General features: G+C 59.9%; 58 protein-coding genes (2 of these 58 running past the window's edge). 55 read left to right on the top strand and 3 right to left on the bottom strand.

Annotated elements, in window-relative coordinates:
* The 17 genes from ispC to ispD all read left to right on the top strand — a co-directional run.
* On the top strand, window positions 1-20 hold the final stretch of the coding sequence (gene ispC, locus ACGSLL_RS13320) for a 1-deoxy-D-xylulose-5-phosphate reductoisomerase (RefSeq protein WP_394506455.1). 1,171 nt of this gene lie to the left of the window's left edge; the window shows 20 of its 1,191 coding nt (coding positions 1,172-1,191); its start codon lies beyond the left edge, outside the window; the stop codon is at window positions 18-20.
* Window positions 21-74: 54 nt separating this feature from the next.
* Window positions 75-1,427 (top strand): sigma E protease regulator RseP, encoded by a 1,353-nt coding sequence (gene rseP / locus ACGSLL_RS13315; protein ID WP_394506453.1) that lies wholly within the window; start codon window positions 75-77, stop codon window positions 1,425-1,427.
* 74 nt (window positions 1,428-1,501) lie between these two features.
* The gene (bamA, locus tag ACGSLL_RS13310) at window positions 1,502-3,877 is read left to right on the top strand and encodes an outer membrane protein assembly factor BamA (RefSeq protein WP_394506451.1); all 2,376 of its coding nucleotides are present in this window, start codon (window positions 1,502-1,504) and stop codon (window positions 3,875-3,877) included.
* 45 nt (window positions 3,878-3,922) lie between these two features.
* Window positions 3,923-4,426 carry an OmpH/Skp family outer membrane protein gene (locus ACGSLL_RS13305; protein WP_003222140.1) on the top strand — a complete coding sequence of 168 codons (504 nt, stop codon included), beginning with the start codon at window positions 3,923-3,925 and terminating at the stop codon, window positions 4,424-4,426.
* A 3-nt stretch (window positions 4,427-4,429) separates the two neighbouring features.
* Window positions 4,430-5,485, top strand: coding sequence for a UDP-3-O-(3-hydroxymyristoyl)glucosamine N-acyltransferase (gene lpxD / locus ACGSLL_RS13300; RefSeq protein ID WP_394506448.1), 1,056 nt, complete (start codon window positions 4,430-4,432; stop codon window positions 5,483-5,485).
* A gap of 106 nt (window positions 5,486-5,591) precedes the next feature.
* Window positions 5,592-6,032: a 3-hydroxyacyl-ACP dehydratase FabZ gene (fabZ, locus tag ACGSLL_RS13295; RefSeq protein WP_016771469.1), complete on the top strand. Its 441-nt coding sequence runs from the start codon at window positions 5,592-5,594 to the stop codon at window positions 6,030-6,032.
* Entirely contained in the window at window positions 6,029-6,805 is a 777-nt protein-coding gene (gene lpxA / locus ACGSLL_RS13290) for an acyl-ACP--UDP-N-acetylglucosamine O-acyltransferase (RefSeq protein ID WP_093104250.1), read from the top strand. The genes fabZ and lpxA overlap by 4 nt, the downstream gene beginning before the upstream one ends.
* Window positions 6,806-6,807: 2 nt before the next feature.
* Window positions 6,808-7,938 (top strand): lipid-A-disaccharide synthase, encoded by a 1,131-nt coding sequence (gene lpxB, locus ACGSLL_RS13285; protein WP_394506445.1) that lies wholly within the window; start codon window positions 6,808-6,810, stop codon window positions 7,936-7,938.
* A gap of 11 nt (window positions 7,939-7,949) precedes the next feature.
* Window positions 7,950-8,576, top strand: a complete 627-nt coding sequence (gene rnhB / locus ACGSLL_RS13280; protein ID WP_394506504.1) for a ribonuclease HII — start codon at window positions 7,950-7,952, stop codon at window positions 8,574-8,576.
* 76 nt (window positions 8,577-8,652) lie between these two features.
* Window positions 8,653-12,174, top strand: a complete 3,522-nt coding sequence (gene dnaE, locus ACGSLL_RS13275) for a DNA polymerase III subunit alpha (RefSeq protein ID WP_208938534.1) — start codon at window positions 8,653-8,655, stop codon at window positions 12,172-12,174.
* A gap of 140 nt (window positions 12,175-12,314) precedes the next feature.
* Window positions 12,315-13,262, top strand: coding sequence for an acetyl-CoA carboxylase carboxyltransferase subunit alpha (locus ACGSLL_RS13270; protein ID WP_038357918.1), 948 nt, complete (start codon window positions 12,315-12,317; stop codon window positions 13,260-13,262).
* Window positions 13,263-13,393: 131 nt separating this feature from the next.
* Window positions 13,394-14,722 (top strand): tRNA lysidine(34) synthetase TilS, encoded by a 1,329-nt coding sequence (gene tilS / locus ACGSLL_RS13265; protein ID WP_394506442.1) that lies wholly within the window; start codon window positions 13,394-13,396, stop codon window positions 14,720-14,722.
* Between the two features lie 274 nt (window positions 14,723-14,996).
* A complete protein-coding gene (locus ACGSLL_RS13260; RefSeq protein ID WP_394506440.1) occupies window positions 14,997-16,628 on the top strand; it encodes a CTP synthase in 1,632 nt (543 codons plus the stop codon).
* 5 nt (window positions 16,629-16,633) lie between these two features.
* Window positions 16,634-17,479 carry a 3-deoxy-8-phosphooctulonate synthase gene (gene kdsA, locus ACGSLL_RS13255; protein WP_394506438.1) on the top strand — a complete coding sequence of 282 codons (846 nt, stop codon included), beginning with the start codon at window positions 16,634-16,636 and terminating at the stop codon, window positions 17,477-17,479.
* 156 nt (window positions 17,480-17,635) lie between these two features.
* Entirely contained in the window at window positions 17,636-18,925 is a 1,290-nt protein-coding gene (gene eno, locus ACGSLL_RS13250; RefSeq protein ID WP_394506436.1) for a phosphopyruvate hydratase, read from the top strand.
* A gap of 171 nt (window positions 18,926-19,096) precedes the next feature.
* On the top strand, window positions 19,097-19,375 hold the full coding sequence (gene ftsB, locus ACGSLL_RS13245) for a cell division protein FtsB (protein ID WP_007964293.1): 279 nt from the start codon (window positions 19,097-19,099) through the stop codon (window positions 19,373-19,375).
* Complete coding sequence (gene ispD / locus ACGSLL_RS13240; protein ID WP_394506434.1) at window positions 19,372-20,079, top strand: 2-C-methyl-D-erythritol 4-phosphate cytidylyltransferase; 708 nt, start codon at window positions 19,372-19,374, stop codon at window positions 20,077-20,079. The genes ftsB and ispD overlap by 4 nt, the downstream gene beginning before the upstream one ends.
* Before the next feature lie 132 nt (window positions 20,080-20,211).
* Here ispD and ACGSLL_RS13235 read toward each other — a convergent pair whose 3' ends face one another.
* Window positions 20,212-21,108: a LysR substrate-binding domain-containing protein gene (locus ACGSLL_RS13235; RefSeq protein WP_394506432.1), complete on the bottom strand. Its 897-nt coding sequence runs from the start codon at window positions 21,106-21,108 to the stop codon at window positions 20,212-20,214.
* Window positions 21,109-21,225: 117 nt separating this feature from the next.
* On the opposite strand from ACGSLL_RS13235, the gene ACGSLL_RS13230 reads away from it, so the two are divergent.
* From ACGSLL_RS13230 to rpoS, 8 genes are all read left to right on the top strand, one after another.
* Entirely contained in the window at window positions 21,226-22,338 is a 1,113-nt protein-coding gene (locus tag ACGSLL_RS13230) for an S-(hydroxymethyl)glutathione dehydrogenase/class III alcohol dehydrogenase (RefSeq protein ID WP_394506430.1), read from the top strand.
* A gap of 89 nt (window positions 22,339-22,427) precedes the next feature.
* Window positions 22,428-23,273: an S-formylglutathione hydrolase gene (fghA, locus tag ACGSLL_RS13225; RefSeq protein ID WP_394506428.1), complete on the top strand. Its 846-nt coding sequence runs from the start codon at window positions 22,428-22,430 to the stop codon at window positions 23,271-23,273.
* 54 nt (window positions 23,274-23,327) lie between these two features.
* Window positions 23,328-23,801 (top strand): 2-C-methyl-D-erythritol 2,4-cyclodiphosphate synthase, encoded by a 474-nt coding sequence (gene ispF, locus ACGSLL_RS13220; RefSeq protein ID WP_020795989.1) that lies wholly within the window; start codon window positions 23,328-23,330, stop codon window positions 23,799-23,801.
* Window positions 23,798-24,856, top strand: a complete 1,059-nt coding sequence (truD, locus tag ACGSLL_RS13215; protein ID WP_394506425.1) for a tRNA pseudouridine(13) synthase TruD — start codon at window positions 23,798-23,800, stop codon at window positions 24,854-24,856. Before ispF ends, truD begins: the two co-directional genes overlap by 4 nt.
* Window positions 24,844-25,593, top strand: coding sequence for a 5'/3'-nucleotidase SurE (gene surE, locus ACGSLL_RS13210; protein WP_394506423.1), 750 nt, complete (start codon window positions 24,844-24,846; stop codon window positions 25,591-25,593). The genes truD and surE overlap by 13 nt, the downstream gene beginning before the upstream one ends.
* Window positions 25,594-25,634: 41 nt before the next feature.
* A complete protein-coding gene (locus tag ACGSLL_RS13205; protein ID WP_394506502.1) occupies window positions 25,635-26,270 on the top strand; it encodes a protein-L-isoaspartate(D-aspartate) O-methyltransferase in 636 nt (211 codons plus the stop codon).
* A gap of 212 nt (window positions 26,271-26,482) precedes the next feature.
* Window positions 26,483-27,352, top strand: coding sequence for a peptidoglycan DD-metalloendopeptidase family protein (locus ACGSLL_RS13200; RefSeq protein WP_394506421.1), 870 nt, complete (start codon window positions 26,483-26,485; stop codon window positions 27,350-27,352).
* Window positions 27,353-27,458: 106 nt separating this feature from the next.
* Entirely contained in the window at window positions 27,459-28,466 is a 1,008-nt protein-coding gene (gene rpoS / locus ACGSLL_RS13195) for an RNA polymerase sigma factor RpoS (RefSeq protein WP_090282024.1), read from the top strand.
* A 491-nt stretch (window positions 28,467-28,957) separates the two neighbouring features.
* Here the strand turns inward: rpoS and fdxA are convergent, their stop codons facing one another.
* Window positions 28,958-29,281, bottom strand: a complete 324-nt coding sequence (gene fdxA / locus ACGSLL_RS13190) for a ferredoxin FdxA (protein WP_394506418.1) — start codon at window positions 29,279-29,281, stop codon at window positions 28,958-28,960.
* Between the two features lie 163 nt (window positions 29,282-29,444).
* Complete coding sequence (gene mutS / locus ACGSLL_RS13185; protein ID WP_394506416.1) at window positions 29,445-32,027, bottom strand: DNA mismatch repair protein MutS; 2,583 nt, start codon at window positions 32,025-32,027, stop codon at window positions 29,445-29,447.
* A gap of 209 nt (window positions 32,028-32,236) precedes the next feature.
* On the opposite strand from mutS, the gene ACGSLL_RS13180 reads away from it, so the two are divergent.
* The 30 genes from ACGSLL_RS13180 to ACGSLL_RS13035 all read left to right on the top strand — a co-directional run.
* Window positions 32,237-32,971: a LexA family transcriptional regulator gene (locus tag ACGSLL_RS13180; RefSeq protein WP_394506500.1), complete on the top strand. Its 735-nt coding sequence runs from the start codon at window positions 32,237-32,239 to the stop codon at window positions 32,969-32,971.
* Window positions 32,972-33,488: 517 nt separating this feature from the next.
* Window positions 33,489-33,905: a tail fiber assembly protein gene (locus ACGSLL_RS13175; protein ID WP_394506414.1), complete on the top strand. Its 417-nt coding sequence runs from the start codon at window positions 33,489-33,491 to the stop codon at window positions 33,903-33,905.
* 259 nt (window positions 33,906-34,164) lie between these two features.
* On the top strand, window positions 34,165-34,443 hold the full coding sequence (locus ACGSLL_RS13170) for a tail fiber assembly protein (protein ID WP_394506412.1): 279 nt from the start codon (window positions 34,165-34,167) through the stop codon (window positions 34,441-34,443).
* 139 nt (window positions 34,444-34,582) lie between these two features.
* Window positions 34,583-34,921, top strand: a complete 339-nt coding sequence (locus ACGSLL_RS13165; protein WP_394506410.1) for a phage holin family protein — start codon at window positions 34,583-34,585, stop codon at window positions 34,919-34,921.
* 70 nt (window positions 34,922-34,991) lie between these two features.
* Window positions 34,992-35,513, top strand: coding sequence for a hypothetical protein (locus ACGSLL_RS13160; protein ID WP_394506408.1), 522 nt, complete (start codon window positions 34,992-34,994; stop codon window positions 35,511-35,513).
* A 3-nt stretch (window positions 35,514-35,516) separates the two neighbouring features.
* Complete coding sequence (locus ACGSLL_RS13155; protein WP_394506406.1) at window positions 35,517-36,125, top strand: phage baseplate assembly protein V; 609 nt, start codon at window positions 35,517-35,519, stop codon at window positions 36,123-36,125.
* A 15-nt stretch (window positions 36,126-36,140) separates the two neighbouring features.
* Window positions 36,141-36,473, top strand: a complete 333-nt coding sequence (locus ACGSLL_RS13150) for a phage baseplate protein (protein WP_394506404.1) — start codon at window positions 36,141-36,143, stop codon at window positions 36,471-36,473.
* Window positions 36,470-37,465, top strand: a complete 996-nt coding sequence (locus tag ACGSLL_RS13145) for a baseplate J/gp47 family protein (protein ID WP_394506402.1) — start codon at window positions 36,470-36,472, stop codon at window positions 37,463-37,465. The genes ACGSLL_RS13150 and ACGSLL_RS13145 overlap by 4 nt, the downstream gene beginning before the upstream one ends.
* Window positions 37,462-38,097, top strand: a complete 636-nt coding sequence (locus tag ACGSLL_RS13140) for a phage tail protein I (RefSeq protein WP_394506400.1) — start codon at window positions 37,462-37,464, stop codon at window positions 38,095-38,097. Before ACGSLL_RS13145 ends, ACGSLL_RS13140 begins: the two co-directional genes overlap by 4 nt.
* A complete protein-coding gene (locus tag ACGSLL_RS13135) occupies window positions 38,098-40,551 on the top strand; it encodes a phage tail-collar fiber domain-containing protein (protein ID WP_394506398.1) in 2,454 nt (817 codons plus the stop codon). It abuts the gene before it with no gap.
* Between the two features lie 13 nt (window positions 40,552-40,564).
* Entirely contained in the window at window positions 40,565-40,993 is a 429-nt protein-coding gene (locus ACGSLL_RS13130; protein WP_394506396.1) for a phage tail assembly chaperone, read from the top strand.
* A 101-nt stretch (window positions 40,994-41,094) separates the two neighbouring features.
* Entirely contained in the window at window positions 41,095-41,280 is a 186-nt protein-coding gene (locus tag ACGSLL_RS13125) for a hypothetical protein (RefSeq protein WP_110600113.1), read from the top strand.
* A 2-nt stretch (window positions 41,281-41,282) separates the two neighbouring features.
* Complete coding sequence (locus tag ACGSLL_RS13120) at window positions 41,283-42,449, top strand: phage tail sheath protein (protein WP_394506393.1); 1,167 nt, start codon at window positions 41,283-41,285, stop codon at window positions 42,447-42,449.
* Window positions 42,449-42,955 (top strand): phage major tail tube protein, encoded by a 507-nt coding sequence (locus ACGSLL_RS13115; protein WP_186550242.1) that lies wholly within the window; start codon window positions 42,449-42,451, stop codon window positions 42,953-42,955. The genes ACGSLL_RS13120 and ACGSLL_RS13115 overlap by 1 nt, the downstream gene beginning before the upstream one ends.
* A gap of 171 nt (window positions 42,956-43,126) precedes the next feature.
* Complete coding sequence (locus tag ACGSLL_RS13110; RefSeq protein WP_394506390.1) at window positions 43,127-43,708, top strand: phage tail assembly protein; 582 nt, start codon at window positions 43,127-43,129, stop codon at window positions 43,706-43,708.
* A gap of 182 nt (window positions 43,709-43,890) precedes the next feature.
* The gene (locus ACGSLL_RS13105) at window positions 43,891-46,263 is read left to right on the top strand and encodes a phage tail tape measure protein (protein WP_394506388.1); all 2,373 of its coding nucleotides are present in this window, start codon (window positions 43,891-43,893) and stop codon (window positions 46,261-46,263) included.
* Complete coding sequence (locus tag ACGSLL_RS13100; protein ID WP_394506386.1) at window positions 46,260-46,643, top strand: phage tail protein; 384 nt, start codon at window positions 46,260-46,262, stop codon at window positions 46,641-46,643. The genes ACGSLL_RS13105 and ACGSLL_RS13100 overlap by 4 nt, the downstream gene beginning before the upstream one ends.
* Window positions 46,636-46,848 (top strand): tail protein X, encoded by a 213-nt coding sequence (locus tag ACGSLL_RS13095; RefSeq protein WP_394506384.1) that lies wholly within the window; start codon window positions 46,636-46,638, stop codon window positions 46,846-46,848. Before ACGSLL_RS13100 ends, ACGSLL_RS13095 begins: the two co-directional genes overlap by 8 nt.
* A 9-nt stretch (window positions 46,849-46,857) precedes the next feature.
* Window positions 46,858-47,886, top strand: coding sequence for a phage late control D family protein (locus ACGSLL_RS13090; protein WP_394506382.1), 1,029 nt, complete (start codon window positions 46,858-46,860; stop codon window positions 47,884-47,886).
* Between the two features lie 135 nt (window positions 47,887-48,021).
* Complete coding sequence (locus tag ACGSLL_RS13085) at window positions 48,022-48,606, top strand: phage tail terminator protein (protein WP_394506380.1); 585 nt, start codon at window positions 48,022-48,024, stop codon at window positions 48,604-48,606.
* Complete coding sequence (locus ACGSLL_RS13080; protein WP_208938508.1) at window positions 48,603-48,782, top strand: DUF2635 domain-containing protein; 180 nt, start codon at window positions 48,603-48,605, stop codon at window positions 48,780-48,782. Before ACGSLL_RS13085 ends, ACGSLL_RS13080 begins: the two co-directional genes overlap by 4 nt.
* Window positions 48,782-50,278: a phage tail sheath subtilisin-like domain-containing protein gene (locus ACGSLL_RS13075; protein ID WP_394506377.1), complete on the top strand. Its 1,497-nt coding sequence runs from the start codon at window positions 48,782-48,784 to the stop codon at window positions 50,276-50,278. Before ACGSLL_RS13080 ends, ACGSLL_RS13075 begins: the two co-directional genes overlap by 1 nt.
* Before the next feature lie 67 nt (window positions 50,279-50,345).
* Window positions 50,346-50,693 carry a phage tail tube protein gene (locus ACGSLL_RS13070; RefSeq protein WP_394506375.1) on the top strand — a complete coding sequence of 116 codons (348 nt, stop codon included), beginning with the start codon at window positions 50,346-50,348 and terminating at the stop codon, window positions 50,691-50,693.
* Window positions 50,690-50,986, top strand: coding sequence for a phage tail assembly protein (locus ACGSLL_RS13065; RefSeq protein ID WP_007908778.1), 297 nt, complete (start codon window positions 50,690-50,692; stop codon window positions 50,984-50,986). The genes ACGSLL_RS13070 and ACGSLL_RS13065 overlap by 4 nt, the downstream gene beginning before the upstream one ends.
* A gap of 130 nt (window positions 50,987-51,116) precedes the next feature.
* Window positions 51,117-52,883, top strand: coding sequence for a phage tail tape measure protein (locus tag ACGSLL_RS13060; protein ID WP_394506373.1), 1,767 nt, complete (start codon window positions 51,117-51,119; stop codon window positions 52,881-52,883).
* Window positions 52,880-54,115: a DNA circularization protein gene (locus ACGSLL_RS13055; protein WP_394506371.1), complete on the top strand. Its 1,236-nt coding sequence runs from the start codon at window positions 52,880-52,882 to the stop codon at window positions 54,113-54,115. Before ACGSLL_RS13060 ends, ACGSLL_RS13055 begins: the two co-directional genes overlap by 4 nt.
* A gap of 3 nt (window positions 54,116-54,118) precedes the next feature.
* Window positions 54,119-55,168: a phage baseplate assembly protein gene (locus ACGSLL_RS13050; protein WP_394506369.1), complete on the top strand. Its 1,050-nt coding sequence runs from the start codon at window positions 54,119-54,121 to the stop codon at window positions 55,166-55,168.
* A 155-nt stretch (window positions 55,169-55,323) separates the two neighbouring features.
* Window positions 55,324-55,833, top strand: a complete 510-nt coding sequence (locus ACGSLL_RS13045; protein ID WP_394506367.1) for a phage baseplate assembly protein V — start codon at window positions 55,324-55,326, stop codon at window positions 55,831-55,833.
* Window positions 55,833-56,231, top strand: coding sequence for a phage GP46 family protein (locus tag ACGSLL_RS13040; RefSeq protein WP_093104150.1), 399 nt, complete (start codon window positions 55,833-55,835; stop codon window positions 56,229-56,231). Before ACGSLL_RS13045 ends, ACGSLL_RS13040 begins: the two co-directional genes overlap by 1 nt.
* On the top strand, window positions 56,221-57,021 hold the 5' portion of the coding sequence (locus ACGSLL_RS13035) for a baseplate J/gp47 family protein (protein WP_394506364.1). The gene runs 243 nt beyond the window's last position; the window shows 801 of its 1,044 coding nt (coding positions 1-801); its start codon is at window positions 56,221-56,223; its stop codon lies off the right edge, out of view. Before ACGSLL_RS13040 ends, ACGSLL_RS13035 begins: the two co-directional genes overlap by 11 nt.

The following is a 57,021-nucleotide window of genomic DNA, read 5'->3' as shown; positions in this document are numbered from 1 at the left end:
TCAAGCGTCACGATCGATAGAATTTGCAATACATTGGCTACACGCGGCACTGAACAGGATTGCGGAGAAAGTAGATGAGCGCGCTCTATATGATTGCCGGCACCCTGATTGCTCTGGGTGTGCTGGTCACCTTTCACGAATTCGGCCACTTCTGGGTCGCGCGGCGCTGTGGCGTCAAGGTTTTGCGCTTTTCCGTAGGTTTCGGCATGCCGCTGCTGCGCTGGCATGACAAGCAGGGCACAGAATTCGTGATTGCCGCGATCCCGCTGGGCGGCTACGTCAAAATGCTCGACGAGCGCGAGGGCGAAGTCCCGGTCGATCAACTCGATCAGTCGTTCAACCGTAAAACCGTGCGTCAGCGTATCGCCATTGTTGCCGCCGGCCCCGTGGCCAACTTTCTTTTGGCGCTGGTGTTCTTCTGGGTGCTGGCCATGCTCGGCAGCGAACAGGTGCGCCCGGTCATCGGTGCGGTGGAGTCCGGCAGCATTGCCGCCAGGGCCGGTTTGAATGCAGGCGAGGAAATCGTCGCCATCGATGGCGAGCCGACTTCCGGGTGGGCAGCCGTCAATCTGCAATTGGTACGGCGTCTCGGCGAAAGCGGTTCTTTGCAATTGCTGGTGCGCGAACAAGGGGCTACCGCGGATTCGCCGCGTGAACTGAAACTGGACAACTGGCTCAAGGGCGCCGATGAGCCGGATCCGATTCGTTCTCTGGGTATTCGTCCGTGGCGCCCGGCGTTGCCACCGGTACTCGCCGAGCTCGATCCGAAAGGCCCGGCGCAGGCTGCTGGCCTGAAAACCGGCGATCGCCTGCTGGCGCTGGATGGCCAGCCGTTGAGCGACTGGCAGCAAGTGGTCGATACCGTTCGTACGCGTCCTGATACCAAAATCCTGCTGCGCATCGAGCGCGACAGTGCTCAAATCGACGTCCCGGTGACCTTGGCGGCGCGCGGTGAAAGCAAGGCGCCAAGCGGTTATCTGGGCGCGGGGGTCAAGGCAATCGACTGGCCACCGGAGATGATTCGCGAGGTCAGTTACGGCCCGTTGGCGGCAATTGGCGAGGGCGCCCGTCGCACTTGGACCATGAGCATTCTGACCCTCGATTCACTGAAGAAAATGCTGTTCGGCGAGCTCTCGGTAAAAAACTTGAGTGGACCGATAACCATTGCTAAAGTGGCGGGCGCTTCTGCCCAGTCGGGCGTCGCTGATTTCCTGAATTTCCTTGCTTATCTGAGTATTAGCCTGGGGGTTCTGAATTTGCTGCCCATTCCTGTACTGGATGGGGGGCATTTGTTGTTTTATCTGATCGAGTGGGTGCGTGGTCGCCCCTTGTCGGATCGGGTGCAAGGTTGGGGGATACAGATCGGTATCAGTTTGGTGGTCGGGGTGATGTTGCTTGCTCTGGTCAACGATCTGGGTCGACTGTAACGCTTCGCTGAATTGCGAATCTGCCGCATTTTGCGGCAGTTTGTTTATTGCCAGTTGGAATAAGAAAGGACTTCATGAAACGTCTGCTGCTAACTGCGGTTCTCACCGTATTGATGATCGCCGAAGTTCACGCCGAGTCCTTCACTATCTCTGATATTCGCGTCAATGGCCTCCAGCGGGTCTCCGCGGGTAGTGTCTTTGGTGCCTTGCCGTTGAACGTCGGCGAGCAGGCGGATGATCGTCGCCTGGTGGAATCCACTCGTGCGTTGTTCAAAACCGGTTTCTTTCAAGATATCCAGCTGGGCCGCGAAGGCAACGTTCTGGTGATCACGGTCGTCGAACGTCCGTCGGTTGCCAGTATCGAGATCGAAGGCAACAAGGCGATCTCGACTGAAGACCTGATGAAGGGCCTCAAGCAATCCGGTCTGGCCGAAGGCGAGATCTTCCAGCGCGCCACTCTCGAAGGTGTGCGTAACGAACTGCAGCGTCAGTACGTCGCGCAAGGTCGTTACTCGGCTACCGTCGATACCGAAGTGGTTTCGCAACCGCGTAACCGTGTTGGTCTGAAAGTGAAGATCAACGAAGGTACCGTTGCCGCGATTCAGCACATCAACGTGGTCGGCAACACGGTGTTCCCCGAGGAAGACCTGACCGACCTGTTCGAACTGAAAACCACCAACTGGCTGTCGTTCTTCAAGAACGACGACAAGTATGCCCGTGAAAAACTGTCCGGTGACCTTGAGCGTCTGCGTTCCTACTACCTGGACCGCGGCTATATCAACATGGACATCGCTTCGACCCAGGTGTCCATCACCCCGGACAAGAAGCACGTTTACATCACCGTCAACGTCACCGAAGGCGAGAAGTACACCGTTCGTGACGTCAAGCTCAGCGGTGATCTGAAAGTCCCTGAAGACCAGATCAAGTCCCTGCTGCTGGTGCAGAAGGGCCAGGTGTTCTCGCGCAAGCTGATGACCACCACCTCTGAACTGATCACCCGCCGTCTGGGTAACGAGGGTTACACCTTCGCCAACGTCAACGGCGTACCTCAGCCGCATGATGACGACCACACCGTCGATATCCTGTTCGCTGTCGATCCGGGCAAGCGTGCCTACGTCAACCGCATCAACTTCCGTGGCAACACCAAGTCCGAAGACGAAGTGCTGCGCCGTGAAATGCGTCAGATGGAAGGTGGCTGGGCTTCGACCTACCTGATCGACCAGTCCAAGACCCGTCTCGAGCGTCTGGGCTTCTTCAAGGAAGTCAACGTCGAGACGCCGGCTGTTCCGGGTGTCGATGACCAGGTGGACGTGAACTACGCCGTCGAAGAGCAGGCGTCCGGTTCGATTACCGCCAGCGTCGGTTTCGCCCAGAGTGCCGGTCTGATCCTCGGTGGTTCGATCACTCAGAACAACTTCCTCGGGACCGGTAACCGCGTCAGCATCGGCCTGACTCGCAGCGAATACCAGAGCCGCTACAACTTCGGCTACGTTGACCCCTACTGGACCGCCGATGGCGTGAGCCTGGGCTACAACGCGTTCTATCGCACCACCGATTACGACGAACTCGATGCCGATATTTCGAGCTACGCCGTGGACAGCCTGGGTGCCGGTGTGAACGTGGGCTATCCGATCAGCGAGACTTCGCGTCTGACCTTCGGTCTGTCCGCGCAGCAGGACAAGATCAATACCGGTCGTTACACCGTTGACGAGATTTTCGACTTCGTTGACAAAGAAGGCGATAACTACCTGAACTTCAAGGCATCTGCCGGTTGGTCCGAGTCGACCCTGAATAAAGGCGTGCTGCCGACCCGTGGTCGTTCTCAGAGCCTGACCCTGGAAACCACCATTCCAGGCAGTGATCTGTCGTTCTTCAAGCTTGACTACCGTGGTCAGTTGTTCCAGCCGATCACTGAAAACTACACCATGCGTCTGCACACCGAACTCGGTTATGGCGACGGTTACGGTTCGACTGACGGCTTGCCGTTCTATGAAAACTACTATGCGGGTGGTTTCAACTCCGTGCGTGGCTTCAAGGACAGCACCCTCGGCCCGCGCAGCACTCCGAGTCTGGGTAATAACCCGGGGACATCCCGAGATCCTGATCAGGATCCGCTGCCATTCGGTGGTAATGTCCTGATCCAGGGTGGCGTGGAAGTCCTGTTCCCGCTGCCGTTCGTGAAAGATCAGCGCTCCCTGCGTACTTCGGTATTCTGGGATGTCGGTAACGTATTTGACTCGCAGTGCAAGGACACTACGAACGCCAACGGTACTTCGTCCAACACCAAGTGCAACGACATCAGTCTGAGCAACATGGCCAGTTCCGTGGGTGTGGGTGTGACCTGGGTCACCGCACTGGGTCCTCTGAGCTTCGCGTTGGCCATGCCGATCAAGAAACCGGATGACGCTGAAACTCAAGTGTTCCAATTCTCCCTCGGCCAGACGTTCTAAGCGTCTGACCCAAGATAACGACAATGGATTTTGTAGGAGTGCATCGTGCGTAAGTTGACTCAATTGGTTCTCCTGGCCTCCGTACTGGTGGCAGGCCCGGCATTTGCCGACATGAAAATTGCCGTTCTGAACTATCAAATGGCCCTGCTGGAATCCGACGCGGCGAAGAAATACGCCGTAGATGCCGAGAAGAAGTTCGGTCCACAACTGACCAAGCTGAAAACGCTGGAAAGCAGCGCCAAGGGTATCCAGGATCGTCTGATGGCCGGTGGCGACAAGATGCAGCAAGGTGAGCGCGAGCGTCTGGAGCTGGAGTTCAAGCAAAAGGCCCGTGACTTCCAGTTCCAGTCCAAAGAGCTGAATGAAGCCAAAGCCGTTGCCGACCGCGAGATGCTCAAGCAACTGAAGCCGAAACTGGACAGCGCTGTGGAAGAAGTCATCAAGAAAGGTGGTTTTGACCTGGTGTTCGAGCGTGGCGCAGTGATCGATGTCAAACCTCAGTACGACATCACGCGCCAGGTTATCGAGCGCATGAATCAGCTGAAGTAACCCATGACCGTGACTATCAAGCTCGGCCAGTTGGCCGAGTTCCTCGGCGCCTCCCTGCGTGGCGACGCCGAGAAGCAAATTACTGGGCTAGCCACTTTGCAAGAGGCTGGCCCAGCTCAGTTGAGCTTTCTGGCAAACCCTCAATATCGCAAATACCTGGCGGGCTCGCAGGCGGCAGCGTTGCTGCTCAAGGAAGCCGACGCCGAAGGTTTTGTCGGTAATGCACTCGTGGTGCCGGATCCTTATCTGGCCTATGCGCGCCTCTCGCATTTGTTCGATCCCAAGCCGAAAGCGCCCGCGGGCATCCATCCTTCAGCGGTGATTGCTGCGGACGCGGTGGTTGATCCAACCGCCAGCATCGGGCCCTTTGTGGTGATCGAGGCTGGTGCGCGAATTGGCGCGCAGGTGACCCTGGGCGCGCATTGCGTGATCGGTGCGCGCAGCGAAATCGGCGAGGGCGGCTGGCTCGCTCCGCGCGTGACGCTGTATCACGACGTACGCATCGGCAAACGTGTGGTGATTCAGTCCGGTGCCGTGCTCGGTGGCGAGGGCTTCGGCTTCGCCAATGAGAAGGGCATCTGGCAAAAGATCGCGCAGATCGGCGGCGTGACCATCGGCGACGACGTCGAGATTGGCGTGAACACCGCCATCGACCGCGGCGCCCTGGCCGATACCGTGATCGGCAATGGCGTGAAACTCGACAACCAGATACAGATCGCACACAACGTTCAGGTCGGTGATCACACCGCCATGGCCGCCTGTGTGGGGATCTCCGGCAGCACCAAAATCGGCAAGCACTGCATGCTCGCTGGCGGTGTCGGTCTGGTCGGTCACATAGATATTTGCGACAACGTTTTCCTGACCGGCATGACCATGGTGACCCACTCGATTACCGAGCCGGGCGCCTATTCTTCCGGCACAGCCATGCAACCGGCGGCCGAATGGCGCAAAAGCGCGGCCCGTATCCGTCAGCTCGATGACATCGCGCGACGGCTCAAACAGCTGGAAAAGCGCGTCGGGGAAGTGACCCCTGATGGCAATGCTTCATCTGATGGCTGATACCATTTCCATATCAAGTGTGCACAGCCTCTGGACTGCGTCCTTGATTTGCTAGAGGAGTGCGCGTCAGTCGCGCTCCCAATCTTTACATAGGCTTCCCCCTGAAATGATGGACATCAACGAGATTCGCGAATACCTGCCTCACCGTTACCCGTTCCTGCTGGTGGACCGGGTGGTGGAACTGGACACTGAAGGCAAGCGAATTCGCGCCTACAAGAATGTCAGCATCAACGAACCGTTCTTCAATGGTCACTTCCCTGCGCATCCGATCATGCCGGGCGTGCTGATCATCGAAGCGATGGCGCAGGCTGCCGGGATCCTCGGTTTCAAGATGCTCGACGTCAAACCGGCCGACGGCACCCTGTATTACTTCGTCGGTTCCGACAAGCTGCGCTTCCGCCAGCCAGTCAAGCCGGGCGACCAGTTGATCCTCGAAGCGACCTTCATCAGCTGCAAGCGCAAGATCTGGAAGTTCGAATGCCAGGCGTCGGTTGACGGCAAGCCGGTGTGCTCGGCAGAAATCATCTGCGCGGAACAAAAAGTATGAGTTTGATTGACCCTCGCGCAATCATCGATCCGTCCGCCATTTTGGCTGACGGCGTCGAGGTCGGCCCGTGGTCGATCATCGGCGCAGGTGTGGAAATCGGCGAGGGTACCGTGATCGGGCCGCATGTGGTCCTCAAGGGCCCGACCCGCATTGGCAAGCACAATCGCATCTACCAGTTTTCCTCGGTAGGCGAAGACACGCCCGATCTGAAATACAAGGGCGAGGAAACCCGCCTGGTGATCGGTGACCACAACGTCATCCGTGAAGGCGTGACCATTCACCGTGGCACCGTGCAGGATCGCTCGGAAACCACGCTGGGTGACCACAACCTGATCATGGCCTACGCGCACATCGGTCACGACAGCGTCATCGGCAATCATTGCATCCTGGTCAACAACACCGCGCTGGCCGGTCACGTGCATGTGGATGATTGGGCGATTCTTTCCGGTTTCACCCTCGTACACCAGTATTGCCACATCGGCGCCCACAGCTTTTCCGGCATGGGCACCGCGATCGGCAAGGATGTTCCGGCGTTCGTTACCGTGTTCGGCAACCCGGCCGAAGCGCGCAGCATGAACTTCGAAGGCATGCGTCGTCGTGGTTTCAGTGAGGACGCGATTCACACCTTGCGTCGCGCCTACAAAACCGTTTATCGCCAGGGGCTGACCGTCGAGCAGGCACTGGCCGAACTCGCCGAGCCGGCTGCGCAGTACCCGGAAGTCGCGGTGTTCCGTGATTCCATTCTGTCGTCGACTCGCGGCATCACCCGCTGATCATGGCCAGTCTGCGTATTGCGCTGGTGGCCGGTGAAGCTTCCGGCGACATTCTCGGTGCCGGTCTGATGCGTGCGCTCAAGGCGCAGCATCCAGCGGTCGATTTCATCGGTGTTGGCGGTCCGTTGATGCAAGCCGAAGGCCTGGCGTCCTACTTCCCCATGGAGCGCTTGTCGGTCATGGGACTGGTGGAAGTTCTCGGCCGGCTGCGCGAACTGTTAAAGCGCCGCAAGCAGCTGATCGCCACGCTGATTGCCGAGAAGCCGGACGTGTTCATCGGCATCGACGCGCCGGACTTCAACCTCAATATCGAACTCAAGCTGCGTCAGGCCGGGATCAAGACCGTGCATTACGTCAGCCCGTCGGTGTGGGCGTGGCGCCAGAAGCGCGTGCTGAAGATCCGCGAAGGCTGCGACCTGATGTTGACGTTGCTGCCATTCGAAGCAAAATTCTACGAAGAGAAGGGCGTGCCGGTGCGGTTCGTTGGCCACACCCTGGCCGACACTATTCCGCTTGAAGCCGACCGTGCCGCGGCGCGGGCCGAACTGGGTTTGCCCGACGGTCCGCTGGTCGCGTTGATGCCCGGCAGCCGGGGCGGCGAAGTGTCGCGTCTCGGCGCGCTGTTTCTCGACACGGCCGAACGCTTGCGCGCCATGCGTCCGGGCTTGCGGTTCGTTATTCCGTGCGCCAACCCTGAGCGTCGCGCGCAGCTTGAAGAATTGCTCGCCGGCCGCGATTTGCCAGTGACCCTGCTTGATGGCAAATCACATCTGGCGCTGGCGGCGTGCAACGCGGTGTTGATCGCCTCCGGCACCGCGACCCTCGAAGCGCTGCTGTACAAGCGACCAATGGTGGTGGCATACCGTTTGGCGCCGCTGACGTTCTGGATTCTCAAGCGCATGGTCAAGAGCCCGTACGTGTCGTTGCCAAACCTGTTGGCTCAGCGCTTGCTGGTGCCCGAGCTGTTGCAGGATGATGCGACAGTCGAGGCGCTGGCGTTGACGCTCTCGCCATTGATCGACGGTGGCGAAGAGCAGACTCGCGGTTTCGACGAGATCCATCGCACGTTGCGCCTGGATGCCTCCAATCAGGCGGCGGATGCCGTCCTCAACCTGATCGGTCAAACACGATGAGCAAGACAAGCATGCAGATGGGCCTGGATTTCACCCTCGTCGCCGAAGTCGAAGACCTCGTGGCCGGCGTCGATGAAGTCGGTCGCGGCCCGTTGTGCGGTGCGGTGGTGACGGCGGCGGTGATCCTCGATCCGAACCGGCCTATCCTCGGTCTCGATGACTCGAAGAAACTCACCGAAGCCAAGCGTGAAAAGCTCTACGATGAAATCTGCGAGAAGGCCTTGAGCTGGTGCATCGCCCGCGCCGAAGTCGAAGAAATCGATGAGCTGAACATTCTCCACGCCACTATGCTGGCCATGCAGCGCGCGGTGGCTGGGCTTCACATTCAGCCGAAACTGGCGATGATCGACGGCAACCGCTGCCCGCACTTGCCGATGCGTGCCGAAGCGGTGGTGCAGGGCGACGGCAAGGTCCCGGCGATCGCTGCCGCGTCGATTCTGGCCAAGGTCAGCCGCGACCGCGAAATGGCCGCATTCGAGTTGATCTATCCGGGCTATGGTATGGGTGGCCATAAAGGCTATCCGACGCCCGTTCATCTGGAAGCGCTGTCGCGTCTCGGGCCGACCCCGATTCACCGGCGCTCGTTTGCCCCGGTGCGTCTGGCCTATGAGGCGCGGGAAGTGCTGACCCAGGTTTAGGCGCAAGGCTGATGTTTTATTCGAGGCCCGGTACAATCCGGGCCTCGTTGTCTCTATGTAACTGGACAGGATCACTATGCCGGCTTCATTCGTTCATCTACGCCTGCACACTGAATACTCCCTGGTCGACGGGCTGGTGCGGATCAAGCCACTGGTCAAGGCGCTGACCGCGCTGAACATGCCGGCGGTTGCGGTCACCGACCAGAACAACATGTGTTCTCTGGTCAAGTTCTACAAAAACACCATGGGCGCCGGGATCAAGCCGATTTGCGGCGCCGACCTGTGGCTGTCGAACAAGGATCCGGACGGGCCGTTGAGCCGGATCAGCCTGCTGGTGATGAACGCCAAGGGCTACCGCAACCTCACTGAGCTGATCTCGCGTGGCTTCATCGAAGGCCAGCGCAACGGCATGATCATTGTCGAGCGCCAGTGGGTCGCCGAAGCCAGCGAAGGCCTGATCATGTTGTCGGCTGCCAAAGAGGGCGAGATCGGCATGGCGCTGATCGGCGGCAACCCGGCCGAAGCCGAGACGCTGGCGCGTGAATGGATGGCGGTGTTCCCGGACCGCTTCTATCTGGAAATCCAGCGCACCAACCGTCCCAACGACGAAGAGCAATTGCACGGCGCCGTGGCGCTGGCCGACAAGCTCGGTGCGCCGCTGGTAGCAACCAACGATGTGCGTTTCATCAAGCAGGAAGACTTCGCCGCCCACGAAACCCGCGTGTGCATCGGTGAGGGCCGCGCCCTCGACGACCCGCGGCGCTCGAAGAATTACAGCGATCAGCAATACCTGAAAAGCGCCGAGGAAATGCTCGAGCTGTTCAGCGATATTCCTGACGCCATCGAAAACACCGTCGAGATCGCCAAGCGCTGCAACATCGAAGTCAAGCTGGGCACGCACTTCCTGCCCAACTTCCCGATTCCCGATGGCATGACCATCGACGAATACTTCCGCAAGGTTTCTTTCGACGGTCTCGAAGAACGCCTGGCGGTGCTGCTGCCCAAGGACACCACCGAAGATTACGAAGCCAAGCGTCAGGTCTACGTCGACCGCTTGAATTTCGAGCTGGATATCATCATCCAGATGGGCTTCCCCGGTTACTTCCTGATCGTGATGGACTTCATCCAGTGGGCCAAGAACAACGGCGTGCCGGTCGGTCCCGGCCGTGGATCGGGTGCCGGGTCGCTGGTGGCCTACGTACAGAAGATCACCGACCTCGACCCGCTGGAATACGATCTGCTGTTCGAACGTTTCCTTAACCCGGAACGGGTTTCGATGCCCGACTTCGACGTCGACTTCTGCATGGACGGTCGTGACCGGGTGATCGATTACGTGGCCGAAAAGTACGGTCGCAACGCCGTAAGCCAGATCATCACCTTCGGTTCCATGGCCGCAAAAGCGGTGGTGCGTGACGTGGCGCGGGTGCAGGGCAAGTCCTACGGTCTGGCGGATCGTCTGTCGAAGATGATTCCGTTTGAAGTCGGCATGACTTTGGAAAAAGCCTACGAGCAGGAAGAGATTCTGCGTGACTTCATCAAGGTCGATGAAGAGGCTGCGGAAATCTGGGAGATGGCGCGCAAGCTTGAAGGCGTGGTGCGTAACGTCGGCAAGCACGCCGGTGGTGTGGTAATCGCCCCGACCAAGCTGACCGACTTTTCGCCGATCTATTGCGACGAGGCCGGTGACGGCCTGGTGACCCAGTTCGACAAGGACGACGTGGAGGCGGCCGGTCTGGTGAAGTTCGACTTCCTCGGCCTGCGTACGCTGACGATCATCGACTGGGCGCTGAAAACCATCAACCGCGACCGCGCCAAGGTCAACGAGCCGCCGCTGGATATCGCGTTTATCCCGCTCGACGACAAGCCGACCTACAGCCTGCTGCAGAAGGCCGAAACCACAGCGGTGTTCCAGCTTGAATCGCGCGGCATGAAAGAGCTGATCAAAAAGCTCAAGCCCGACTGCCTGGAAGACTTGATCGCACTGGTGGCACTGTTCCGTCCGGGCCCGTTGCAGTCCGGCATGGTGGACGACTTCATCAACCGTAAGCACGGCCGCGCCGAACTGGCGTATCCACACTCGGATTACCAGTACGAAGGCCTCAAGCCGGTACTCGCGCCGACTTACGGCATCATCCTGTATCAGGAACAGGTGATGCAGATCGCTCAGGTCATGGCCGGCTACACCCTCGGCGGTGCGGACATGCTGCGTCGAGCGATGGGTAAGAAAAAGCCCGAAGAAATGGCCAAGCAGCGTGGCGGTTTCATTGAGGGTTGCGCCACCAACGGCATCGATGCGGACCTGGCCGGTAACATTTTCGACCTGGTAGAGAAATTCGCCGGTTACGGCTTCAACAAATCCCACTCTGCCGCCTACGGTCTGGTGTCGTATCAGACGGCCTGGCTGAAAGCGCATTACCCGGCGCCGTTCATGGCTGCGGTACTCTCGGCGGACATGCACAACACCGACAAGGTCGTGACCTTGATCGAGGAAGTGCGCACGATGAAGCTGCGCCTCGACGCGCCGGACGTGAACACCTCGGAGTTCAAGTTCACGGTGAACGACGACGGCCGCATCGTTTATGGCCTCGGTGCGATCAAAGGCGTCGGTGAAGGTCCGGTTGAAGCCATCACCGAGGCGCGTCAGGCCGGTCCGTTCAAGGATCTGTTCGATTTCTGCGCGCGGGTCGACCTCAAGCGCATCAACAAACGTACCCTCGACGGTCTGATCCGCAGCGGTGCGCTGGATCGTCTGGGCCCGTATTTCCACGACGAGCAAAAGGCTTATCAAGCCAATATCGACCGCAACCGCGCCGTGCTGCTGGCGGCGATGGAGGAGGCGATCAAGGCGGCCGAGCAGACCGCGCGCACCCACGACTCCGGGCACGCCGACCTGTTTGGCGGGTTGTTCGTTGAGGAAGATGCCGACGTTTACGCGTCCCATCGCAAGGCCAAGGAGCTGACCCTCAAGGAGCGTCTCAAGGGTGAAAAAGACACCCTGGGCCTGTACCTGACCGGTCACCCGATCGACGAATATGAAGGCGAGATCCGCCGTTTCGCCCGTCAGCGCATCATCGACCTGAAACCGGCCCGTGACACCCAGACTGTGGCCGGGATGATCATTGCCCTGCGGGTGATGAAAAACAAAAAGGGCGACAAGATGGGCTTCATCACCCTCGATGACCGCTCCGGGCGGATCGAGGCCTCGCTGTTCGCCGATGCGTTCCATTCCGCACAATCGCTGTTGCAGACCGACGCGATGGTGGTGGTTGAAGGCGAGGTCAGCAACGACGACTTCTCCGGCGGCCTGCGCCTGCGGGTCAAGCGCGTGATGAGCATGGAAGATGCGCGCACCAACCTCGCCGAGAGCCTGCGCCTGAAGCTGCAGACCCAGGACCTGAAAGGCGATCAGCTACGCTGGCTGGGTGAGCTGCTCAAGCGTCACCGCGGCGCGTGCCCGATCACCATGGAGTACACCAGCCCGGATGCGAAGACCTTGCTGCAGTTCGGCGAGACCTGGCGGATCGACCCGGCGGATGCGTTGATTCAAGCCCTGCGTGACCAGTTCGGGCGAGACAACGTCTTCCTCCAATACCGTTGACCGGCGAGTGCCATCACTGCGCTTGCCCGCAACCTGAATTTTTAATCTCGACCTTAGCGCGCCTCTCCCTTAAGGTAGGGCGCGAATAGACAACCGGCCGGCCCCAAGCTCATTTGGGACACGACCCAAGACGGACGCCTATGAACCCGAATTTTCTAGATTTCGAACAGCCGATCGCCGACCTGCAAGCCAAGATCGAAGAGTTGCGCTTGGTCGGTAATGACAATTCGCTGAATATCGGCGATGAGATCTCCCGCCTGCAGGACAAGAGCAAAACGCTCACCGAAGACATCTTCGGCAAGCTGACCAGCTGGCAGATCGCACGCCTGGCGCGTCACCCGAAACGCCCGTATACCCTCGATTACATCGAGCACATCTTCACCGAGTTCGACGAGTTGCACGGCGACCGTCACTTCTCCGACGACGCCGCGATTGTCGGCGGTATCGCCCGTCTGGAAGACCAGCCGGTGATGATCATCGGCCACCAGAAGGGCCGTGAAGTGCGCGAGAAGGTTCGCCGCAACTTCGGCATGCCGCGTCCGGAAGGCTATCGCAAGGCCTGCCGTCTGATGGAAATGGCCGAACGCTTCAAGATGCCGATCCTGACCTTCATCGACACCCCGGGTGCCTACCCGGGTATCGACGCCGAAGAGCGCAACCAGAGCGAAGCTATTGCCTGGAACCTGCGCGTGATGTCGCGCCTGAAAACCCCGATCATCGCCACCGTCATCGGTGAAGGTGGTTCCGGTGGCGCACTGGCGATCGGCGTCTGCGATCAACTGAACATGCTGCAGTACTCGACCTACGCGGTGATCTCGCCAGAAGGTTGCGCATCGATCCTGTGGAAGACAGCCGAGAAAGCACCGGATGCTGCTGAAGCCATGGGCATCACCGCCGAGCGTCTGAAAGGCCTGGGCATCGTCGACAAGGTGATCGGCGAGCCGCTGGGCGGCGCGCACCGTGACCCGGCTGCTGCCGCTGCGTCGATCCGTGCCGAGCTGAGCTCGCAACTGGCGATGCTGAAGAAGTTCGATAACGAAGCGCTGTTGAAGCGCCGTTATGACCGACTGATGAGCTACGGTCTCTAATCGAACGCGCAGTATTCCTGTGGGAGCGAGCCTGCTCGCGAAAGCGGTATGACAGTCGACGAATCTGTTGAATGTTAAGCCGCATTCGCGAGCAGGCTCGTTCCCACAGGGTTTTAGGCAAAGGTGCAGAAATGGGCCAGTCCCCCACTGATTTGCCATCTTGGCTATTGCTGAACCTCAAGCCCTGGCGCGACGCCGCTCATTGGCGCATCGCTTTCTCCGGCGGCCTCGATTCCACCGTCCTCCTGCATCTGCTCGCTCAACTCGCAAAGTCCCAATCCCTGCCTGCGCTCAGCGCCATCCATATCCATCACGGCCTTCAGGTTGCTGCCGATGCATGGCCGCAACATTGTCAGGCGGTGTGCGATGCGCTGGGCGTGCCGTTGATCATCGAACGGGTGAAGGTGCAGCCGGGCGCGAGCCTGGAGCGCGCGGCGCGGGAGGCGCGGTACGCGGTGTTCAATGCACTGACGCAGGCCAATGACGTGCTGCTGACAGGGCAACATCGTGACGATCAGGCGGAAACCCTGCTGTTCCGGTTGATGCGCGGTGCCGGAGTCCGCGGTTTGTCAGGCATTCCTGCGCAACGCCCGGTAGGGCGGGGCATGCTGGTTCGTCCATTGCTGGAGGTTGCGCGGGCCGAGCTGGAGGCGTACGCCAAGGCCCATGAACTGACCTGGATCGAAGATCCGTCGAATCAGGATCAGCATTTCTCACGCAATTATCTGCGCCATCAAGTCGTGCCGGCGCTGACCGCGCGCTGGCCGCAGGCGCAGGCAAGCATGGCCCGCAGCGCTGCGCACCTGCGTGAGGCGCAGGGTTTGCTCGATGAGCTGGCGCAGATGGATCTGGCGCAAGCTGGCACTGCGCATGATTTTGCATGGCTGGCACTGCCGTCGCTGGAACTGGCACCGCTGGCCGCGCAGTCTGCGGCACGTCAGCGCAATGCGCTCAGCCATTGGCTCGAACCGCTGACACGCTTGCCCGACGCCGACCATTGGTCGGGTTGGAGCGATCTGTGCGAGGCCCCTGTCGACGCCACACCCATCTGGCGTCTGGCCGATGGCGAACTGCACCGCAGTGCCGGACGGGTCTGGTGGCTGAGCGGCGAATGGCTGCGCGCGCCAGCGATCGGCGCCGACTGGCAGACCCCGTCCATGACGCTACGCTTGGCCGATAACGGCAGCGTGATGTTCAGCGGACCGGCGCCTTCCGGGCCGTTGCGCATCGCTTATCGTCAGGGCGGGGAGGTCATGCAGATCGCCGAGCGCGGCCATCGTGATCTCAAGCGCTTGCTCAACGAGCGTGCCGTGCCGGGTTTTCTCCGTGGCAGATTGCCGCTGCTGTTTCGCGGCAATGATTTGCTCGCCGTGGCGAACCTGCCGGGGCTCGACGGCCCGGCGCAGGGTGGCTGGAAATTGCATTGGCAGCCAAGCGGTGAAGATCAAGGTTTGAGCTGAAAGGAGCATTCCGGTAGACTACGCTCCCTTCTTGATACAACTTCTGTGGATTCGCCTGAATTGCAGGAGTTGCCGATTACCAAGCAGTCTTTGCTGGGCGATTCCAAAAAATGTGTAGCGAGCAACGTACCGGTGTTTCACCTGCCGGTCTGTCCCAACGCGGCGGTTTTTTTGAAAGGTGCACTGTGATTAATGCAGGTGATCGGGGGCTTCGGCCTTCCTTCGCTTTCCCCGGCGGCTCGTTCCGCTTTAACGCAGACTTCTAGGGTTTTTCATGACGCGCTACATATTCGTCACGGGCGGTGTTGTTTCTTCATTGGGGAAAGGCATTGCCTCGGCTTCATTGGCGGCTATCCTGGAGGCGCGGGGGCTTAAGGTCACCATGCTGAAGCTGGATCCGTACATCAACGTCGATCCAGGCACCATGAGCCCGTTCCAGCACGGTGAAGTGTTCGTCACCCACGACGGCGCCGAGACCGACCTGGACCTGGGTCACTACGAGCGGTTCATCCGCACGACCATGACCCAGAACAACAACTTCACCACCGGCCGTGTCTACGAGCACGTGCTGCGCAAAGAGCGCCGTGGTGACTACCTGGGTGCAACTATCCAGGTGATCCCGCACATCACCGACGAAATCAAGCGCCGCATCATCAAGGGTGCCGGTGACGCTGACGTGGCGATGGTCGAAATCGGCGGCACTGTGGGCGACATCGAGTCGCAACCGTTCCTCGAAGCGATCCGCCAGTTGCGTTTCGAAGTCGGTGCCAAGCGCGCGATGCTGATGCACCTGACGCTGGTGCCGTACATCGCCACTGCCGGCGAAACCAAGACCAAGCCAACCCAGCACTCCGTCAAGGAACTGCGTTCGATCGGTCTGCAGCCAGACGTGCTGGTGTGCCGTTCCGATCACCCGATCGACATCTCGTCCCGTCGCAAGATCGCGCAGTTCACCAACGTTGAAGAACGTGCGGTGATCGCCCTGGAAGACGCCGACACCATCTACAAGATCCCGGGCATCCTGCACTCGCAGGGTCTGGACGATTTCGTCGTCGAGCGTTTCGGTCTGCAATGCGGCAGCGCCGATCTGTCCGAGTGGGACGCGGTGGTCGATGCCAAGCTGAACCCGGAACATGAAGTGACCATCGCCATGGTCGGCAAATACATGGAACTGCTCGATGCCTACAAGTCGCTGATCGAAGCGATGAGCCATGCCGGCATCAGCAACCGCACCAAGGTCAACCTGCGTTACATCGATTCCGAAGACATCGAAAACCAGGGCACTGCGCTGCTCGAAGGTGTCGACGCGATCCTCGTACCGGGCGGCTTCGGTCTGCGCGGCGTGGAAGGCAAGATCACTGCCGTTCAATACGCTCGCGAAAACAAGGTGCCTTACCTCGGCATCTGCCTCGGCATGCAAGTGGCGGTAATTGAATTCGCCCGTAACGTGATGGGCTGGAAAGACGCCAACTCCACCGAGTTTGACCGCGCCAGCGGCCACCCGGTTGTCGGTCTGATCACCGAGTGGGAAGACGCGACCGGCGCCGTTGAAGTGCGTACCGAAGCGTCCGATCTGGGCGGCACCATGCGTCTAGGCGCTCAGGACTGCCTGCTCGAATCGGGCTCCAAGGTCCACGATTGCTACGGCAAGGACGTGATCGTCGAGCGTCACCGTCACCGTTACGAAGTGAACAACAACCTGCTGCCACAACTGATCGAAGCCGGCCTGAAAATTTCCGGTCGTTCTGCTGATGCGGCGCTGGTTGAAGTGGTTGAAGCGGCCGACCATCCATGGTTCGTCGCTTGCCAGTTCCACCCTGAGTTCACCTCGACACCACGCGATGGCCACCCGCTGTTCAGCGGTTTCGTCAAGGCCGCGTTGGCTCAACACCAGAAGAAGGCGTAACCCCGATGGCACAGAAGATCATCCGCGTCGGCGACATCGAGATTGCCAACGACAAACCCATGGTGCTGTTCGGCGGCATGAACGTGCTGGAAAGCCGTGACATGGCCATGCAGGTTTGCGAAGAGTATGTGAAGGTCAGTGAAAAACTCGGTATCCCTTACGTGTTCAAGGCCAGCTTCGACAAGGCCAACCGGTCTTCTGTGACTTCGTATCGCGGCCCAGGCCTGGAAGAGGGCATGCGCATCTTCCAGGACATCAAGCAAGCCTTTGGCGTGCCGATCATCACCGACGTTCACGAACCGGATCAGGCCGCGGTCGTCGCTGAGGTCTGCGACATCATTCAGCTGCCGGCCTTCCTGTCGCGCCAGACCGATCTGGTTGTCGCGATGGCCAAAACCAACGCCGTGATCAACATCAAGAAAGCCCAGTTCCTCGCGCCTCAGGAAATGAAACACATCCTGAACAAGTGCGTGGAAGCGGGTAACGATCAACTGATTCTCTGCGAGCGTGGTTCGAGCTTCGGCTACAACAACCTCGTGGTCGACATGCTCGGCTTCGGCATCATGAAGCAGTTCGAATACCCGGTATTCTTCGACGTGACCCATTCGTTGCAAATGCCTGGCGGTCGTTCCGACTCCGCCGGCGGTCGCCGCGCTCAGGTCACCGATCTGGCCAAGGCCGGCATGAGTCAGTCGCTGGCGGGTCTGTTCCTTGAAGCCCACCCGGATCCGGACAACGCCAAATGCGACGGCCCTTGCGCCTTGCGTCTGGACAAACTGGAGCCATTTCTGGCCCAGCTCAAAGCTTTGGACGAACTGGTGAAGAGTTTTCCGACGGTAGAAACCGCGTAATCCTCATTTCTCCGGTAAAGTACCGCACGATTTGTCGCTCATGCCCTCGGGCATGAGCGTTGTCGTCTGCAAGTCTGCCCGCTGTACTTCGCTTGCCGACGATTGAAGATTTCCTCTAGCTGCGTCGTTTTCGTCAACTTTGGAGTGTTTACAACAATGGCAAAAATCGTCGACATCAAAGGTCGTGAAGTTCTCGACTCCCGTGGCAATCCCACCGTGGAAGCGGACGTGCTTCTTGACAACGGCATCATCGGCAGCGCCTGCGCGCCGTCCGGTGCATCCACTGGCTCGCGTGAAGCACTCGAGCTGCGTGATGGCGACAAGAGCCGTTACCTGGGCAAGGGCGTGCTCAAGGCAGTAGCCAACATCAATGGTCCGATCCGCGATCTGCTGCTGGGCAGCGACCCAAGCGACCAGAAAGCCCTTGACCACGCGATGATCAAGCTCGACGGTACCGAAAACAAGGCAACCCTGGGCGCCAACGCCATCCTCGCGGTATCCCTGGCTGCGGCCAAGGCGGCTGCACAGGATCAGGACCTGCCGCTGTACGCACACATCGCCAACCTCAACGGCACCCCGGGTGTTTACTCGATGCCGGTGCCAATGATGAACATCATCAACGGTGGCGAGCACGCCGATAACAACGTCGACATCCAGGAATTCATGGTGCAGCCGGTCGGCGCCAAGTCGTTCTCGGAAGGTCTGCGCATGGGCACCGAGATTTTCCATCACTTGAAAGCTGTGCTGAAGGCCCGTGGCCTGAGCACTGCGGTGGGCGACGAAGGCGGTTTCGCACCGAACCTGGCGTCCAACGAAGACGCGCTGAAAGTGATCTCCGAAGCCGTGGCCAATGCCGGTTACAAGCTGGGCACCGACGTGACTCTGGCCCTGGACTGCGCAGCGAGCGAGTTCTACGAAGACGGCAAGTACAACCTGTCCGGCGAAGGTCAGGTGTTCACCGCTGAAGGTTTCGCCGACTACCTCAAAGGCCTGACCGAGCGTTATCCGATCATCTCGATCGAAGACGGTCTGGACGAGTCCGACTGGGCTGGCTGGAAGATTCTCACCGACAAGATCGGCGAGAAGACTCAACTGGTGGGCGACGACCTGTTCGTGACCAACACCAAGATCCTCAAGGAAGGCATCGATAAAAAGATCGCCAACTCGATCCTGATCAAGTTCAACCAGATCGGCACCCTGACCGAAACCCTGGAAGCCATCCAGATGGCCAAGGCTGCCGGTTACACCGCCGTAATCTCGCACCGTTCCGGCGAAACCGAAGATTCGACCATTGCCGACCTGGCCGTGGGCACCTCGGCTGGCCAGATCAAGACCGGTTCGCTGTGCCGTTCCGACCGCGTATCGAAGTACAACCAACTGCTGCGTATCGAAGAGCAGTTGAACGGCAAGGCCAAGTACAACGGCCGCAGCGAGTTCCGCGGCTGAGTACAAACTGATGGAAGGACACCGGATTGTGTCGAAAAAGTCGTGACAGCGATGGATTTGCCACTAATCTGATGCCTTGAAAGCACAAGCCTGGATCTTTCCAGGCTTCGTGCTATCAGATGCTTGAAGTTTTCGCGTGGCGGTCTTTTTTCACTGGATACCTGATATTCGATGCGCAGTCCTTACTGGTTGTTTCTCGTTTTGCTCTTGCTGCTGGCCGGTCTGCAGTACCGCCTGTGGGTGGGCAACGGCAGTCTGGCGCAGGTCGCCGAGCTGAAGCAGCAGATTGCTGACCAACATGCCGAGAACGAAGGTTTGCTGGAGCGCAATCGCGTAATGGACGCTGAAGTCAGCGAGTTGAAGAAAGGCATGGAGACCGTTGAAGAGCGGGCTCGTCACGAACTGGGCATGGTCAAGGACGGTGAAACACTTTACCAGCTGGCCCAATGATCAATTCCTTGCCGGCCTTCTGGGCCGTGATTCCTGCCGCGGGCGTCGGTGCCCGAATGGCCGCGGACCGTCCCAAGCAATACCTGCAACTGGGCGGGCGCACAATTCTCGAACACAGCCTCGGCTGTTTCCTCGATCACCCGAGCCTCAAGGGGCTGGTGGTCAGTCTTGCGGTTGATGATCCTTACTGGCCGAACCTGGCGTGCGTCAGCGATCCGTGCATTCAGCGCGTCGACGGCGGTGCCGAGCGTTCCGCCTCGGTGCTCAATGCGTTGCTGTATTTGCATGCGCAGGGCGCCGATGATGAGGACTGGGTGCTGGTGCACGATGCGGCACGGCCCAATCTGAGTCGCGACGATCTCGACAAGTTGTTGGCTGAACTGGCGGATGATCCGGTTGGCGGTTTGCTTGCGGTGCCGGCGCGCGACACGCTCAAACGCGTCGACAAGTCCGGGCGCGTGGTTGAAACCGTCGATCGCAGCGTGATCTGGCAGGCCTACACGCCGCAGATGTTTCGCCTGGGTGCGTTGCATCGGGCATTGGCCGACAGTCTGGTGGCGGATGCGCTGATTACTGACGAAGCCTCCGCCATGGAGTGGGCTGGATTGAAGCCGCGTCTGATTGAGGGGCGGGCGGATAACCTCAAGGTCACTCGACCGGAAGATCTGGAGTGGTTGCGCCAGCGCTGGGCTAACCGCCGCTGATTGTTGTGGCGCGTATAAGATCGCCTTCGCGAGCAGGCTCGCTCCCACAGTTGACCGCGTTCGCCTGGTAAATGCATTCCCCCTGTGGGAGCTAGCCTGCTAGCGAAACCGGCCACACGAACAACCCATCACTCAGCTTCTGTACTCCGGCCGCTCAGCCAACCCCTCCTTAAGAAAATCCACCAACTTGCGCACCTTCGGCGACAAATGTCGCTGCTGCGGATACAGCGCCCACACCGCCGTATTCGGCGGCTGATGCGCCTCCAGCAAGGAAATCAGCGCGCCGCTGTGCAAATGCTCCAGCACGTAATAATCCGGCAACTGACACAACCCCACGCCCTGCAACGCCGCATCCAGTACCGCCTGGCCACTGTTGCAACGCCAGTTGCCCTGCACGCGCTGGGAAAATTCCCGGCCGTTCTGCTCAAGCTGCCAGATATCCGAACTACCGATCAGGCAATTGTGCCGGCTCAATTCCGACAAGCTGTGTGGGCGACCATACCGTTCAAGGTAGGACGGTGACGCGCACAAGTACATGCGCCGGGGCGCCAGCCGTGTAGCGACCAATCGCGAATCCTGCAGACGGCCGAGGCGAATCGCCAGGTCCAGACCTTCATGGACCAGGTCGAGTTGACGATTGCTCAGCTCGATATCAACGCGCAACTGCGGATACAAACCCATGAAGCGCGTCACCAGCGGCACGATAAAACGTTCGCCATACGCCACGGCGCAGGTCATGCGCAACATGCCTTTCGGTTCGCTGGCCAGATCGCCAACTGCGCGTAAAGCCTCTTCGCGACCGTCCTGCAAGCGCTGGCAATGCTGCAGAAAAGTCTGCCCGGCTTCGGTCAAGGTGACGCGGCGCGTGCTGCGATAGAGCAGGCGCGTCTGCAAGCGTTCTTCCAGACGTGCGATCTGTCGACTGATATGTGAAGACGAAACCCCGAGACGTTCGGCGGCGGCGGTGAACTGGCTGCATTCGGCCACGGCGACAAACTCGTCAATGCCTTCCCAGCGGTTTTCCAGCATTGGAGATTATCCCTGTATGGCAATAATGTTTTGCTTTCGCTCGGATTATTCATCAAGCGGCGCTGAACTACACTGCCTGTCTGGTTTTTTATTCAATGGATTCACTGGAGAGTCAGCATGATCAAGTCGCGCGCCGCCGTTGCCTTCGAGGCCAAGAAGCCGCTGGAAATCGTAGAAGTCGATGTCGCCATGCCGAAGGCCGGTGAAGTGTTGCTGCGCGTGGTGGCTTCCGGGGTTTGCCACACCGACGCTTACACCTTGTCCGGCGCTGACCCGGAAGGGATCTTTCCGTCGATTCTCGGCCACGAAGGTGGCGCCATCGTTGAAGCCATCGGCGAGGGAGTGACCTCGGTTGCGGTCGGCGATCACGTCATTCCGCTGTACACCCCGGAATGCGGCCAGTGCAAATTCTGCAAGTCGGGCAAGACCAACCTGTGTCAGGCCATTCGCGCCACTCAGGGCAAAGGCTTGATGCCGGACGGGACTTCGCGTTTTTCCTACAAGGGCGAAACGATTTTCCATTACATGGGCACGTCGACCTTCTCGGAATACACCGTACTTCCGGAAATCTCTGTGGCGAAGATCTCCAAGGATGCGCCGCTGGAGAAGGTCTGCCTGCTGGGCTGCGGCGTTACCACCGGTATCGGCGCGGTAATCAACACCGCCAAGGTCAAACCGGGTGACACCGTGGCCATTTTCGGTCTGGGCGGCATCGGTCTGTCGGCAGTCATCGGCGCGGTAAAAGCCAAGGCTGCGCGCATCATCGCCATCGACATCAACCCGGCCAAGTTCGAAATCGCCAAACAGCTCGGTGCCACCGATTGCGTCAACCCGAAAGACTTCGATCGTCCGATCCAGGAAGTCATCGTCGACATGACCGATGGCGGCGTCGACTTCTCCTTCGAGTGCATCGGCAACGTGCAATTGATGCGCGCCGCGCTTGAGTGCTGCCACAAAGGTTGGGGCGAGTCGGTGATCATCGGCGTCGCCGGTGCCGGCCAGGAAATCGCTACCCGGCCGTTCCAGCTGGTGACCGGCCGCGTCTGGCGCGGTTCGGCATTCGGCGGCGTGCGGGGTCGTAGTGAGTTGCCGAGCTACGTCGATATGGCCCAGAGCGGTGAGATCCCGCTGGATACTTTCATCACCCACACCATGGGCCTGGAAGATATCAACAAGGCTTTCGATCTGATGCACGAAGGCAAGAGCATCCGTACCGTCATCCATTTCTAAGGAGCAGCGACAAGCTACAAGCCATAAGCTGCAAGAAGGCTCAACGACCTCTTGCAGCTTGAAGCTTGCAGCTTGTGGCTGAGATAGCTATGAATCTGGAAAATATCTCCTGTCAGAAGAGTTTCGGTGGCTGGCACAAGCGCTATCGCCATCGCTCCGAAGTGCTCGATTGCGACATGGTGTTTGCTGTCTATCTGCCGCCGCAGGCGGAGCAGGGCGGTAGATTGCCGGTGCTGTACTGGCTCTCGGGTCTGACCTGTACCGATGAAAACTTCATGCAAAAGGCCGGCGCCATGCGCATGGCCGCCGAACTCGGTCTGATTATCGTCGCGCCTGACACCAGTCCGCGCGGCCCGGATGTGCCGGACGATGCGGACAAGGCCTGGGACTTCGGTCTCGGCGCCGGTTTTTATCTGAATGCCACGCAGCAACCCTGGGCGCGGCACTATCGGATGCATGACTACGTTGTGCAGGAGTTGCCTGCGCTGGTTGAGGCGCATTTCCCGGCCTCGGACAAACGCAGCATCAGTGGCCACTCCATGGGCGGCCACGGCGCGTTGATCTGCGCGTTGCGCAATCCGGGGCGTTATCAATCGGTGTCAGCCTTTTCGCCGATCAACAACCCGATGGATTGCCCGTGGGGGCAGAAGGCTTTTACCAACTATCTGGGAGAAGACCGTTCGAAGTGGAAAGAATGGGACGCCTGCGCACTGCTGGCCGATGCGAAGGAAAAGCTGCCGCTGCTGGTCGATCAGGGCGATCGCGATGATTTCCTCGCCACGCAGCTTAAGCCCGAAGCCCTGCAACACGCGGCAAAACAAGCGGGGCATCCGCTGGAGTTGCGCCTGCAACCGGGCTACGACCATAGCTATTTCTTCATCTCAAGCTTTATAGACGACCACTTGCAGCATCACGCACGCGCTCTAGGCGCCTAATGTTCGACAAAGCAGGTAGAATCACGCCCTGACAAAAATCGGGGCGTTTTTTTTATGCGTATTGGCCACGGCTACGATGTGCACCGTTTCGCTGAAGGCGATTTCATTACTCTGGGCGGCGTGCGCATCGCACACGGCTTCGGGCTGCTCGCTCATTCCGACGGTGACGTCCTGCTGCACGCCTTGAGTGATGCCTTGCTTGGCGCCGCGGCGCTTGGCGACATAGGCAAACACTTCCCTGACACCGACCCGCAATTCAAGGGCGCCGACAGCCGTGCGCTGCTGCGTCATGTGGTTGCGTTGATCCACGCCAAGGGCTGGAAAGTCGGCAACGTCGACAACACCATCGTCGCTCAGGCGCCGAAAATGGCTCCGCATATCGAATCGATGCGCGCGCTGATCGCCGCGGATCTTCAAGTTGAGCTCGATCAAGTGAACGTCAAAGCTACCACCACCGAAAAGCTTGGCTTTGTCGGTCGCGAAGAAGGCATCGCCGTGCATTCCGTTGCCTTGTTGTTGCGCGCATGAACGACCTGCAATTGCTCGGCCCGCGCGCCTATGGCGAACCCCTCGGCACGGCGGTCCTGAAAGCCATCGCGGAAGATTTCCAAGTCGATGAAGTGCTCGATATCCCGTTCAGCGGCGACGGCGAGCACCTGTGGATCTGGGTGGAGAAGCGCGGCCTCAATACCGAAGAAGCGGCGCGGCGGATTGCCAAGGCGGCGGGCGTGCCGTTGCGCACCGTCAGTTATGCCGGCCTCAAGGATCGTCAGGCGCTGACCCGTCAGTGGTTCAGCGTGCAATTGCCAGGCAAGGCCGATCCGGATCTGTCGGCGGCGGAAAACGACACACTGAAAATCCTCAAGACCACCCGGCACAAGCGCAAGCTGCAACGGGGTGCGCACTCTGCGAACGGTTTCACGTTGCGGCTGACCCAGTTTGCCGGCGACAAGGCTGCGCTGGAAGAACGTCTGCAACGGATTGCCCAACAGGGCATCCCCAATTATTTCGGTGCCCAGCGGTTCGGCCATGACGGCGGCAATGTCCTCGATGCCCGTGGCTGGGCGGCGCGCAAGGCATTGCCGGAGCAGCGCAACGTGCGTTCACGGCTGCTGTCGACAGCGCGCAGTTTTCTTTTTAACAAGGTGCTTGCAGCGCGGGTGGCAGACGGCACCTGGCAGAAGGCCCAGGTCGGCGATCTGCTCGCTTTCACCGACAGTCGCAGTTTCTTCCCTGCCGGTGAAGCGGAGTGCAGCGACCCGCGCCTGGCGATTCTCGACTTGCACCCGACCGGGCCGCAGTGGGGCGAAGGTGACTCCCCGGCGTCGGGGGCTGTCCATGAACTGGAGCAGGGGATCGCTGGCGCTGAAGCCGAGCTGCGCGATTGGCTGGTCAATGCCGGAATGAGCCACGAACGGCGCATCCTGCGGCTGCCCATTGGCGGGTTGACGTGGCATTATCCCCAGCCTGACATTCTGCAACTGGAATTCGTCCTCCCGGCCGGATGCTTCGCCACCGTTTTGGTGCGCGAACTCGTTGATCTGGTGCCGGTGGGGCAGACGGACAGCCCATGCGTATTCTGATTTCTAACGACGATGGGGTAACTGCACCCGGTCTCGCCGCGCTTTATGCTGCGCTGGCGGATTACACCGAGTGCGTGGTTATCGCCCCTGAGCAGGACAAAAGCGGCGCCAGCAGTTCGCTGACGCTCGACCGTCCACTGCACCCGCAATACCTGACCAACGGCTTCATCAGCCTCAACGGTACACCGACCGACTGCGTGCACCTGGGCCTTAACGGCTTGCTGGAGCGCGAGGCGGACATGGTGGTGTCCGGGATCAACCTCGGCGCTAATCTGGGCGATGACGTGCTGTATTCCGGAACTGTGGCCGCAGCCCTCGAAGGGCGTTTTCTCGAGCGTCCATCGTTCGCCTTTTCGCTGGTTTCACGCCAGGTGGATAATTTGCCGACAGCGGCCCACTTCGCGCGCAAACTGGTCGAGGCCCATGCGAGCCTGGATCTGCCGCCGCGTACGGTACTCAACGTGAACATTCCCAATCTGCCTCTTGACCATATTCGTGGCATTCAGCTAACCCGACTCGGCCACCGTGCCCGCGCGGCCGCGCCGATGAAAGTGGTCGATCCGCGCGGCAAGGCCGGTTACTGGATCGCTGCGGCCGGTGATGCCGAGGATGGCGGTCCGGGGACTGATTTTCATGCGGTGATGCAGGGCTACGTGTCCATCACCCCGTTGCAGCTCGATCGCACCTTCAACGATGCGTTCAGAAGTCTCGATGGCTGGCTGGGAGGGCTGAGCTGATGGCCCGCGAACACGAAGACCGACTGCGCAGCGGCATCGGCATGACTTCCCAGCGCACCCGCGAGCGGCTGATCCAGCGTCTGTATGAAGAAGGCGTGTCGAACGCCAAGGTGCTCGAAGTCATTCGCCGGACACCGCGTCACCTGTTCGTCGACGAAGCGCTGGCCCATCGCGCCTACGAAGACACGGCGCTGCCGATTGGCAACAACCAAACGATTTCCCAGCCTTATATGGTGGCGCGCATGAGCGAGCTGCTGCTGGAGGCGGGCCCTCTGGATAAAGTGCTCGAGATCGGCACCGGTTCCGGTTACCAGACCGCAGTCTTGTCGCAACTGGTCGAGCGCGTATTTTCGGTCGAACGCATCAAGGTCCTGCAGGATCGCGCCAAGGAGCGACTGGTCGAATTGAACCTGCGCAACGTAGTGTTTCGCTGGGGTGATGGTTGGGAGGGCTGGCCGGCACTGGCACCTTATAACGGCATTATCGTCACCGCCGTGGCCACCGACGTACCGCAAGCGTTGCTCGATCAACTGGCGCCGGGCGGGCGCATGGTGATCCCGGTGGGCTCGGGCGAGGTACAGCAACTGATGCTGATCGTGCGCGAGGAAAACGGGTTTTCGCGGCACATTCTCGGTGCCGTACGTTTCGTGCCATTGCTCAACGGGCCACTCGCCTGAGCATTTATAAAAACGTGCTGAATTCCTTTCGTTCGCCTGTGTCCTACACCGGCAGCGAAGAATTAAACGCAGCGAGTTGGCCATTGGCAAACGTGTGCGTGCGGCGATTTCGCTTCATTAAGGGTAAAGCCGATCCGGCCCGTTATACTTGCGACAATCTGGGCCGGAACGCGGCACCTGTACATTTTTCAGCCACCACAAAGGAGCGGCGGGTGAGTCTCACAGTCATAGCGCAGCGTATGGGTAACACGAGCTTTCAGCGCCTGGTGACTGGCCTTGTCTTGAGTACTTTGCTGGTCGGTTGCTCCAGCACCAAATCGAGCAATGTCCGGGTGGTCGATCGCAATAACGCTGTTGCGCAACGTCCTACCGTGACGACCGGGCAGTATGTAGTCCGTCCTGGCGATACCTTGTTTTCGATCGCCTTTCGCTACGGTTGGGACTACAAAACCCTCGCTGCCCGGAACAATATTCCTACGCCGTATACGATCCATCCGGGTCAGACGATTCGCTTCGACGGCCGTAGCGGTTCAACGCCGACCGCGGTGGTCAGCACCAGCAGTTCTTCGCCTTCCTCGTCGAGCAAAACCACAGTAATCCGACGCCAGGCAAATGGCACCACGACCACTACAACCCGCGGATCTACTGGCGTTGCACCGTCCGTCGCGAGCAAGCCGGCAGCGGCGCCACTGCCGCCGGCCGGCCCAGCCCCGACCGGCTGGGGATGGCCATCTAATGGCGTTCTGATTGGAAAATTCTCTTCAAACGGTAGTTTGAATAAAGGAATTGATATCGCCGGAGATTTGGGACAGCCTGTTTTAGCTGCGTCTGATGGGACGGTGGTTTACGCCGGGAGTGGCTTAAGGGGCTACGGCGAATTAGTCATCATCAAACACAGCGAAACCTACGTCAGTGCCTACGGACATAACCGCAGGCTGTTGGTTCGGGAGGGGCAGCAGGTCAAGGTCGGACAGACAATTGCCGAAATGGGGTCAACGGGTACAGACCGGGTGAAACTGCATTTTGAGATTCGCCGCCAAGGTAAACCTGTAGATCCACTGCAGTTCCTGCCCAGACGTTGATTTGTAAGCCAGCCTGTTCCGTCGCGTAGAGGGGACAGGCTCCAGCGTTGCCAAGGATAAAGGCGTCGCTTGAGCTTGGGGTCGAACTCACCAAAGGACTATAACAATGGCTCTCAGTAAAGAAGTGCCGGAGTTTGACATCGACGATGAGGTTCTCCTTATGGAGACCGGCATCGATTCGGATTCGATGTCGAATGATGAAGGGGCTGCTCCACCTTCCGTTCGTTCCAGATCCAAACACTCCGCTACACTCAAACAACATAAGTACATCGATTACACGCGTGCACTTGATGCCACGCAGCTGTATCTCAACGAAATCGGCTTTTCCCCTCTGCTCTCCCCGGAAGAAGAAGTTCATTTCGCGCGTTTGTCGCAAAGTGGCGATCCCGCCGGGCGCAAGCGCATGATCGAAAGTAACCTGCGGCTGGTGGTCAAGATCGCCCGGCGTTACGTCAATCGGGGGCTGTCGCTGCTGGATCTGATCGAAGAGGGCAACCTCGGGCTGATCCGGGCGGTGGAAAAGTTCGATCCCGAGCGCGGCTTCCGCTTCTCGACCTACGCAACCTGGTGGATTCGTCAGACCATCGAACGGGCGATCATGAATCAGACCCGGACCATCCGGCTGCCGATTCATGTGGTCAAGGAGCTCAACGTGTACCTGCGGGCTGCACGGGAGCTGACGCAAAAACTCGACCACGAACCTTCACCCGAAGAAATCGCCAACCTGCTGGAAAAACCGGTGGGCGAGGTCAAGCGCATGCTCGGCCTGAACGAGCGGGTTTCTTCGGTCGACGTCTCGCTGGGTCCGGATTCGGATAAAACCCTGCTGGACACCCTCACTGACGATCGTCCAACCGATCCGTGCGAACTGCTGCAGGACGACGACCTGTCGCAGAGCATCGATCAGTGGCTGTCGGAGCTGACCGACAAGCAGCGCGAAGTGGTAGTTCGTCGCTTCGGCCTGCGCGGTCATGAAAGCAGTACGCTGGAAGATGTCGGCCTGGAGATCGGTCTGACCCGGGAACGGGTGCGGCAGATCCAGGTGGAAGGCCTGAAACGCCTGCGTGAGATCCTTGAGAAGAATGGTCTGTCGAGCGAGTCGCTGTTTCAATAAGCGTCTGCAAGATCGCCCGCAAAAAGCCCCGACTGGTTCGGGGCTTTTTGTTGCCTGCAGAACATGCGCTGGACCGTAATGCACGAGGGCTGGGTGACCGAGATGTAGTCTCGCTCTGTAAGCCATTGCTTACTGTTTCGTAAGTGTTCGATATTTTTACAGTGTGGCGGACGGCTATTTCGCTTGTTGATGGGGTGTAATGCATTGATAAATAGGTATATTCAAGAATATTAAAAGCGCATGACAGTAGTTTCTAGCGCTCAAGGCTGATTGTCCCGTCCTGGAAAATCATTAGTATCTGAATTGTGTCGACGGACAGACACGCCCTTCAAGGAGGAGGGGAACGGACATCGCAGGACGTGATTCATCAGGACGATGAAAAGGAATACAGGGAATAGGGAAAAAATGTGGGCGGGTCATACCGCCCCTTTTTTTGCCTGTAGAAAAACAAAAAGGCCCGCGAGGGCCTTTTCTTTCGAGCGCGGGGCAGATCAGCGTTCGAGGAGTTCGATCTTGTTTGGCTTGCCGTCCCACTCTTCAGCGTCAGGCAACGATTCTTTCTTCTCGGTGATATTTGGCCAGATTTCAGCCAGCTCAACGTTCAGCTGAATGAAGTTTTCCATGCCGTCAGGGATTTCATCCTCCGAGTAGATGGCCACAGCAGGGCATTCTGGTTCGCACAGTGCGCAGTCGATGCACTCGTCCGGGTGAATCACCAGGAAGTTCGGGCCTTCGTAAAAGCAGTCCACCGGACACACTTCTACGCAGTCGGTGTACTTGCACTTGATGCAGTTGTCGGTGACGACGAAGGTCATTTCTAATTTTCTCCTCAGGCGGCGGCAGCGTTGCCCCTTCACGGTTGGGGTCGCCAGGTTCGAGAGCGATACCTGCTGGCCAGGCTATGAGCCAGCAGCATCCCGAACCGCGCGAGATTCTAACAGCTTGAAGCGATTTGCGTTATATCCGCTTCTTCAGTGCTTATATCCGGTTCTTCAGTGCATAGAGCATTTCGAGCGCGCGGCGCGGGGTCATGTCGTCCAGGTCGACTTTCGCCAGTTCATCCAGCACCGGGTGCGGCAGGCTGGCGAACATATCGCTTTGCTGGGGTGCCGCCGGCTTCCCTTTGGCGGCCGGCTTCGGCGCCTCATGGGGCAGCGCGGTGTCTTCCAGACGACTCAGATGCTCACGGGCACGCACGATCACTTCGCTCGGCACGCCGGCCAGTTGCGCTACGGCCAGACCGTAACTCTGGCTGGCAGGCCCGGGTAGCACATGGTGCAGGAACACGATGCGCTCGTTGTGCTCGGTGGCATTGAGATGCACGTTGGCCACCAACGGTTCGGCCTCCGGCAGCACGGTCAGTTCAAAATAGTGCGTAGCAAACAGCGTATAAGCGCGCAGGTGCGCCAGGCGTTCAGCCGCAGCCCACGCCAGCGACAGGCCATCGAAGGTACTCGTGCCGCGACCGACTTCGTCCATCAATACCAGACTGCGTTCGGTGGCGTTGTGCAGGATGTTGGCGGTTTCACTCATCTCGACCATGAAGGTCGAACGACCACCGGCGAGGTCATCGCTGGAGCCGATGCGGGTGAAGATGCGGTCGACCAGCGACAGTTCGCAACTGGCCGCCGGCACGAAGCTGCCGATATGCGCCAGCAGTACGATCAGCGCAGTCTGGCGCATGTAGGTGGATTTACCGCCCATGTTCGGGCCGGTGATCACCAGCATGCGCGTGTTGTCATCCAGGCTCAGATCGTTGGCCACGAACGGCGTGGTCAGCACTTGCTCGACCACCGGGTGGCGGCCCTGAGTAATGCGCATGCACGGCTCGCTGACGAAGCGCGGGCAGTTCAGGTCAAGATTCAATGCGCGCTCGGCGAGATTGCTCAGCACGTCCAGTTCGGCCAGCGCGCCGGCGGTGTCCTGCAGTGGTGGCAACTGGCTGATCAGGTCTTCGAGCAGGGCTTCGTAAAGCATCTTTTCGCGCGCCAACGCACGGCTCTTGGCGGAGAGTGCCTTGTCTTCGAACTCCTTCAGCTCAGGAGTAATGAAGCGCTCGGCGCCTTTCAAGGTCTGGCGGCGGATGTAGTCGGCCGGCGCCGACTCGGCCTGCTTGCTTGGCAATTCGATGAAATAGCCGTGAATGCGGTTGTAACCGACTTTCAGATTGGCCAGACCGGTGCGGGCCTTCTCCCGGGCTTCAAGATCAATCAGAAACTGACCGGCGTTTTCGCTCAGCGATTGCAACTCGTCCAGTTCACTGTCGTAACCGGTTTTCAACACACCGCCATCGCGGATTACCGCGGGCGGGTTATCGATAATCGCTTTTTCGAGCAATGCTGCCAGTTCCGGGTAAGTACTGGTGATGGTCGCCAGAGTTTGCAGGTGCGGCGCTTCCAGATCAGTCATCGCCACTTGCAGTTCCGGCAGCGCACCGAGCGCGTCGCGCAGACGCGCAAGGTCACGCGGGCGCGCATTGCGCAGGCCGATCCGCGCCAGAATACGCTCGATGTCGCCGATTTCCTTGAGCTGCGGTTGCAGCTTTTCAAAGCGATAGCGATCAAGCAGGCAAGTGATCGAGGTCTGACGCGCCAGCAATACGCCGAGATCGCGCAGCGGGCGGTTCAGCCAGCGGGTCAGCAAACGGCTGCCCATGGCTGTCTGGCAGCGATCGACCACCGACTGCAGGGTGTTGTCGCGACCGCCGGCGAGGTTGGTATCGAGTTCCAGATTGCGTCGGCTCGCACCGTCGAGTACCACGGTGTCATCCAGGCGTTCGTGGCGCAGGCTGCGCAGGTGGGGCAGGGCGGTGCGCTGGGTTTCCTTGGCGTACGCCAAAAGGCAGCCTGCGGCGCCGATGGCCAGGGTCAGGTTCTCGCAACCAAAGCCCTTCAAATCCTGGGTGGAAAACTGCTGGCAAAGGCTTTTCAACGCCGAGTCGCGCTCGAAATCCCAAGGCGCACGACGGCGCACGCCACGGCGTTTTTCCGCCGGCAGGTCTTTCGGCCAGTCATCGGGAATCAGCAGCTCAACCGGATTGACCCGCTCCAGTTCCGCCAGCAGGTTTTCCCAGCCCTTGATCTCCAGCACGGTGAAATTGCCGCTGGTGATATCCAGCACCGCCAGACCGAACAGACGCTCGTCACCCAGTACCGCCGCGATGAGATTGTCGCGGCGCTCATCGAGCAACGCTTCGTCACTGACCGTCCCCGGCGTAATGATCCGCACCACCTGACGCTCGACCGGGCCTTTGCTGGTAGCCGGGTCGCCGACCTGTTCACAAATCACCACCGACTCGCCGAGCTTGACCAGCTTCGCCAGATAACCTTCCGCGGCGTGATAAGGAATGCCGCACATCGGAATCGCTTGGCCCGCCGATTGCCCGCGTGCCGTCAGGGTGATGTCGAGCAGCTTGGCCGCCTTCTTCGCGTCCTCATAGAAGATCTCGTAGAAGTCGCCCATGCGGTAGAACATCAGCTGATCCGGGTGCTGATTCTTCAGGCGCCAGTACTGCTGCATCATCGGAGTGTGGGAGGACAGGTCGGAGACGGCTTTATTCATCGGATTGTCAGGCAACTCGTTAAAAGATGTAGGGCAACAGCGCGGCATCGGCCGGGCGTTTTCGCGATGGACGCAAGGTTACCATGGGCGCTCAATCGGACGCAGGCACCGCGGTCGATTGGCGGGTTTGTTCATCGAAATGTTGTTTATGCATCTTTTATGCAAAACAGCATTTGTCTTCGCAAAAAACTTCAAGCATTATGCGCATTATGCAAAAACGCAACGTAGCCTCCGTCTTAAGAGCACTGCTCGATCAGCACGGGATCTCCCCCACGGAGCTCCACCGTCGCACCGGCGTGCCTCAATCCACTCTCTCGCGGATTCTCAGCGGGAAGATCGTCGATCCTTCGGATAAACATATTTCGAAAATCGCCGAATACTTCGCCGTGAGCACCGATCAACTGCGCGGGCGCGCGGACGTCGCAGCGACGGCTGGCGGCGGGCGTGATGACGTGCATGCGGAACTCAAGGACATAAGCCTGTGGGACGACGATACTCCTGTCGATGACGACGAGGTGTCGGTGCCCTTTCTTCGCGAGGTTGAATTGGCTGCTGGATCAGGAAGATTCGTCATCGAAGAGAGCGAACGCTCTAGCCTGCGCTTTGGCAAGCGCAGCCTGCGCCATAACGGTGTGCAATTCGACCAGGCCAAATGCGTGACGGTACGCGGCAACAGCATGTTGCCGGTGCTGCGCGATGGCGCCACCGTCGGTGTGAATGCGGGCAAGTGCGGCATTGGCGACATCATCGATGGCGACCTCTATGCGATCAACCACAACGGCCAGTTGCGAGTGAAACAGCTTTACCGTTTGCCGACCGGCATCCGTCTGCGCAGCTTCAATCGCGATGAGCACCCGGACGAGGACTACAGCTTCCAGGAAATCCAGGAAGAGCAGATCGTCATCCTCGGCCATGTCTTCTGGTGGGGCATGTACGCCCGATAAGCCAACCACTTTGAAAGAAACCCGCCCCTCGGCGGGTTTTTTTTCGCCTGGACGAAACCGCCAAACCCTTTGATCGCGGGGCTTTCATGCATTCGCGCATTTCTAGTGCATAAATAAATGCATTTACGCATTGACTGTATATGCATCCATGCATATTCTTGCCACCAAGCCGCTCGACAAAGCGGCTGGCAAGACAAGCTCTTTAGTTCCACAAGAACAGGCAGCGATGAACCGGCCTCAACGGTTCAGAGGGTTGGCAACTGACCCGGGTGTGCAGCGTAAAGCACCAGAAGCAGTTATCCGGCGGGCAGGGACCGCGGTCGGAAAAACAATCTGAATGGACTCGTACCGCGCCAGTAGCGCCGAAAAGTCAGCTCCCTTCATGACTACAGGATTTGAAGGGAGGCAAAGGAGCGCATTACTGAAAAGCCCGGTGTGCAAACGTCGGGCTTTTTGGAATGCCTACCGGGCAGGAACTGAAACGCCGGGATGCCGGCACTCAATAAGGATGATGAGCATGAAGAAATACGTACGTGTCGTCGCTGGCAAAGTCGACAACATTTTTGAAACCGCGAACCCGATCACCGATGAGTTTCCGGCGGACCAAGTCTGGGTAGATGTCAGCGCATTGCCCAAGATCGATTATTCCTGGAACGCGGTGAACACTGACGGCGTCTGGACATTTACTGATAGCGATATGTGGGGGCAACCGTCCATGTTGGCTATTCAAATGCGTAACGAAAGAGTGACTCGTTTCGACAAAGTCAACTTCACCCTGGCATCGTCCGCGCTGGTACAAAAAGTCGAGCTGGGGCTGGCAACACCTGCTGAAGAGGCCGCACTGCTGGCCTACAAGCAGTTCTTCATCGAGATGAGCCAAGTCAACAAACAGCCTGGCTACCCACTGAGCGTCATTTGGCCTGAAGTGCCATAAGCGACATTTGGCGCATCCGCAATATTGAAATGCGCAGTGCATTACTGAAATGCCTGGTTCTAATGCCAGGCTTTTAAATACCCGCCAGTTGCACGGCGACATTCCTGCCAAAGAGAGTAAATGAGGAAGACCCAATGAGTCTTTATGCACTGGTTGAATACAACCGAGTTGTCCAGTTGAAAGAAAGTGAAGTGATTCTTGACCCACCCGCTTCGCCAACCTCGTTTTGATTGATGTAACCGGCAGTACGGATATTCGGGTGGGTTGGAGCGCAACCTTCAATGGGGTCTGGACCTTCTCTGCACCGGCCGAAGAAGAGCTGCGAAACGAAGCCGAACAGCAAAAGTGGCAAGTGCTGAATGGGGCCGCCAGCTGGTTACTGAAGAACTCGTTGCAGTTCAAAGTCAACGTTGGCGTCGCCACCAGCGCAGACCAGGCTCGGCTGTTGGCCCACAAGCAATACTGCATCGCCCTCAGCGACATCGATCAGCAGTCGGGTTATCCGACGAACATCGCGTGGCCAGTCGCACATTACTGATTCCAGCTCAAGTAATCGATCGGCGGGACCGCATTACTGAAAAGCCTGGCGCAAGGCCGGGCTTTTTGGAATGCCTGCCTGAAGAGACATTATTTGAACTCAATTCCCATCTATCACCCACTGCCCACGGAGGCGTGACATGACAAACGAGCAACAAGCGTTGGCGGACATGCCAATCTGGCTGGTCATCCTCCTGGCCGTTGTCGGCGGGGTGTCCGGCGAAATGTGGCGCGCGGACAAGGAGGGCGCGCGCGGCTGGTCATTGCTGCGGCGCCTGGCCCTGCGCTCCGGCGCCTGCATGATCTGCGGCGTGTCGGCGATCATGCTGTTGTATGCCGCAGGGCTGTCGATCTGGGCCGCCGGGGCATTCGGTTGCCTCACCGCCATGGCCGGTGCCGACGTCGCCATCGGGCTTTACGAACGCTGGGCCGCCAAGCGCATCGGCGTCTGCGAAGTGCCACCGCGCGACCACCCTTAACCTGAATATTTCTCCGTGCCGCCATTTTGGCGGCAGGGCTGCGCGTGGACGATTGAAAAGGAGGTCATGTATGCCCACACCGATCCAGCAGCCGTCGCAACTGTTTACAGCCATCGCGACGACACTGCGCAACACCGCCGGTCTCAACCTCAATGTCGGCGGTCACGATGACTTCACAGCGGCGGGCGATCAGGCCTGGATACTGATCGACTTTGACCGAAATGCGTCCGGCGTGCGCGCCGCAGATGGGCGTATCGCTCATGTAATGACGTTGTCACTGCAAGTCGTACCGGCGCTTTCTGCGACCGCATTTGCCGCCTGCGATCTGATCGCTGTGCTGAAAAACCTGATCACCGACAACCGCTGGGGATTGCCCGGCGATCAATGCGATCTGCCCACGAATATCGATGGATTGCCCTCGTTGCTCATTCGCGGTGATCAGCCATACAAAGCCTGGACCCTGACCTTCGAGCAGACCCTCTACCTCGGCCCGACCCTGCTCGACGATCCGCTGGGCATTCCGAAATTCGCCCGAACCTGGGAGGTCAGCAACATCGACGACCCCGACCAATACACCGCGCTGGAGGCCTGACCGATGTTCGATGCACTACTGCGCATGCAACTGGGCCCGATCATCGAGCGCCTGGCGGAAATGGAAGCGGACATCGAAGACCTGCATCGCCGCGCCGAGAGTTTCTGTCGGATCGGCCTCTGTCAGAGCGTCGATGCCGCCAGCAATACTTGCACGGTCAGCCATGGCGGTTTGCTCACTCCGGCGATCAGGTTCTTCAACCCCAGCGCTGGCGCACAAAGCGAATCGCGCATCCCGTCGGTGGGCGAGCAATGCCTGCTGTTCAACTACGGCAGCGGCGAAAGCGGTGCGCAGAGCGTGGCCTTGTTTGGCTTGAACAGTGACCGCTTTCCACCCGCCGCCACGGTGCCGACGCTGACCCGTCGAGTGCATCAGGACGGCAGCGAAAGCGGTTACGACGACGCCACTCACACCTTGCACTGGCAAAACGGCCCGGCGGCGTTCAGCGGTTCTCGCGAATCGCTTGAGCTCAGCATTGGCTCGGCGCGACTGGCGCTGACGCCACAAATGATCACTCTGCAACTGGGCGCCGTCGGCCTGAGCATCGACGCCTCGGGCGTGCACTTCAGCGGCCCGTTGGTCGACCACCAGGGCCGCGTCATCAGCCCTTGATTCAAGAGCCTTCCCATGATCGGAATCGATAGAGACAGCGGGGCCACGGTCGACGACTGGCTGCAGTTTGTGCAGCGCGCGACCCGAGCCCTGACCACGCCGCTGGGCACCCGGCAAAAACGGCCCTTGTACGGTTCGCTGATCCCCACGCTGCTGGGGCAGAACCTCGGCGACGACGTGCTGCTGCTGGCGCAGAGTCACGCAGCGCAAGCGTTCTACAACGTGCAGAACGGCATCGGCGATTTTCAACCGCAAGTGATCGTCGCCAGCCGTCAGGGCGCCGGTCTGCGCCTGCGTTTCGCCGGCACCTGGAAAAACCGCCAACAAACCTTCGAGGTCGTGACATGAGCATGTTGATTCCCGGCCAGAACCAATTGGCTGAACCGGCGTTGATCAAGGTCGACGCTTTCGAAGACTTGCTCGCGGAGTTCAAGGCCTTCGTCGTCGACTACGTCGCGGTGCGCTTGCCGGACAGCGCGATAAAACTCAAGACCAGCCTGGAAAACGAAAGCGAACTGCTGACCCTCGCCCTCGAAGCGTTCTGCGTGCGGCTGCAAACTCACGAGCGCAAATACAACGCCCGCATCAAGCAGATGCTGGCGTGGTGGGCGACCGGCAGCAATCTTGATGCGCGGCTGGCGGACATGGGCCTTGAGCGGCAGTTGCTCGATCCCGGCGACCCGGCGGCTTTTCCTCCGGTACCAGCGATTTATGAAAGCGACGAAGATGCCCGTCTGCGCTATTACCTGGCGCCCCATGCACCGGCGGCGGGCTCGCGCATGCAGTATCGGCGCGAAGTGTTCACCCTCGGCGAGCGGCCAAAAGTGAGCGTCGAATCCAGCGATGCCGGCGTGGTGAATGTCACGTACACGTTCAACCCGGACGGCCTCGCTGCGCAAGTCAAGGATGGTAACGGTCGCCGCACCGCGCCGGGCGAAGTGCAGGTCACGGTGCTTGCACGAGAGGGCGATGGCACCCCGTCCGCCGCCTTGCTTGACGGTGTGCGCGAACATTTCGCTCGACCGGATGTTCGACCGGAAACCGACCTCGTCACCGTCAAGGGCGCCGACATTCAGCGCTACAAGATACGCGTCGTGGCGAGGGTCAATTCCGGCCCTGATTCGGGCCTGACCAAGGTCGCCGCTGAACAACAATTGCAGGCTTACGCCGACAGTTGTCATCGCCTCGAAGGCCGGGTCGATCCGAGCTGGATCGACTACACGCTGCACAGCGCCGGTGCCGTGCAACTGCAGATTCTCGAACCGCTGACGCCGATCGTCACCACCGCGTTTCAGGCGCCGTATTGCACCGCGGTCGAAGTCGAGGTGCTGACCCTATGAGTGAGCAAACGCAACGCCCGACACTGCTGCCGGCCAACAGCTCGGCACTGGAGCGCGGGCTTGATCTGGGCTTCGGCGCCTTGCTCGATCGCATCGCGCCGCCGTTCCCCGAACTGATGAACCCAAGCGCCACCCCGGTGGCTTTCCTGCCGTACCTGGCGGCCGATCGCGGGGTCGCCGAATGGAGCAGCGATGCGCCGGAAGCGGAAAAACGCCTGACCGTCGAACTGGCCTGGCCCACCGCACGCCAGGCCGGCACTCGCAAGGCGCTGGAAAACGCCGCCAAGGGTTTGCAACTGCGCCCGGAAATCCGCGCCTGGTACGAACAGACACCGCCCGGCGCGCCCTACAGCTTCTCAGTGCGCGCCTTCACCGAACAACCCTACAGCGAAGTCATCGACGCCCGTCTCGACCGACGCCTGGCCGATGCCAAAAGCGAACGGGACATTCTCTCGGTGTCGGTGGGCTTGAGCGCGTTCGGCAATCACGTCATCGGCGCCGCGACGTTCTGCGGCGAGCTGACCACGGTTTATCCGGTGTTCATCGAAGGCCTGGAAACTTCTGGCGAGGCGTTCATGGCCGGCGCTTTGTACACCGTCGAAACATCCACTATTTATCCTCAGGGGGCCTGAATGGCTGACTATTACACCCTGCTCACCAACGCAGGGATTGCCTACGAAACGGCGTGCAAGGCCGCGGGCACGCCGATCAAGTTGACGCAGATTTCCGTCGGCGACGGCGGCGAGGGCGGGGTCTACAACCCGGCCGCAACCGCAACCGCGCTCAAACGTGAAGTCTGGCGCGGACCGCTCAATGCGTTGTTCCAGGACGAGAAAAACCCTAGCTGGCTGCTCGCCGAAGTGACCATTCCACCGGATGTTGGCGGTTGGTATGTGCGCGAAGCCGGGCTGTGGACCGACACCGGTATTCTCTACGCCATTATCAAATATCCGGAGTCGTTCAAGCCGATTCTTGCCAACTCGGGGTCGGGTAAAGAGTTTTATATTCGTTCGATTTTCGAGACGAGCAATGCGTCCTTGGTGACCTTGTTGATCGATGACACGGTGGTCAAGGCCACGCGTGCCTGGGTCATGAGCTATCTGGCCGAAGAGCTCGGCAAGCTCGACGGCAAACAATCGGTGCGGGTCGCGGCGACGGGCAACGTCGTGTTGAACGGCGCACAGCAGATTGATGGTGTGGCGGTAATCGCCGGCGATCGTGTGTTGCTGCCGAGCCAGACCTTGGCCAAGGACAACGGCCTGTGGATCGTTGCCAACGGCGACTGGCTGCGCGCGACTGATGCCAACAGCAATGCCAAGGTTACGCCGGGCCTGACGGTGATGGTCGAGGAGGGCACGGCGAACGGTGATTCGCTGTGGCACCTGACCACCAACGCGCCGATCACGCTGGGCACGACCGCGCTTAGCTTCAAGATGCTGGCCGGGCGTACCGGGATTGCTGCCGGGACTTATAAAAGTCTTACCGTCGATGAATATGGTCGCGCAACGGCCGGTGCCAATCCTGAAACGCTGGCCGGGTTTGGTATCAAGGATTCGTACACCAAGGCTGAAGTTGAAGCGCTGATTGCCAAGGCCTCGGCGTTGCCGGTGGGGTCGATTGTGGCGTTCCCGGTTGATGCGCCACCGCCCGGATTTCTGGAACTGGATAACAGCGTCAGGAGCAGCGCGACTTACCCGGACTTGAGCGCTTATCTGGGCGGCAAGTTCAACAAGGGTGATGAGGGGGTTGGTAATTTCCGGCTGCCTGAAGCGCGTGGGGAATTTTTGCGCGGTTGGGATCATGGGCGGGGTGTTGATAGCAATCGCGGTGTCGGCAGTTATCAGACAGATACTTTGCAAAACATAACCGGTGTCTTTGACGGCTATCTTGACATCACTTCGGCCAGTGGGGTCTTTGAGAAAAGTAACCTGAACACAGCGCCTAACCCCCTTAGCCAAAAAAATGCTTATCACGCGGTCACATTCGACGCTTCCAGAGTGGCGCGCACCTCTACTGAAACCCGCCCCCGCAACGTAGCCGTCATGTGGTGCATCAAGGCCTGGAATGCCCCTGTCAATCAGGGAAACATCGACGTAGGGGCGCTGGTCAAGGAAGTTTCACGGCTTGGATCTGCCGTACCGGTCGGCGCTGTAATGGCCTTTCCTACAGGTATTGTCCCGCCGGGTTTTCTGGAACTTGATGGCAGTGTGCAGAGCACTGCGATTTATCCGGATCTGGCTGCTTACCTTGGTACGAAATTCAACAAAGGCGACGAGGGCGCAGGCAACTTCCGGTTGCCGGACAGCCGTGGCGAGTTCATGCGAGGTTGGGACCACGGGCGAGGTGTTGATGCTGGCCGTGCGATCGGTACATATCAAGCAGAGGCCTTCGCCGCGCATAACCATCGTTATTTTGATGGTACTGCTGCGACCTTTGATCCTGCGGGTAATTGGCAGGGAGGGGCTATCAACGGCGCGGCAGCAAGCATTTCTGTTGGCGCTTTCCTTTCGCCGATAGACAACGGAACCACCATGCAAATGGTGAATGCAACGAACACGGTTAACACTGGCGGCGCTGAAACCCGCCCGCGCAACCTGGCGGTGATGTGGTGCATCAAGGCCTGGAACGCCCCTGTCAATCAGGGAAACATCGACATTGCGGCACTGACAGCGCTCGCACAGCAATCGACTGAGTCCAATCAAGGTACTGCAAAACTGGCCACGCAAGCGCAGACCGATGCAGGCGCAGATGACAAAACCATTGTCACTCCGAAGAAGTTGCGCTGGGGCTTTTCCGTATCCAGGGAACGCACTGGTTATCTCATGCTGCCAAGCTGGTTGGGCGGCGTGATCATCCAGTGGGGGACGATCAATGCAATCGGGGCAGGAGGACAAGTGAGCGTTACCTTTCCGATAGCCTACCCAGTGGCTCAGGCGATGACACTAGTCGGTAATAGCTCTTCGGCCGGCTCTACTTCAATCACCTCCACTCTATGCGTCATGTACGGTGGCCTTACGAGTTTCACTGTTTCCGCCATCGGAAGCAGCGGTCAACCGAACGGGCCATGGATTTCAGTTGGCTGGTAACAGGGAGATACCGATGTCTATTTTTTATGCCGCCTCGACTGGTGGCTTTTATGACGATGCTGTGCATGTCGCGATGCCTGACGATGCTGTTGAGATCACTGCAAAACTGCGCTCTGAACTTTTGGCCGGAGAAGCACAATCTCTCGTGATCGGCGCGGACGAAAACGGCCGACCCGTGTTGAAAAAGCTTGAACCTGACGTTCAAGCCCAGGCCTCCAGCGAGCGTATTTGGCGCGACAGTGAGATCGAAAGCATCAAATGGTTAAGAGAGCGTCACCGTGATGAAGTTGAAATGGCAAGCGCTACGACGTTGTCCGGTGAGCAATATGAAGCACTACTGAACTATCTGAAGTTGCTGCGCGATTGGCCGCAGTCTGAGGGTTTTCCAGACCAGCAGGCGCGGCCTGTTCGACCTGACTGGCTCGCATCGCAAACTCGCTAGAGCGCCCTGACTGCGAGGCGTTTTTCAATCCCATTCAACTGACCCAACACCCGCCAAAGCCCCTCCCCCGAGGGGCTTTCCCGTTTATGGAGAAACGAAAAATGGCAAACCGCCAAACCTACACCGTGCTCGTCCCGTTCCCCACAGGTCGTGGGCACTGGTCGAGCGTCGGTCAAGAGCTTGATCTGCTCGACGTCGAGGCCAGTGCCTTGCACAGCGCCGGGCGTCTGCAACTGAAAACAACTTCCACCCAGGCCAAAAAGGCCGCTGCCAAGAAGGCTGACTGAACATGGCTGAGGTTTTGAACTTCGAGCACAACGGCATTACCGTCAATGCCACCGAATCCCCCGAGGCCATGGGTGGCCTGGGTGACAACGTCATCGGTCTGGTCGGCACCGCGCCGAACGCCGATCCGCTGATTCCGCGGAACGCACCGTTCCGCATCAACAGTTTCACCACCCATGCGCTGCTCGATCCGAGCGGTGCGGAAGAGGGCACGCTGTACCACGCGGTCTACCAGATCCTCAAAGTGGTCAAGGTGCCGGTCTATGTGGTGATCGTCGAAGCGGGCGCGACCCCGGCCGATACGGTCAATGCGGTGATTGGCGGTGTCGAGCCGGCCACTGGCCGCAAGCTCGGTCTGGCTGCACTGGGCAGCGTCCCGGAAGACCTGACCATCATCGGTGCGCCGGGCTTCACCGGCAGCAAAGCGGTGGCCGGTGAATTCGCCTCGTTCGGCAAGCGCATCAAGGCCCGTGTGGTGCTGGACGGCAAGGACGTTTCGGTGGCCGATCAGGTGCTGTACAGCCAGGAACTTGGCGGCGCTGATCTCGGTTTCGACCGTTGCCTGGTGGTGCACAACATGCCTGCGGTGTACTCGAAAGCGGCGAAGAAAAACGTCTTCCTGTCGCCGTCCAGTCTGGCGATTGCCGCGCTGGCCAAGGTCAAACAGTGGGAGAGCCCGGGTAACCAGGTGACCTTCGCCGAAGACGTCTCGCGCGTCGTCGAATACAACATCCTCGACACCTCCACCGAAGGCGATCTGCTCAACCGCTACGGCGTCAGCTACTACGCGCGCACCGTGCTGGGTGGCTTCTCGCTGCTGGGCAACCGCTCGATCACCGGCAAGTTCATCAGCTACGTCGGCCTCGAAGATGCGATCAGCCGCAAGCTGGTCAAGGCCGGCCAGAAAGCCATGGCCAAAAACCTCACCAAGTCGTTCATGGACCAAGAGGTCAAGCGCATCAACGACTGGCTGCAGACGCTGGTTGCCGACGAAACCATTCCTGGCGGCAGCGTCTATCTGCACCCGGAACTCAACAGCGTCGAGAAGTACAAGAACGGCACCTGGTACGTGGTCATCGACTACGGCCGCTACGCGCCGAACGAACACATGGTTTATCAACTCAACGCCCGCGATGAAATCATCGAGCAGTTCCTGGAGGACGTTCTCTAATGTTTACCAACCGCGTAAGACAGGCCATCGCGGCCACTCTGCAAGGTTTGCCGCTGTCGGCAACCGTTGAAGAATTCACTCCGCCGAAGATCGAATTCGAGATGGAGAACATGACCGGCGGCCGTTTCATCATCGAAGAAATGGCCAAGAGTGCCAAAGCGCTGGGCGCCACGCTCAAGCTGCAAGGCATGGGTGCTGAAGTCATGCTCGCGCTGGGTGTGAAGCTGGGCGACGACATCCTGCTGAACGTGCGTGAAGCCGGTCAGGATCAGGACGGCAACACCTGGTTCACCTACCACACCGTGGGCGGCAAGCTGAAATCGCTGGCTGAAGATGCGGTGAAAATGGGCGGCAAAGCAATCACTACTCTTGAGCTGTCGTGCCGCACCTACAACCGCCTGGAAAACGGCGTGCCGGTGATCGACATCGACGTGCGTACCCAGAAGTTCGTGCTCAACGGCGTCGACATTCTCGGTGATGCGCGACGTGCGGTGCTGATGCCGTAATCCCCGGCACACACCAAACCCCTGTAGGAGCCAGCCTGCTGGTGATGAGGCCAGCACATTCAACATGGATGTGACTGCAAAACCGCCTTCGCGAGCAGGCTCGCTCCCACAGTGGGCCTGTGTGTCTGGCAGAAATTGAGTAACACCTGAAAATCACCAAGGAATTCATCCATGTCATGGACACCTCCCCAACATGAGCTGCTGTCGCCGATCACCGGCGACGACGGTTCGCAGATCGAAACCCTGCAGCTCAAACCGCTGTTCTACGCCGCACAGAAAGAAGCGCTGGAGCGCGCCGGCGATGACGAGGACGACCAGTTTTTCGAACTGGCGTTGCTCGCCACCGGCCTGTCGGTCAAGGAACTCGACCAGCTCAAACGCCCCGATTACGTGAGCATTGCGCGGTACGTTCACGAGATGTCGACACGTCCTGCCTCGTTCTTTCTGGAACAGGTCGAAGACGCCGAAAAGTCTGACGATCCTGATCAAGTGCAACTGCTGCAACCGCTCGCCATCACCGGCCGCACCGTGACCTCGCTGAGCCTCGAAATGCCCGCGCTGCGCGCGACCAAAGTGATGAAGAAACTGAAAACGGCCAAGGAACGCGCCGAATTCATCACCGCCCATTGCACCGGCCTGATGATCCCCGATCTGGCCCACCTGAGCGTGCCGGACTGGACGCAATTGCAGGTGCGCATCGACGATTTTTTAAACCAGCCGGCGGCCTACTTTCGGAACGCGACATCGAAGTAATCCTCGATATCGTCCCGCTCATTTACCCGGTAAGTGAAGCGGAGATTCTGGAATGGGACGCCGAAAAGGCGTTGCGCCGCTACGACATAGCGATCACTCGCCTTGGCGTGAAACAGGAGTAGAGCGGCATGGCAGAGAGTCAATATGCGCTCAGGCTGACCAGCATCAATGGCAGCACGGGGTTGATCGACACGGGCATGGACAGTGGGCACCCGGCAAGCGAAACGCTTGCCATACCGCTGGCAGAGTTGAAACTGGCAGTCGTGAATGTGAGTCAAGACATCCGGCTGCTGATCAAGGAACAGATCAAGCTTCGAGAGGTGCTGGCAGCACAGCAATCGCTTTCAAAGGTCAGTGCCCCGGCATCCACTGCCGCGAGCGAACCGACTTCCAAACCCAAGGCAGAGATGGAGCAACGGCCGCTTCCCGGTTTTCTCCAGTCTTCCGCGGCGCTGCAATCGGCCATGGCGCAGCTGCGGCAAATCCCGGATATTGGTCGCGACCTCAAGGGCATGGAGCAGGCCAATCTCGAGTTGACTGCAGAAAAAACGGTAGCGGCCAGTGGGGCCACTGTTGTCGATCTGGCTAACGTCGAATATGCCGCAGCGAGATCCGGTGTGGCGGCCAATCTCACCGGCGATGCCAAACAACAGGCACTGCTGGACTTCGGTCGCGACGCGGCGGTCAACGCAACGGCCTTCGGCATCGGGCTCAAAGACGCAGGAGAGATGCTGGCGGTCTGGCGCACCTCGCTGAAACTGGACCGTGAGCAAAGCCGCAATCTGGCTGACGCGACCAGTCATCTGGGCAAAAACTCTCTCAAAGCCACGGCCACCGATATCGGTTCGGTGCTGCAGAACTCCGGTGAGGCTGGCATCACGGCAGGCATAGCTCCCGAGCAACTGGCGGCCCTTGCGGCAGCATTGCTCAATGCTGATGTAGACAAGAACGGCGCCGGCAACGCGGTCAACACCATCAGTGCCGCGCTGGCCAAAGGCGCCAAGGGATCAGCCGCCGAGCGAGCTGCCTGGAAGTCACTCGGATTGCAGCCAGACACCCTCACTGACGATGTGCCGCAGACCCTGGCCACGGCGCTGCAAGCGCTGCAGAAAAAACCGGCCACTCAGCAATCAGCGCTGCTCAAAACCTTGTTCAACGGTGATGAGGGCGTGCGCAAACTGCTCGAAAAACCGCAGGAGGTCGACAAGGCATTTTCGCTGATAACCAGCAAAAAGCCTGTCGATAGCCAGTCAGCACTGCTGAAGTCGCTGTCCAGTGGCAGGGAAGGCGTGCGGTCGCTGATGGACATGTCGGGCGGCACGCAGACGGCACCGTCACCGTTGTCTCTTCAAGGGCCGACGCACAGCCTTGAACCGCAATACAAAGGTTCGGTGCAACGCGCGGCGAGCGAGGCGCAGGACACCACTCAATCGAGTGGTTACGCCTTGAACGCCAGTCTCAATCGTTTGGCGATAGCCGTGGCGCCGAATGCCGGCGCGAGCATGGACTTCATCACCGACAAGATTAACGGTGTGGCCGAGGTGGCTGAAGGCAACCCCAAAACGGCGTCGGTTCTGGCGGCGGCAGCGGCCGGGCTTAGCGCAATTGTTGCACTCTTGCTGGCAAAAGCTGCCGATAACTTCAGTGGCATGGTGCTCAAGAGCGCTGCGGCCAGGCTTCCAGCAGGCCTTGGCAAATGGATTGCCGATCTGCCCAAAGCCGAGCCGGCTGCGGAACCGAATGATGAGTCACAAAAGGGCTCTCCAGCCAAGAAAAAGCCTGCGGGCTTGGGCTCTCGTGTAGCAAGTACAAAGCCGCGGACTGGACGCAAGGGTCGTGGCCGAGCCGCCGCCTCACGCGGCAATGACCTCACCCGTGCGCCTGAAGTCGCGTCTCCCTCGCTGCCTGGCAGTGGATCGATGCCCGGCGGCCTGATGTCATTCAGCGGATCAATGCCCGGGGGCCTGATGTCGTTCAGCGGCTCATCGGCGCTGCGTCCGCCGGTTGCGGCTCAGTTGTCCGGGGCGTATGCCAAGGCTGGTTCATTGCTCGCCAAAAGAGCGCCACCTTTGCGCTTGCTCAGTGCCGGTTATGAATTGGTCAACGGCGTTAGGCAGGGCGATACCCGCGCGATGGTTTCGTCTGGTGCATCGTTGGCCGGATCGTCGGCTGGCGCCGCTGTCGGTGCAGCGCTGGGCACTTTGATCCTGCCGGGTGTGGGGACGGCAATTGGTGGCTGGCTGGGAAGCATGGCAGGGGGTGCGATAGGCGAATCACTGGGCGACAAGCTGGGGACGCAAGTCGATCGGCTCGGCTCTCCCGAACAGGTCAGCAAAGAGCTGACGGCGAATCCGGCAACATCTGCCGGCGCAGCCGCCAGTCAGCCCGTCACATTCAATTCCACCATCAATATCACTGGTCAGGATCTGGCCAGCGCTCAGGCGCTCGCCAATCTGGTGGTGCAAACAACGATGGGGCAATTGGGCCAGATCATGCCGTCCAACCTCCTCGCCACACGCCGCGACGCAGCCCTCACCGATGGAGCCGCCACATGAAACAACAAATGGCACTGGGCAGTTTCATCTTCGGCCTGTCGCGCGACTTCGCGTATCACTCGCTGGCGCGCAAGTCGGACGGTGGCTGGACCGAGATACAGATCCTCACCAGCAAACCCAAATCCAGTCAGGCCGGACAAAAACCGCAAACCCTGACCATCACCGGCAAATCGATGTACGCCGTGGCCATGGACCGGCTCGATGAACTGCGCGCCTTGCAGGCACTGCGTACGCCGTTGCCGCTGATCGATGGCATCGGGCGCAACTGGGGCCTGTGGCGAATCAGCAATATTTCGGAAAGCCAAAGCCAGATCATCGATGACGGTACGGCGATGGTGGTCGATTGGGTCATCGAACTGGCGGAGTTCAATAATGCGTAAGGTACGAAGCGTGGCCGGTGATTCGGTGAATCTGTTGCTCTACCGCGAAACCGGGCGCAGCGATGATGCCGCTGAAGAAGCCCTGTGGAAGCTCAATCCGAGCTTGGCCGAACACCGCCCGGTGTTGCCCGCGGGTGTCTGGATCGTACTGCCGGAACTCGATGCGCAACCGGCAGCGATCAAACCGCTTTCAGCTTGGGATTAAGGAGGTTGCATGGCATTGGGATTTACGCCGGCGGTCAACATTTACGGGGCCAACTCAGCGCTGCTCAATCAGCGCCTGATCAGTTGGGAGCACATTGATGCGGCGGGTATCGAGTCCGATCAGCTGACGCTGACCATCGATCTGGAAGGTCTTGAAGGGCTGCCGAACCTGGGCGGGAAAATTGGCCTGCAAGTTGGCTATCGGGAAAGCGGGATGGTCGATAAGGGGCAGTTCAAAGTGACGCGCCTGACACCGACGCTGTTTCCGTTTCGCCTGACCCTGGTCGCTACGGCGGCGCCGTTCAGCGCCGCTGACGAGACCGGTTTCAAAGTGCGGCGTACCGCCAGTCATGGGCCGATTACGCTGGGTGGATTGTTTCGTCAACTGGTCGAGCGGCACGGCTTTTCGCCACGTGTCGCGCCTGAAGTTTCGTTGATCAGGCTTACCCACGTCGACCAGTCCAACGAAACCGACATGGGCTTTCTGACGCGCCTGGCGAAAAAGTACAACGTGGTCGCCAAACCCTACGGCGACGTCTACGTGCTGGCCCGTCCGGGCCAGACCAGATCATTGTCGGGGCAAGTGTTGCCCGACGTGCGGTTGTCGGTCACCCACAACAATCGCCCCGGCGACGCGGCGTTCATCAGCGCCACTCTGGAAGAGTCTGCCCGCGAGCAGGCCAAGGGCTGCAAGACCTGCTTCTGGGACGCGGCGGCGGGGATCTTGCGTTGGGTGGAAAGCGGCGTTGCGCCGTTCAAGACCCTGCGCCAGAAACAGCCCAGCGAAGCCGACGCCATCGCGGTCGGAGAGGGCGAAGTGCGCAAGATGCTGCGCCAGAAGTACAAGGTGAAGATCACCTGCCCGGGCAACCCGCTGCTGGCCGCCGAAGGCCTGGTGCTGCTCGATGACACTTGGCCGGATTTCATGCGTGGGCGCTGGTCGATCGACAAGGTCACCGCCAGCGGCAATCGCGAAAACAGCTATCGCTGCCTGATCGATGCGAGCGGCCTCGATCCGAAGGCTGAATCCAAAGACTGATCCCCCCTGTGGGAGCGAGCCTGCTCGCGAATGCATTCTGTCATTCAAAAGAACCATCGACTGACACACCGCTTTCGCGAGCAGGCTCGATCCACATTGGGTCCTGCGCAATTCTCCTCATTGTGGAACACCCCCATGAAGATCACCCCGATCCTCACGCAGCTGCGTGGGCAATGCCCTGGGCTTGCCAATCATATTTCGGTGGGCGTCGATCTGGCCTTGCTGCAAGGCAACGCGGATTTGCCGACACCCTCGGCCCACGTGCTGCCAATCGCCGATCTGGCCACCACCGGCACCGCCCAAAACCTCAACACCCAACCGATCCGCGACCGCTTCGAAATCGTCCTCGTGCTTGACGCCAGCGACGCGACAAAAGCGCTGGATCTGTTGCATGAGCTGCGCGCCGAACTGTGGCGCGCACTGGTGGGTTTCAAGCCCGATTCCGACTACAGCGCCATCGTTTATGACGGCGGCGAACTGGTCTCGCTCAACAGCAGCCGCGCGTTTTACCGGCTGCGCTTTTTTGCCGAGTTCCAGCTCGGCCGCAATCTGCCGAGTCAGCCTGCGCAGAGCTGGCATGAACGCGAACTGGACGGTTTGTCGTCCTTTACCGGGGCCACTGTGCGGGTCGATGCGATCGATCCGGCCGACCCCAACCTGCAACGCCCGGGCCCCGATGGGCGCGTGGAAATGACTTTCTCTGGAGACGTAACCCCATGAGCAACCGCATCACTGTGCTACCGGCCGCCGGCCGCGTCGTACCTGACCCAGAGGCCGGCGATCTGCTGCCGCCAGAAGGCCGTGAAGTGCCGGACAGCGCCTGGTGGCGCCGCCGTCTGGCCGACGGCGACATCACCCTCAAAACCGCAACAGCCAAACCAAAGGGAGCCAAATAATGGCGATCGGATTCAGCAACATCCCGGCGGACATCCGTGTACCGCTGTTCTATGCCGAAATGGACAATTCGGCCGCCAACAGTGCGACGTCGGCCATGCGCCGCTTGATCGTCGCACAGGTCAACGACAACATCGCCCCGAGCGAAGTCGGCAAGCTGGTGCTGGTCTCCAGCGTCGCGCTGGCAAAAAGCATCGGCGGTCAGGGCTCGATGCTCGCCTCGATGTACGAAATTTTCCGCAAGGCCGACCCGATCGGTGAGATCTGGTGCCTGCCGCTGCATAACGCTGAAGGCGCGATCGCCAAAGGCGTGCTGACCCTGACCGGTGCCGCCACTCAGGCCGGCGTGCTCAACCTGTATATCGGCGGCGTGCGGGTGCAGGCCACCGTGGTCAACGGTGCTACCGCCACGCAAGCAGCCACCGCCCTGGCACAGAAAATCAACGCCACCGCCGACCTGCCAGTCAGTGCTGCCGCTGCCGAAGGTGTAGTGACACTGAGCGCCAAATGGACCGGCGACAGCGGCAACGACATCAGCCTGCAATTCAATCGCCTGGGCAAGAGCAATGGCGAAGAAACCCCGGCCGGCCTGACCACTGCGATTACCGCCATGACCGGCGGCGCCGGCGTGCCGGATCAAGTGGCTGCGGTGGCGGCACTGGGCGACGAGCCGTTCGAATTCATCGCACTGCCGTGGTCCGATCTGTCGACCCTCAACACCTGGCAAGCGGTCATGGATGACAGCACCGGTCGCTGGTCGTGGGCCAAGCAACTGTTCGGTCACGTCTACAGCGCCAAGCGCGGCACTGTCGGCACACTGGTCGCAGCAGGCCAGGCGCGCAACGACCAGCACATGACCATTCAGGCGCTGGAGCCGGGCGTTCCGCAACCGTTCTGGGTCCAGGCGGCGGCACTGGCGGCGCGCACCGCGGTGTTCATCTCGGCGGACGCCAGCCGTCCGACGCAAAGCGGCAGCCTGCCGGGTGTTGATCCTGCACCGGCGAGTGAGCGCTTCACCCTGACCGAGCGGCAGTCGCTGCTCAACTACGGCATCGCCACCGCGTACTACGAAGGCGGCTACGTGCGCATCCAGCGCTCGATCACCACCTACCAGAAAAACGCTTACGGCCAGGCCGACAACTCCTACCTGGACAGCGAAACCATGCACCAGTCGGCGTTCATCGTGCGCCGTCTGCAAAGCGTGATCACCAGCAAATACGGGCGGCACAAACTGGCGTCCGACGGCACCCGTTTCGGCGCCGGCCAGCCGATCGTCACCCCGGCGACCATTCGTGGCGAGCTGATTGCGCAGTACGCCAAGCTCGAACTGGAAGGCCACGTCGAGAACGCCGAGCTGTTCGCCGAGCACCTGATCGTCGAGCGTGACGTGCAGGACCCGAGCCGCGTGAACGTGCTGTTCCCGCCGGATTACATCAACGGTCTGCGCGTGTTCGCACTGCTCAACCAGTTCCGTCTGCAATACGACGACGCGGCTTGATCGCCGTCGTTTTCGCCAGGCTTTCGGCCCACCTCGCGTGGGCTTTTTCATTCAAGGGAGTAACACCATGGGTCAACTGATTGCAGGCACCTGCTACGTCAAGGTCGACGGCGCACAACTGACGATCACTGGCGGCTGCGAAGCCCCGCTGATGGCGGTCAAACGCGAAACCGTCGTGCCCGGTTTCTACAAGGAAACCGACATCGCACCGTCGTTCAAAGTGACTGCGCTGCACACCGCCGATTTTCCGCTGAAGAAGCTGATCGAAGGCACCGACATCACCGTCACCTGCGAATTCAGCAACGGCAAAGTCTACGTGCTGGCCGGCGCCTATCTGGTCGAAGAACCGCTCTCCAAAGGCGATGACGCCACCATCGAACTGAAATTCGAAGGCATCAAGGGGACTTGGCAATGAGCGGCGCTGTGAAGCTTCAGGTTGCGATCGAAGCTCACGGCGAGCCCCTGACCGAACTCGTCCTGCGCCGCCCGACGGTGCAGGAAGTGCGAGCGATCAAGGCGCTGCCGTACAAGATCGACAAGAGCGAAGAAGTCAGCCTCGACATGGACGTGGCGGCCAAATACATCGCCGTCTGCGCCGGCATTCCGCCGTCGTCGGTCAACCAGCTGGATCTGGCTGACCTCAACGCGTTGAGCTGGGCCGTTGCGAGTTTTTTCATGAGTGCGGCGTCGGCGCCATCACCGACCTGATCGCCGTCGCCTATGACCTGGCCTGGTTCTGGAAGGTTGACCCCGAACAGATGATGGCCAGGCCACTGGATGTGCTCCGCGAATCGCTGGAGCACGCGCAACGGATCAATGCGATGCAGCAGGTGCAGTGATGGCAGACGAAGAGAAGAAAACCCCGAAACCGGTGCTGATCACCGGCATCGATGAACTCTCGCCCAAACTCGGCGCCCTGCGCGTGAAGGTCGAGAGCTTCAAGAACAATCTCGAACAGACCGGCCTCGGCAAACTGGACATCAGTGGTCTGTTCAAGGGCGGCAGCGTGATCACGCCGTTCGTGGAAGGGATCAAGTCGGCGGCGGCGTTTCAGGGCAAATTGAATGAGGTCAGCGACACGGCGAAAACCGTCGACCTGCCCGCCGCACCGAAAGCCGCCGCGCAGAACATGAATGTGTTCAGTGCCTCGATGGAAAAGGTCTCGGCCTCGGTCGACGCCGCGCTGGTGCCGGCCGTCGGGGCGCTGGTGGTCGGTCTGGAACCGGTGCTGACCCAGGTCGGCAACCTGCTCGCTGACAATCCGCAACTGGTCGAAGGCCTGGCGGCGGGGGCTATCGCCTTTTCGGCGATGCAAACCGCAGTGACCGGCGCCACGCAAGTTTTCGACGTGATGAGCATGGTGCTCAAGACCAACCCTATCATGCTGATCGCCATGGGCATTGCCGTGGCGGCCGGTTTGATTGTGGCCAACTGGACGCCGATCAGTGCGTTCTTCAGCGGAATGTGGGAAGGCATCAAAAACGGCGGGGCGCGGGCAATGGCCACGTTGCGCTCGGTGCTCGACTGGCGACCGCTGGCCGCATTGGCGGCGCTGTGGGAACCGCTCGGCGGGTTCTTTGCGGGCGTCTGGGACAAGGTCAAAGCCGTCACTGCGCCGCTGACGGATTTCTTGCGATCGGTGTTTTCCTGGTCTCCGGCCGGCATGATCATCGAAAACTGGGGGCCGCTGACCGGCCTGTTCGCGGCAATCTGGGAATTGCTCGAGGCCTTGAGTGTGCCGGTGATGGCATTTCTCAGAAACCTGTTCGACTTCTCGCCGATGCAGATGATTACCGAGGCGTGGGGTGGTGTTGTCGCGTTCTTCGAGCCGATGTTCACGACGCTGCAATCGGCCGTACAAAGCACCCGGGATATTTTGCTGACGCTGTTCGATTTTTTCCCGATGGACATGCTCACCAGCGCCTGGGGTGGGATTGTCGGGTTTTTCGAACCAATCTGGATGGCGCTGCAAACGTCGGTGCAACAGGTCAGAGGCTTTTTCACTGACTTGTTCGAGTGGTCGCCGCTGGAGCAGATTGCCCAGTATTGGCAGCCGATCGGTGAGGTCTTTTCGGCGATCTGGGGCGTCGTGCTGGCGCTGTCCGCGCCGGTCACGGATTTTCTGCACGGCCTGTTCGACTGGAAACCTCTGGATCAGATCATTGAAAGTTGGGGCCCGATCACCGAATGGTTCGGCGAGTTGTGGCAAAAGCTGCAGACCGTCATCGCGCCGATCAAGGAATTGTTCGACGGCGGCTTTGCCGGCTTGATCGCCAAGGTCACCGGCAAGGTTGAAACGCTGACCCAGGCGCAACGCCAGACCAATACCGAAGGCAAGGGTGAACTCGCACCGGCATTCTTCGGCGCCAGCCCGGCGACTGCCGGCAATGGCACTTTGCAAGGCGGCTCATTGCCGCAAAGCTCAGGCGCGCTGATTCAACAAAGCGCGATCAACAACCGCACGCAACTCGAAGGCGGCCTGACCGTGCGCTTCGAAAATGCGCCGGCAGGGTTGCGCACCGAACAACCGCAAACCAATCAACCGGGCCTGGCCGTGGCGTCGCGTATCGGCTATCGCTCGCTATCGATGGGAGGTTCTCAATGAACTGGCGTGACCGTTTGTTGCCAGCATCCTTTCGCGGTGTCGGCTTCTGGATCGACCAGGCGAAAACCCCGGTCGGTCGCAAGGGGCAATTGCACGAATACCCGCAACGTGACCTGCCGTATTTCGAAGACCTTGGCCAGCAGGCGAAGATTCACGACATCACCGCGTTCATCGTCGGCGCCGATTGCCTGGAGCAGCGCGACAAGCTGCTCAAGGCTTTAGAGGCGGGCAGTGGCGAGCTGGTGCATCCGTGGCTCGGTCGTTTGCAGGTCAAGGTCGGCGAATGCGACATGACCCACACCCGCCAGGACGGTGGGCTGGTGACCTTTGCGCTGAAGTTCTATCCCGATAAACCGTTGCCGTTTCCTACCGCGACCGTCAGTACTCAGAAAGTGCTATTGGCCAAGGCTGATACCTTGCTCGGTTCGGCAGTGGCGCGCTTTGAACAGGCGATGACGCTGATCAAGGCTGCGCGGATTGGCATCGCCAATCTGCGCAACAGCCTGACCGGGGTTTATGAAGTGATCAAGGAACAGCTCAAACCGCTGATCGAGCAGTACCGGCAGATCACCGAACTGGTCAAAGCCGTGAAGGAGTTGCCCAAGGAAGTGGCGGCAGAGTTCAAAGGCTTGCTCGGCGATATCAAGGAGCTGAAGGCGTTCGCGAAGGAGGGTTACCGTGGCGTGATTGCCGACGTGTCGCAACAACTTGAAGCCATTCGCAAGGCCGATGCGCCGAAGCTCACCACTGGCAAGGACACCAACGCGGCGGCGCAAGCCATGGCCGATCTGGTGCAGGACACGCTGCTGGTGAAAGTGGCGCAATGGGTGGCGTCGATGCCGGTCGCGAGCCCGGCGGTAAAACTCCTTTCGACCCCTTCGGTAGCGCATCAGGCGGATCAATCGGTGACCCGTCAGGAAGTGCCGGTGACCGAGGAAATGAAAGCGCTGCAGAAGGCCGTCGGAGCGGCGATTGACCCGATGCTCAACAAGGCCGATCCCAAGCATCATCAAGCCATCAACGATGTGAAGGAAGCGCTGCTTGCGCATCTCAAGGCCGTGGCGTCTTCCGGTGTGCGACAGGTCAGCAAATCGTTCCAGGAAAGCCTGCCCGCACTGGTGGTGGCCTACCGGCAATTTGCCGATGCCACGCGGGTGACTGAAGTGACACAGAGCAACGCGATGAACCATCCGGGCTTTGCCCCCAACGACGTCAAAGTCTCCAGGGAGTGAGCCATGAGCGAGATGGACAACCATGTCACGCTGACCGTCAACAACATGGAATACGGTGGCTGGAAAAGCGTGGAAATCAGTGCTGATCTGGAGCGCCAGTTCCGCACCTTCAAACTCGACATCACCTGGCAGTGGCCGGGGCAGACGGTGGATCAGCGAATCAAATCGGGTGATCCCTGTGAAGTGAAAATCGGCCAGGATCTGGTGCTGACCGGCTACGTGTTCAAGGCCCCGATCCGCTATGACGGCCGGCAGATCAGCCTGAGCATCGAAGGCAGTTCCAGGACTCAGGATCTGGTCGATTGTGCCGCCCGCAACCTGCCCAGCCAATGGCAGCAACAGCCATTGCTGAACATTGTTCAGGACTTGGCCAGGGAATATGGGTTGTCGGTGGTTAATGAAATCAGTGAAACCGCGCGGCTGGCCAAACACACCATCGTGCCCGGTGAAACAGCCTTTCAGTCGATCGATCGTCTGCTCTCGCTGCTGCGGGTTTTTTCTACCGACAACGAGCTGGGCCAACTGGTGCTGGCCAAACCCGGCAGTGGCGGGCGGGCCAGTGATGTGCTCGAACTGGGCAAGAATATTCTGTCCGCCAACGCGCCCATGGACTACAGCCAGGTGTTCTCCGAATACCGGGTGATCGGCCAGCAAAAAGGCTCGGACAAGCAGAGCGGGGCGGCGGTCAGCGAAGTCGAATCGACGGCCGCCGACCTGAGCTTCAAGCGCCGGCGCACCACGGTGATCAATGAAGGTACGCAATTGACCTTTGAACTGGCGCAGCAGCGTGCGCAATGGGAAAGCGCCACCCGCATGGGTCGGGCGCAGACCACCACCTATCAGGTGCAGGGCTGGCGTCAGGCCAACGGCGACCTGTGGCGGCACAACACTCTGGTGCGGGTGAAAGATTCGGTGCTGGGTTTCGATGGCGACATGCTGATTTCCAAAGTCACCTATTCGCTGTCGGCGCAGGGCTCGGTGACCACCTTGCAGGTGGCACCGCCGCATACCTTCGATGCTGATCCGACACCCCCGAAAAACCCCCAGACCTGACACCGAATTTTTCCTGACAACACCGGCCCCTGTGGGAGCGAGCCTGCTCGCGAAAGCGTCGGCAGCCCCGACATCTCAGCGCCTGACCCAACGCTTTCGCGAGCAGGCTCGCTCCCACATGGATCGCATTCAGGCCAATTTTTGAAGGACACCCCATGAGCCTACTGACACGCCTGCTGGCGCGCGGCACTGTCGTGCTCGCCAACTCGGCCTCCAAGCTGCAATCGCTGCAAATGCGCCTCACCGCCGGCGAAGTGAACGACGACCTCGAACACTTCGAACCTTACGGTTTCACCAGCCATCCACTGGCCGGCGCCGAAGGTGTCGTCACTTTCATTGGCGGTGACCGTTCCCATGCGATCGCCCTGGTCATCGCCGACCGCCGTTATCGCCTGCAATCGCTCGCCGCCGGTGAAGTGGCAATCTACACCGACGAGGGCGACCGGATTCATTTCAAGCGCGGGCGGATCATCGACATTGACACCGCCACGCTGAACATCCGCGCCAGCAGCGCGGTGAACTTCGATACGCCGGTGATCAACCAGACCGGCAAGATCGTTTCCTCCGGCGACCAGCTCGCTGGCGGCATCAGCCAGATCAACCATGTGCACGTCGGCGTTCAGGCCGGCAACGGTCAGACCGGCGCGCCGGCAGGAGGCAAATGATGCTGATCAGCCCGAACCTGCATGCTGCGCTGACCCGCGCGGTGCTGATCAGCCTGTTCACCTGGCGCCGCGCCGCCGATGACGACGCCCTTGATGACGAGGAGCGCTTCGGCTGGTGGGGCGACAGTTTTCCCACCGTCGCCGACGATCGCATCGGCTCAAGGCTGTGGCTGCTGCGCCGGGTCAAGCTGACCCGACAGACCCAGATGGACGCCGAGTTCTACGCCCGCGAAGCCTTGCAATGGCTGATCGACGACGGTCACTGCAGCGCCATCGACATCCTCAGTGAACGCCTCGACGCCCAGCGCCTGAACCTGCGCACGGTCCTGACCCTGGCCGATGGCGAACGTCTGGACATCAACCCCGATAACAGTTGGCAGGTGATCTATGCCGTTTGAAACCCCTTCGCTGCCGGTGCTGATCAAACGCACCCAAAGCGACCTGGCCGGCGATTCGCTGCGCCAGTCCGATGCGCAAGTGCTGGCCCGCACCCTCAGCGGCGCCGCGTATGGTCTGTACGGCTACCTCGATTGGATTGCCGAACAGATCCTGCCGGACACAGCCGATGAGTCGACCCTGGAACGCATCGCCGCACTGCGTTTGAACCAGCCGCGCAAACCGGCGCAAGTCGCCAGCGGCAGCGTCAGTTTCAGCGCCACGGCCGGCGCGCTGCTGGACCTCGACACGCTGCTGCAATCGAGCGATGGCCGCACCTACAAAGTCACCAGCGCACGCACTGCAATCAATGGCAGCAACACGACAACGATCGCCGCATTGGAGGCCGGCAGCCTTGGCAATGCCGATGCCGGGCTGGCGCTGACCCCGGTGCAACCGATTGCCGGTGTGGTCGGCAACAGCTTCGTCGTTCTGGCGCCGGGCCTCAGCGGCGGCGTCGCGCGGGAAAGTCTCGAATCGCTGCGCTCGCGGGTGATTCGCTCGTACCGGATCATTCCCCACGGCGGCTCGGCCGACGATTACGAAACCTGGGCGCTGGAAGTGCCTGGCGTTACGCGCGCCTGGTGCCGCGGCGGCTTTCTCGGCCCCGGCACCGTCGGTGTGTACATCATGCGTGACGACGATCCACAACCGGTGCCGAACGCCGAGCAACTGGCGCAGGTGCAGGCGTACATCGAACCGTTGCGCCCAGTGACCGCCGAGGTGCATGTACGTGCGCCGATTCAGGTGCCG

Origin of the sequence: Pseudomonas retamae, assembly GCF_043496865.1 — a bacterium.
GTDB lineage: Bacteria > Pseudomonadota > Gammaproteobacteria > Pseudomonadales > Pseudomonadaceae > Aquipseudomonas > Aquipseudomonas retamae.
The sequence above is the reverse complement of the archived record's forward strand: the minus strand, read 5'-3'. Positions and strand labels throughout refer to the sequence as shown.

Coding starts and splice junctions, on each gene's coding strand:
- ACGSLL_RS13270 (WP_038357918.1), top strand. CDS start 12,315: ATGAACCCGAATTTTCTAGATTTCGAACAGCCGATCGCCGACCTGCAA.
- ACGSLL_RS13160 (WP_394506408.1), top strand. CDS start 34,992: ATGCCCACACCGATCCAGCAGCCGTCGCAACTGTTTACAGCCATCGCG.
- ACGSLL_RS13145 (WP_394506402.1), top strand. CDS start 36,470: ATGAGCATGTTGATTCCCGGCCAGAACCAATTGGCTGAACCGGCGTTG.
- ACGSLL_RS13080 (WP_208938508.1), top strand. CDS start 48,603: ATGAGCAACCGCATCACTGTGCTACCGGCCGCCGGCCGCGTCGTACCT.
- ACGSLL_RS13085 (WP_394506380.1), top strand. CDS start 48,022: ATGAAGATCACCCCGATCCTCACGCAGCTGCGTGGGCAATGCCCTGGG.
- ACGSLL_RS13120 (WP_394506393.1), top strand. CDS start 41,283: ATGGCTGAGGTTTTGAACTTCGAGCACAACGGCATTACCGTCAATGCC.
- eno (WP_394506436.1), top strand. CDS start 17,636: ATGGCAAAAATCGTCGACATCAAAGGTCGTGAAGTTCTCGACTCCCGT.
- ACGSLL_RS13155 (WP_394506406.1), top strand. CDS start 35,517: ATGTTCGATGCACTACTGCGCATGCAACTGGGCCCGATCATCGAGCGC.
- surE (WP_394506423.1), top strand. CDS start 24,844: ATGCGTATTCTGATTTCTAACGACGATGGGGTAACTGCACCCGGTCTC.
- rseP (WP_394506453.1), top strand. CDS start 75: ATGAGCGCGCTCTATATGATTGCCGGCACCCTGATTGCTCTGGGTGTG.
- fdxA (WP_394506418.1), bottom strand. CDS start 29,281: ATGACCTTCGTCGTCACCGACAACTGCATCAAGTGCAAGTACACCGAC.
- tilS (WP_394506442.1), top strand. CDS start 13,394: ATGGGCCAGTCCCCCACTGATTTGCCATCTTGGCTATTGCTGAACCTC.
- truD (WP_394506425.1), top strand. CDS start 23,798: ATGAACGACCTGCAATTGCTCGGCCCGCGCGCCTATGGCGAACCCCTC.
- kdsA (WP_394506438.1), top strand. CDS start 16,634: ATGGCACAGAAGATCATCCGCGTCGGCGACATCGAGATTGCCAACGAC.
- lpxB (WP_394506445.1), top strand. CDS start 6,808: ATGGCCAGTCTGCGTATTGCGCTGGTGGCCGGTGAAGCTTCCGGCGAC.
- ispF (WP_020795989.1), top strand. CDS start 23,328: ATGCGTATTGGCCACGGCTACGATGTGCACCGTTTCGCTGAAGGCGAT.
- ACGSLL_RS13125 (WP_110600113.1), top strand. CDS start 41,095: ATGGCAAACCGCCAAACCTACACCGTGCTCGTCCCGTTCCCCACAGGT.
- ACGSLL_RS13045 (WP_394506367.1), top strand. CDS start 55,324: ATGAGCCTACTGACACGCCTGCTGGCGCGCGGCACTGTCGTGCTCGCC.
- ftsB (WP_007964293.1), top strand. CDS start 19,097: ATGCGCAGTCCTTACTGGTTGTTTCTCGTTTTGCTCTTGCTGCTGGCC.
- ispD (WP_394506434.1), top strand. CDS start 19,372: ATGATCAATTCCTTGCCGGCCTTCTGGGCCGTGATTCCTGCCGCGGGC.
- ACGSLL_RS13075 (WP_394506377.1), top strand. CDS start 48,782: ATGGCGATCGGATTCAGCAACATCCCGGCGGACATCCGTGTACCGCTG.
- ACGSLL_RS13110 (WP_394506390.1), top strand. CDS start 43,127: ATGTCATGGACACCTCCCCAACATGAGCTGCTGTCGCCGATCACCGGC.
- ACGSLL_RS13065 (WP_007908778.1), top strand. CDS start 50,690: ATGAGCGGCGCTGTGAAGCTTCAGGTTGCGATCGAAGCTCACGGCGAG.
- mutS (WP_394506416.1), bottom strand. CDS start 32,027: ATGAATAAAGCCGTCTCCGACCTGTCCTCCCACACTCCGATGATGCAG.
- ACGSLL_RS13060 (WP_394506373.1), top strand. CDS start 51,117: ATGGCAGACGAAGAGAAGAAAACCCCGAAACCGGTGCTGATCACCGGC.
- bamA (WP_394506451.1), top strand. CDS start 1,502: ATGAAACGTCTGCTGCTAACTGCGGTTCTCACCGTATTGATGATCGCC.
- ACGSLL_RS13130 (WP_394506396.1), top strand. CDS start 40,565: ATGTCTATTTTTTATGCCGCCTCGACTGGTGGCTTTTATGACGATGCT.
- ACGSLL_RS13050 (WP_394506369.1), top strand. CDS start 54,119: ATGAGCGAGATGGACAACCATGTCACGCTGACCGTCAACAACATGGAA.
- fabZ (WP_016771469.1), top strand. CDS start 5,592: ATGATGGACATCAACGAGATTCGCGAATACCTGCCTCACCGTTACCCG.
- ACGSLL_RS13115 (WP_186550242.1), top strand. CDS start 42,449: ATGTTTACCAACCGCGTAAGACAGGCCATCGCGGCCACTCTGCAAGGT.
- dnaE (WP_208938534.1), top strand. CDS start 8,653: ATGCCGGCTTCATTCGTTCATCTACGCCTGCACACTGAATACTCCCTG.
- ACGSLL_RS13205 (WP_394506502.1), top strand. CDS start 25,635: ATGACTTCCCAGCGCACCCGCGAGCGGCTGATCCAGCGTCTGTATGAA.
- rpoS (WP_090282024.1), top strand. CDS start 27,459: ATGGCTCTCAGTAAAGAAGTGCCGGAGTTTGACATCGACGATGAGGTT.
- ACGSLL_RS13260 (WP_394506440.1), top strand. CDS start 14,997: ATGACGCGCTACATATTCGTCACGGGCGGTGTTGTTTCTTCATTGGGG.
- ACGSLL_RS13180 (WP_394506500.1), top strand. CDS start 32,237: ATGCAAAAACGCAACGTAGCCTCCGTCTTAAGAGCACTGCTCGATCAG.
- ACGSLL_RS13100 (WP_394506386.1), top strand. CDS start 46,260: ATGAAACAACAAATGGCACTGGGCAGTTTCATCTTCGGCCTGTCGCGC.
- lpxA (WP_093104250.1), top strand. CDS start 6,029: ATGAGTTTGATTGACCCTCGCGCAATCATCGATCCGTCCGCCATTTTG.
- ACGSLL_RS13040 (WP_093104150.1), top strand. CDS start 55,833: ATGCTGATCAGCCCGAACCTGCATGCTGCGCTGACCCGCGCGGTGCTG.
- ACGSLL_RS13090 (WP_394506382.1), top strand. CDS start 46,858: ATGGCATTGGGATTTACGCCGGCGGTCAACATTTACGGGGCCAACTCA.
- ACGSLL_RS13135 (WP_394506398.1), top strand. CDS start 38,098: ATGGCTGACTATTACACCCTGCTCACCAACGCAGGGATTGCCTACGAA.
- ACGSLL_RS13095 (WP_394506384.1), top strand. CDS start 46,636: ATGCGTAAGGTACGAAGCGTGGCCGGTGATTCGGTGAATCTGTTGCTC.
- ACGSLL_RS13070 (WP_394506375.1), top strand. CDS start 50,346: ATGGGTCAACTGATTGCAGGCACCTGCTACGTCAAGGTCGACGGCGCA.
- fghA (WP_394506428.1), top strand. CDS start 22,428: ATGAATCTGGAAAATATCTCCTGTCAGAAGAGTTTCGGTGGCTGGCAC.
- ACGSLL_RS13165 (WP_394506410.1), top strand. CDS start 34,583: ATGACAAACGAGCAACAAGCGTTGGCGGACATGCCAATCTGGCTGGTC.
- rnhB (WP_394506504.1), top strand. CDS start 7,950: ATGCAGATGGGCCTGGATTTCACCCTCGTCGCCGAAGTCGAAGACCTC.
- ACGSLL_RS13230 (WP_394506430.1), top strand. CDS start 21,226: ATGATCAAGTCGCGCGCCGCCGTTGCCTTCGAGGCCAAGAAGCCGCTG.
- ACGSLL_RS13055 (WP_394506371.1), top strand. CDS start 52,880: ATGAACTGGCGTGACCGTTTGTTGCCAGCATCCTTTCGCGGTGTCGGC.
- ACGSLL_RS13150 (WP_394506404.1), top strand. CDS start 36,141: ATGATCGGAATCGATAGAGACAGCGGGGCCACGGTCGACGACTGGCTG.
- ACGSLL_RS13175 (WP_394506414.1), top strand. CDS start 33,489: ATGAAGAAATACGTACGTGTCGTCGCTGGCAAAGTCGACAACATTTTT.
- ACGSLL_RS13235 (WP_394506432.1), bottom strand. CDS start 21,108: ATGCTGGAAAACCGCTGGGAAGGCATTGACGAGTTTGTCGCCGTGGCC.
- lpxD (WP_394506448.1), top strand. CDS start 4,430: ATGACCGTGACTATCAAGCTCGGCCAGTTGGCCGAGTTCCTCGGCGCC.
- ACGSLL_RS13140 (WP_394506400.1), top strand. CDS start 37,462: ATGAGTGAGCAAACGCAACGCCCGACACTGCTGCCGGCCAACAGCTCG.